Source organism: Pseudogulbenkiania subflava DSM 22618, assembly GCF_900177275.1.
Classification (GTDB): domain Bacteria; phylum Pseudomonadota; class Gammaproteobacteria; order Burkholderiales; family Chromobacteriaceae; genus Pseudogulbenkiania; species Pseudogulbenkiania subflava.
On the sequence record NZ_FXAG01000011.1, the window covers coordinates 1 to 57671 of the forward strand.

Sequence of the window (57671 nt, forward strand, 5' to 3'; positions counted from 1 at the left end):
GCGGCCAGTCTGCTGCTCGACCTTGGCCTGCTCGGCGGCGAGGTCGACCGGCGCCATCGTTTCGCCGGGGCGGCCGGCCAGCGGTGCCTGGCCCTTCAGCACCTTGCGCTGCAACTCGGCCGGGAAGCCGTGCGCCGGGGTGCCCAGTTCGCCCTTGAACAGGGACACCACCGACTCGGGGAAGTCGATCTCGCGCGCCGGATCGAGCACGTCGGCCGGGGTGAGGCCGTTCGACACCATGAACAGCGCCATGTCGCCGACCACCTTGGAGGTCGGCGTCACCTTGACGATGTCGCCGAACAGCAAGTTGACCTGGGCGTAGGCTTCCGCCACCTCCGGCCAGCGCGCCTCGATGCCGAGCGAACGCGCCTGCTCGCGCAGGTTGGTGACCTGGCCGCCGGGCATTTCGTGACGGTAGACCGCCGAGGTGCCGGCGCGCAGGTCGGCCTCGAACGGGGCGTAGACCTGGCGCACGCCTTCCCAGTAGGTGGAGAGCTGCTGCAGGTGGCTCCGGTCCAGCTCCGGGTCGCGTTCGCTGCCGGCCAGCGCCGCCACGATGGAGCCCAGGTTGGGCTGCGAGGTGAGCCCGCTCATGGCGTCCATCGCCGCATCCACCGCGTCGACGCCGGCCTCCACCGCGGCCAGCACGCTGGCGGCGGCGATGCCCGAGGTGTCGTGGGTGTGGAAGTGGATCGGCAGGCCGGTTCCTTCCTTCAAGGCCTTCACCAGCGCGGTGACGGCACGCGGTGTGCAGATGCCGGCCATGTCCTTGATCGCCAGGATGTGGGCGCCGGCCTGCTCCAGCTGTTTGGCCATGTCGACGTAGTACTTCAGGTCGTAGCGCCGGCTGGCGTCGTAAATATCCCCGGTGTAACAGATTGCCGCCTCGCACAGCCTCCCGGTGTCGCGCACCGCGTCGATGGCCACGCGCATGTTGTCGACCGCATTCAGGGAGTCGAACACGCGGAACAGGTCGATGCCGCCCTCGGCCGCCTGGGCGATGAAGTGGCGCACCACGTTGTCGGGGTAGTTGGTGTAGCCGACCGCGTTGGAGGCCCTGAGCAGCATCTGGAACAGCACGTTCGGGATGGCAGCCCGCAGCTCGGCCAGGCGCTGCCACGGGTCTTCCTTGAGGAAGCGCATGGAAACGTCGAAGGTGGCGCCGCCCCAGCATTCCAGCGAGAACAGCCCGGAGGCGAGGCGCGCGTAGTGCGGCGCCACCGCCAGCATGTCGGCGGTCCGCATGCGCGTGGCGAACAGCGACTGGTGCGCGTCGCGTAGGGTGGTGTCGGTGATCAGCACCTGCTTCTGCTCGCGCATCCACTGCGCGAAACGTTCCGCCCCCAGTTCGTGCAACTTGTCACGGCTACCCGGCGGCGGTGCCTCGCCCAGGGGGCAGTCCGGCAGCCGTGCCGGCCCCGGCATCGGGCTGGGGGCGGCGCGCCCCTTCATTTCCGCGTTGCCGTTGACGGTGACGTCGCCGAGGAATTCCAGCAGCTTGGTGGCCCGGTCGCGGCGCGGGGTGAACTGGAACAGCTCCGGCGTGCTGTCGATGAAGCGCGTGGTGCACTTCCCCGAAGTGAACAGCGGGTGGGCGATGACGTTCTCCAGGAACGCCAGGTTGCTCGACACGCCGCGGATGCGGAACTCGCGCAGCGCGCGGTCCATGCGCGCGTTGGCCTCGGTGGGCGTGTGGCCCCAGGCGGTCACCTTGACCAAGAGCGAGTCGTAATACGGCGTGATTACCGCCCCGGTGTAGGCGGTGCCGCCATCGAGACGCACGCCGAAGCCGGCCGCGCTGCGGTAGGCGGTCAAACGGCCGTAGTCCGGGGTGAAATTGTTCTCCGGGTCTTCCGTGGTGACGCGGCACTGCAGCGCGTGGCCGAGCAGGCGGATATCCGGCTGCGCCGGCACGAAGCTGTCCTCCTCGCCGATCTGCGCGCCCTCGGTGATGCGGATCTGCGCCTTGACGATGTCGACGCCGGTGATGGCCTCGGTGACGGTGTGCTCGACCTGGATGCGCGGGTTGACCTCGATGAAGTAGAACGCGCCGGTGTCGGCATCCATCAGGAACTCGACGGTGCCGGCATGGGTGTAGCCGACCGCGCGCGCCAGTTTCAACGCCGCTTCGCACAGCGCGGTGCGCTGGGACTCGTTCAAATACGGCGCCGGCGCGCGCTCGACCACCTTCTGGTTGCGGCGCTGCACCGAGCAGTCGCGCTCAAACAGGTGCACCAGGTTGCCGTGCGTGTCGCCGAGGATCTGCACCTCGACGTGGTGGGCACGGCGCACCAGCTTCTCGAGGTAGACCTCGTCGTTGCCGAAGGCGGCCTTGGCCTCGCGCCGCGCCACCTCCATCGCCCCGGCCAGCTCGTCCTCGTGCTCCACCACGCGCATGCCGCGCCCGCCGCCGCCCCAGCTGGCCTTGAGCATCAGCGGGTAGCCGACGGCGGCGGCCATGCGCTGCGCTTCGGCCAACGTGTACGGCAGCGCGCCGGTCGCCGGCACCACCGGCACGCCGGCTTTCTCCGCCAGTTCGCGCGCGGAGACCTTGTTGCCAAGCTGACGCATCACCTCGGGCTGCGGGCCGATGAAGGCAATCCCCGCCGCGGCACAGGCCTCGGCGAACTCCGGGTTCTCGGACAGGAAACCGTAGCCGGGGTGAATGGCATCGACGCCGGCCTCCTTGGCGATGCGGATGATGTCGTCGATGTCGAGGTAGGCGGCGATGGGCTTCTGGCCGGCGCCGACCTGGTAGGCCTCGTCGGCCTTGAAGCGGTGCAGGGCGAGCTTGTCTTCCTCGGCGTAGATGGCGACGGTGCGGATGTTCATCTCGGCGGCGGCGCGCATCACGCGGATGGCGATTTCGCTGCGGTTGGCGATCAGGATGGTACGTATCGGCTTCATGGTCTTTGGTAATCTATTCGTTCTCATCCCAGAGATTGCGGCAAGGCATGTCCAGGGAGGCTATCTTCCAGGAAAGGCCAGGCAAAAAACCACCTGACCACGGCAAAAACAGCGAACTCAAGGCAAAAATGCTGTTAATGGGGTATATGCAGGATCGGCAGCTATGCCTGAGCCCAGATATCACTCTGCTCGCTCAAATAATGCTGCGATTTCTGCCGGCTCCCGCTAGCCGGCTGAGTGCTTTACCACACAGTCTCTTAAAGATGAAAATGAGCCGCTGCCACCTGCAATTGCGACGCCAATTGCTCAAGTGAACGGATATTGCCGTTGGCAGCGCTGACCGTTGCCGAAGATTCTTCCACCATCATGGCGATGCGTTCCACGTTATTGGCCATGTTGTTGCTCGCTTGGCTCTGCTCTGCGGTTGCGGCCGACACTTCACGGACTTTTCCCAGCGCAATCACCACGCCTTGGCTGATCTCTTGCAGGATATGAGCGGCCTCGGCGGCCTTCTTCACCCCGCTGCTGATCTGCCGGTTCACCGTACCCATGCTGTCGACTACGGCATCGGTATCGGTCTGGATTGCACGCACCATGGACGCGATCTGCGCCGTGGCTGCGGTGGTTCTTTCCGCCAGCTGGCGCACCTCGTCGGCCACCACAGCAAACCCCCGCCCCTGCTCCCCAGCCCGCGCCGCCTCGATGGCCGCATTGAGCGCCAGCAGGTTGGTCTGATCGGCGATGTCCTTGATCACTGCGGCAATGTCTTCGATTTCTTGTGAGCGCGCGGCCAAGCCACCGATTTGCTGCTCGGCCTGCACAACCCTCCCTGCCACCTGTGCGATCTCCTGCGAGGTCAGCCCCACCAATTCCTCGCCTAGACTAGCCAGCAGTCTCGCTTGCGACGAATGGGTTTCGGTCTCGCGAGCACGGCCGACAATCTGGTCAATGCTCACGGCCATTTGCTCGATGGCCGCAGCTAGCGCACCAGTGGCCTGCGAAGACTGTTCCGAAGACAGGCTGATCCTGCCCATCTGACTGCTCATGCCGTTAGCGGCCTGGGTCAGGGTTTGTGCCCCTCGCTGGATATCCTCGATCACCTGCCGCAAACGGTTTTGCATGCGCGCCATCGCTCCCAACAAGCTATCACCAGCGGCTCGCTGATCGAGCGATACCGAGAGATCGCCATCGGCAATGGCGAGAGCAACACGGGTGGCATGTTCCGGATCGCCGCCGAGCCGTCGGTAAATGGCACGGGACATCCCCACCACGGTGGCCAGCATGGCAGCCAGCACAATCAGGCCGATCAACAGGAACTGCCAAGCCAGATGCCAATAGGCGCTTTCTATGTCATCGACGAAAAGGCCGGTGCCGATCGTCCAACCCCAGTCAGGTATGCGTACCACACCATTGATTTTGGGCACAACGGCATCACTGCCGATCCGCTTGGTCGCAATGTCGGCAAAGCCGAAGTCGCCCCGACTCAACGCCTCTTCATAGGCTTGTCCCAAAGTACGGCCATCAGGTAAACGCTCATTGGTTACCTTGCCCATGCGACGTTTATCCGGGTAGTAGACGGTGAAGTTGCCCTTCTTGATGAAGACGTACAAATCACCGTCTCGCAGCCCAGAAATCGCCTCTATAGCATGAGCCTGAGCCTGATCGCGTGTCAGTTTTCCGCCCCGCTCCTGCTCTTGGTACAAAGCAATCTGCTTCGCTGCGAGCTTGATGACCGCCCCGATCTCGGCCCGACGGCCATCCAGCATCGCGGAATGCAGGTTAAACAAAGCAATCGACGCCATCGCAGTCAGACCAAGTACACTGGTCAACACAATCAAGACGAGTCGAGAGGAAAGCTTCATGGATTAACCCTGTACGGCAATTTGATCAACAAGTGCTATCCACAAATCGTCCTACATATTGGGATAGTTCGGCCCGCCGCCGCCTTCCGGCGTCACCCAGATGATGTTCTGGGTCGGATCCTTGATGTCGCAGGTCTTGCAGTGCACGCAGTTCTGCGCGTTGATCTGCAAGCGCGGCGCGTCCGGCTCGCCGACGAATTCGTACACCCCGGCCGGGCAGAAGCGCGCTTCCGGGCCGGCGAATTTCTTCAGGTTGATCTCGACCGGCACGCTCGCGTCCTTGAGCCTGAGGTGCGCCGGCTGGTCTTCGCTGTGGTTGGTGTTGGAGATGAACACCGACGACAGGCGGTCGAAGGTGAGCACACCGTCCGGCTTCGGGTAGTCGATCTTGCAACTCAGGCTGGCTTCCTGCAGACACTCGTGGTCAGCGTGCTTGTGGCGCAGCGTCCACGGTGCACGGCCGCGGAACAGGTAGGTGTCGATCGCGCTGTAGATCATCGCCGGCCACAGACCCCAGCGGAACGACGGGCGGATATTACGCACCGACCGCAGTTCGTCGTGCAGCCAGCTTTTCTCGAACTTGTCCTTGTAGCTCACCGCTTCGTTGCCCTTGTCGGACGACAGCAACTCGAACACCGCCTCGGCCGCCAGCATGCCGGACTTCATCGCAGTGTGGCTGCCCTTGATCTTCGGCACGTTGAGAAAGCCGGCGGTGTCGCCCACCAGCACGCCGCCCGGGAAGGTCAGCTTGGGCAGGCTCTGGATGCCCCCCTCGGAGATCGCGCGCGCGCCGTAGGAGATGCGTCGGCCACCCTCGAACACCTGGCGGATGGCCGGGTGCGTCTTGAAGCGCTGGAACTCCTCGAACGGGCTCAGGTACGGGTTCTGGTAGTCGAGGCCAACCACGAAGCCGACCACCACCTGGTTGTTCTCCAGGTGATACAGGAACGAGCCGCCATAGGTGGCGGTGTCCAACGGCCAGCCGGCGGTGTGAGTGATGCTGCCCCGTTGGTGGTTTTCCGGCTTCACCTCCCACAGTTCCTTGATGCCGATGCCGTAGGTCTGCGGATCGGCATTCTGGCGCAGGTCGAAGCGCTCGAACAGCACCTTGGTCAGCGAGCCGCGGCAGCCTTCGGCGAAGATGGTCTGCTTGGCCCACAGCTCCATGCCGGGCTGCCAGGCATCGGTCTTCTTGCCGTCCTTGCCGATGCCCATGTCGCCGGTGGCCACGCCCTTGACCGAGCCGTCTTCGTTATACAGCACCTCGGCGGCGGCAAAGCCTGGGTAAATCTCCACACCGAGCGCCTCGGCCTGCTCACCGAGCCAGCGACACAGGTTGCCCAGGCTGATGATGTAGTTGCCGTGATTCTTCATCTGCGGCGGTGTGGGCAATTGGATCGACCCGGTTTCAGTGAGATGCAGGAAGCAGTCGGCGCTGGCCGGCGTATTTAGCGGAGCCCCCTTCTCTTTCCAGTCCGGGATCAGCTCGTTCAGCGCGCGCGGTTCGAACACCGCGCCGGACAGGATATGCGCGCCGATCTCGGAGCCCTTCTCCAACAGACACACCGACAGCTCGCGACCGGCCTGCTCGGCCAGCTGCTTGAGACGAATCGCCGTGGCGAGCCCGGACGGGCCGCCACCGACGATCACCACGTCGTACTCCATGAATTCGCGTTGTTGCATGCTCTGCCCCGCTCAGTCGCCCAGCGCCTGGATCAGCTCCGGCACTACGCTGAACAGGTCGCCCACCAGGCCGTAGTCGGCCACCTGGAAGATCGGCGCCTCTTCGTCCTTGTTGATCGCCACGATCACCTTGGAGTCCTTCATGCCGGCCAGGTGCTGGATGGCGCCGGAGATGCCCACCGCCACGTACAACTGCGGCGCCACCACCTTGCCGGTCTGGCCGACCTGATAGTCGTTCGGCGCGTAGCCGGCGTCCACCGCCGCACGAGAGGCACCCACAGCGGCACCCAGCTTGTCGGCCAGCGGCTCGATCACGGCCTGGAACTGTTCGGCCGAACCGAGCGCACGGCCGCCGGACACCACGATTCTGGCCGAGGCTAGTTCCGGACGGTCGGACACGGTCAGCTCGGCGCCGTCGAAGCGCGACAGGCCGGCATCGGCACCACCGTCGACCTTCTCGATGTCGGCGCTCCCCCCCGGACCCACGGCGTCGAACGCGGTGGTCCGCACGGTGATCACCTTGATCGGATCGTTCGACTTGACGGTGGCCAGCACGTTGCCGGCGTAGATCGGGCGCACGAAGGTATCGGCCGCTTCCACCGCGCTGATCTCGGATATCTGCATCACGTCGAGCAGTGCCGCCACGCGCGGCAGCAGGTTCTTGCCGTAGGTGGTGGCCGGGGCCAGCACGTGGCTGTAGCCAGCGGCCAGCTTGACCACCAGCGGGGCGATATTTTCGGCCAGGCCATGCTCGAGTGCGGCGCCTTCGGCCACTTTCACCACGGAAACACCGGCCAGCTTGGCGGCGGCTTCGGCCACCGCGCCACAGTTATTGCCAGCCACCAGCACATGGATGTCGCCACCGATCTTCTGCGCAGCGGTCACGGTATGCAGGGTGCCCGACTTCAGTTCTTTGTTGTCGTGTTCGGCGATAACGAGAATGGTCATGTCACAGCACCTTTGCTTCGGATTTCAGTTTGGCCACCAGTTCGGCCACGTTGGCGACCTTGACGCCGGCCTGGCGCTTGGCCGGTTCGGCCACGTTCACCAGGGTCAGGCGCGGCGTCACGTCCACGCCCAGGTCGGCCGTGGTCAGCTTGTCGAGCGGTTTCTTCTTGGCTGCCATGATGTTGGGCAGCTTGACGAAGCGCGGCTCGTTCAGGCGCAGGTCGGTGGTGACCACCGCCGGCAGGTTGAGGGTGACGGTTTCCAGGCCGCCATCCACTTCGCGCATGACCTGCACGTTTTCGCTGCTCAAGCCGACCTTGGAAGCGAAGGTGCCCTGCGCCCAACCCAGCAGCGCAGCGGTCATCTGGCCGACCTGATTGGCGTCGTCATCGATCGCCTGCTTGCCGAGGATCAACAGCTGCGGCTGTTCCTTCTCGGCCACGGCCTTGAGCAGTTTGGCCACCGCCAGAGGCTCCAGCACAGCGTCGGTTTCGACGTGCACAGCACGGTCGGCCCCCATCGCCAGGGCGGTGCGCAGCGTCTCTTCGCAGGCTTTCACGCCCATCGACACGGCGACGATCTCGGTTACTTTGCCGGCTTCCTTGAGGCGCACGGCCTCTTCCACGGCAATTTCATCAAACGGGTTCATCGACATCTTGGCGTTGGCAAGCTCTACATCGCTGCCATCCGTCTTCGGGCGGACTTTGACGTTGAAGTCCACTACCCGTTTCACTGCTACGATGACTTTCATGTTCACTCCATAACACTTGCACCCTCCTCCAACCCGTTGACAGTACCGGCCGGTAACGGGAACAGGAGGGCTAGGTCTCAATCAGCTACCGAGCATTCTCAGCAATAGGTTCATCAAGTGCCGAGCAACCTCGGCACGATGGTAGAAAGGGCCGGCCAATAAGTGACCAGACCCAGCACCACCAACATGCTCAGCAGCCATGGCCATACGGCAACGGTCAGCTCGGTAATCCCCATCTTGGTAATGCCCGAGGTCACATAGAGGTTCAGCCCAACCGGCGGATGGCACATGCCGATTTCCATGTTGACGATCATCAGGATGCCGAAATGGACCGGGTCGATGCCGAGCTTGGTAGCCACCGGAAACAGGATCGGGGCAAAAATCAGCACGATGGAGGAAGGCTCCATGAAGTTGCCGGCTAACAGCAGCAGTACGTTGACGGCCAAGAGGAACGTCACGGTGCCCAGCCCTTCGCTAAGGAACCAATCGGCCAACGCTTGCGGGATGTTCTCGTTGGTCATGATGAAAGAGAACAGCACTGCATTCGTGATGATGTAGAGCAGCATCGCCGACATATTGGCCGACGTGAGCAGCACCTTTGGTACATCCTTCAGCTTCATGTCACCGTAGATGAACACCGCCACGATGAAGGCATAGACCGCGCTCATTGCCGCCGCCTCGGTGGGGGTAAAGATACCGGTCAGAATCCCTCCCATCACCACGACCACCAGCACGAGCCCCCAGACAGATTCACGGAATGCGTGGGCGCGTTCTCGCCAGGTGGCTTTAGGCTGACGCGGGTAGCCGAATTTCTTGGCCCGATACCAGGTAACGAGACCGAGGACGAATGCCAGAAGCAAGCCAGGCACGACACCGGCAACAAACAGCGAGCCGATGGACGTATTGGTAGTCACCGAGTAAACCACTTTGACGACCGATGGCAGCATCAGGATGCCCAGCGAGCCGGCCGTTGCCACTACCCCTGCCCCAAAGCGCATGGGATATCCCTGGCGCACCATCTCCGGCAGGATAACGCCACCGATGGCGACAACCGTGGCCACACTGGAGCCACACACTGCCGCGAACAATGCACAAGCCACCACCCCGGCAAGCGCCAAGCCACCATGCCAATGCCCAACCAGGGACACGGCAAAATTGATCATCCGTCGTGCCACCCCACCATGGGTCAGGAAATTACCGGCCAGAATGAAAAACGGAATGGCCATGATTTCGAACTTGTCGATGCCCGTAAACAGCTTGAGTGCGACCGACTCAAGCGGGACGTGGGTCATCGTAAAGACGAAGGCGAGACTGGTCAGACCGAGAGAAATGGAGATCGGCATGCCGGTCAGCATCAGGGCACACAACACCCCGAAAATGAATACTGCGCTCATGATTTGCCACTCCCTTGCGAACTGCTGCCCAGCAGCTTGTGTTTGAGGTCTTGTGGATGGAGGTTGTCGTCGAGGTTGTAGCCATTGGCTTCAACCGGGATCACGACATCGTCCATGCCTTCCACATGCCCATGTTCATGGGTCGGCAACTCACCGGTTTTGATGAAATTCCAGGCAACCTGCAGGAAACGGAAACTCATGAGAGAAGAACCGAGCGGAATCACCGAGTAGACCACCCAGGTCGGCCACTCCAGATCCGGCGTTGTCGGCCCCTCCGGCACACCGTCCAACGGACTGCCTAAGGCCTGGAGAAAGGCATGATGGGCACCGTTTTCCCAGACAAAATTACCACCCAACACCGCGATGGTCCCGGTGAAGAACGCTCCGGCAAGCATGCCGAAAATGATGAACTTGGCCCGGTGCTGATCTTTCATCTTGTTAATGACGACATCGACACCAACGTGGATGCCTGTGCGCACACCATAGGCGGCACCAAACTTGGCCATCCACACGAACATGATGATGCACAGCTCCTGAGCCCAACCGAAATTCAGGCTCAGCAAAAGATCCTGCACAGCGGCGATGGGAATGCCTGACAAATAGCGGTGAATGACGGCGATGAAAATGACCAAGGTCGCGCCACCCATCAGGAAGCTGACCAGCCACTCTTCCAGATGATTGAGAATTTTGTTCATGTCATTTCTCCAACGGCAAGGCGCCCCCAAGGAAACGCAGAGCCTGGATAGTGATACGTCGATCAAGAGCAGAACTATTTCTGGCCGATCGCCTGGTGGATTTCCTGGATCAGGCCAGCACCGACACGTGGCGCAACTTCCTTCTCCACCGGCTTCAGCTTCGCCATCCACAGTTGTCGTTCCTGCGGCGTCGGCGTATGGAAGGTGACTTTGCCGCTGGCCTTCATAGCAGCGATGGCATTGTCGTTGTCCTTCTGGGCCACGTCGTTGTTAAGTACGGTGGCCTCCTTCAAAGCTTGATCCAGCTTGGTACGGATATCCGGCGGCAAGCCATCCCAGAACTTCTTGTTGGCGATCACGACATAACCGATGTACCCGTGGTTAGTCAGGGTCATATCGCGCTGAACTTCGTGGGTCTTTTGCGTATAGACATTGGAGGGGGTGTTCTCGGTGCCATCGACCACTCCCGTCTGGAGGGCCTGATAGACTTCGGAGAAGGCCATGACCTGGGGAATGGTGCCCAGCGCACGCATTTGGGCCTCAAGCACCTTGGAGGACTGAATGCGCATTTTCAGGCCCTTCATGTCGTCCGGCTTTACGATGGGTTTGTTGGCCGTCATGATCTTGAAGCCGTTGTCCCAGTAGGCCAGCCCCTTGATGCCTTTGGGCTCCAGCTTCGCCAGCAGTTTCTTGCCGACCGGACCATCGGTCACTTTCCGGAGCGCGACCTTATCCGGGAACAGATACGGTACGTCGAAGACCTCGAATTCCTTCACGCCGACCGGGCCAAACTTGGAAACCGTCGGGGCCAGCATCTGCACGGCGCCCAGTTGCAAAGCTTCGAGTTCTTCCTTGTCCTTGTACAATTGGCTGTTCGGATAAAGCTCGACCTTGACGCGGTTGCCGGTGTATTTCTCGGCCAGTTGCTTGAATCGTTCCGCCGCTTGGCCCTTTGGGGTATTGGACGTCACAACATGGCTGAACTTGATGATGATCGGCTCGGCGGCCTGGGCATTCACGGAAAGAAACACCACACCGAGCGCAGCAGAAATGATAGTCGTTTTAAACATCTGTCTCTCCTCATACTGGTTTTATCGACTGCAAACAACGCTAAAAATCGGCTCGCTGCAAAATACGCACAGCTCGCTCGATGACTGGCGCATCGACCATCTGCCCGTCCAGGGAAAATGCGCCATTACTTTGTTTTGAGATTTCCACCACCCGGCGCGCCCACTCCACTTCACCCGCTGCAGGACTGAAGGCGGCATTGATACTCTCGACCTGCGAGGGATGAATGCACAGCATCCCGCCCATGCCGGCCGCCCGGGAGCGAGCCGCGGCTTCGGCCAACCCGGCCTTGTCGGCCAGCGCGGGATAGACGCCGTCGATCGGTGAGGGCAATTGGGCGAGGCGCGAATGCAGCAAAAGGCTGAAGCGCGCCTGATCGAGCATCGCTTCGCCGCCGGCGCTACCTGGTTTCAGATCGAGATCCAACCCGAGGTCGAGCGTGCCAAGCGCGAGGCGCTCCACGCCCTGGGCACGGGCCAGTTCGGGCACGGCCAGGACACCGATGGCGGTTTCGACGATCGGCCAGACCGGTTTGCCGCAGGTCGCGTTGACGTGCCGCACTTGTTCGGCTGTTTCGGCCTTGGGCAACAGCACCGCGGCCACGCCCGGGTGGCTGGCCAGGGCCAGGTCTTCGGCATGTTCGTTGGTGTCCGCCGCGTTGATGCGTACCAGCACCCGGGCATCCGGCGTCGAATCGAGAAACTCACGGATAATCTGACGGGCCTTGGCTTTGGCGTCCGCCGCCACCGCATCCTCCAGATCGACGATGACGCCATCGGCTCCGCTGGCCAGTGCCTTGGGGATGCGCTCACCGCGGTCGCCGGGGACGAACAAGGCGGTACGGCTGGTTTTCGAGATATCACTGGAAATGTTCACGGCTCATTCCTTTCTCAGATCACGCCGGCTTCATGCAAACGGGAGATGTCGTCCGTGCTGCAACCGAGTTCTTGCAAGATGGCCTCGGTGTGTTCACCAAGCCCCGGTACGGGGTCCATGCGCGGATCGAAGGCATCCGTTTTCCCGGGCGGGAGCAGTGCGGGTATCGGGCCGGCTGGCGTGTTCACCTCGGTCCACCTCTCACGGGCCTTGAGCTGGGGGTGCTGCCACACGTCGCGCATATCGTTCATGTGGGCATTGGCGATCTGCGCGGCGTCCAGTTTGGCGATTACCTGCTCGGCGCTCAGATGGGAGAACACCTCAAGGATCAGGACACGTAGTTCATCGCGCGCCGCCACACGCTTGGAATTCGAAGAGAAGCGCGGGTCACGCACCAGGCCGGGTTGATCCAGCACCTTGTCGCAGAAGGTTTCCCACTCGCGCTCGTTCTGCAGCCCGAGCATGACCGTTTTGCCGTCGCCGGCCGGGAACGGGCCGTAGGGGTAGATGGTGGCGTGCGCGGCGCCGGCGCGCGGTGGCGGGGTGGCACCGTCGAAGGCGTAGTACAGCGGGTAGCTCATCCACTCCACCATGCTCTCCAGCATCGACACGTCGATCTGGCAGCCTTTCCGGGTGCGGGCACGCTGCAGCAAGGCGGCGAGGATATTGGTGTAGGCGTACATGCCGGCGGCGATATCGGCAATCGAGCAGCCGGCCTTGGACGGCTCGTCCGGCGTCCCCGTGATGGAAAGGAAGCCCGACTCGCTTTGGATAAGCAGGTCGTAAGCCTTCTTGTCACGATACGGCCCATCGGCACCGTAGCCCGAGATGTCGCAGACGATGAGGCCGGGGTGTTTTTCGTGGAGAGCCTCGTACGACAGCCCAAGTCGTGCGGCAGCGCCCGGCGCCAGGTTCTGCACCAGCACATCGGCTTGTTCGAGCAGCTTGCCCAGCAACGGCTGTGCCTCGGGGTGCTTGACGTCGAGCGTCAGGCTCTCCTTCGAACGGTTGCTCCAGACGAAGTGCGAGGCCAGGCCGCGTACGCGTTCGTCGTAGGCACGGGCGAAGTCGCCGACTTTCGGCCGCTCGATCTTGATGACGCGCGCGCCAAGGTCGGCCAACTGGCGCGTGCAAAACGGCGCGGCAATGGCATGCTCCAGCGTGACGACGGTAATTCCTTCCAGGGGACGCATGGCTGGCTCCTCAGAAGGACCGCGGCAGACCAAGCAGATGCTCGGCCACGTAGGAGAAGATCAGGTTGGTCGAGATCGGCGCCACCTGGTACAGGCGCGTCTCGCGGAACTTGCGCTCGATGTCGTACTCATTGGCGAAACCGAAACCGCCATGTGTCTGCATGCAGACGTTGGCCGCTTCCCACGACGCTTTGGCGGCCAGGTACTTGGCCATATTGGCCTGCGCCCCGCACGGCTGCTGCGCATCGAACAGTTCACAGGCCTTGAAGCGCATCAGGTTGGCCGCTTCGATCTCGATGAAGGCTTCGGCGATCGGGAACTGCACGCCCTGGTTCTTGCCGATCGGCCGGTCGAACACCACGCGCTCGTTGGCGTACTTGGTAGCGCGGTCGATGAACCAGTAACCATCGCCGATGCATTCGGCGGCGATCAACGTGCGCTCGGCGTTGAGACCGTCGAGGATGTACTTGAAGCCCTTGCCCTCCACCCCGATCAGGTTCTCTTCCGGGATTTCCAGGTTGTCGAAGAACAGCTCGTTGGTCTCGTGGTTGACCAGGTTCGGGATCGGCCGCACGGTCAGACCGTTGCCGATCGCCTGATGCAGGTCGACGATAAAGATCGACATGCCCTCGGACTTCTTCTGCACCTCGGAGAGCGGCGTGGTGCGCGCCAACAGAATCATCAGGTCCGAATGCTGCACGCGCGAGATCCACACCTTCTGGCCATTCACGACCCAGCGGCCGTCTTTCTTCACCGCCGTGGTCTTGATCTTGGTGGTGTCGGTACCAGTTGTCGGCTCGGTAACCGCCATCGACTGGATGCGCAGCTCACCGGCGGCGATCTTGGGCAGGTACTTGTCCTTCTGTTCCTTACTGCCGTGGCGCAGCAACGTGCCCATGTTGTACATCTGGCCGTGCACGGCGCCCGAGTTGCCGCCGGAACGGTTGATCTCTTCCATGATGATGCTGGCCACGGTCAGGCCCAGGCCGGAACCGCCGTATTCCTCCGGGATCATGGCAGCAAGCCAGCCCGCACCCATCAGCTCGTCGACAAAGGCTTCCGGGTAGGCTTTCTGCTCGTCGATCTTGCGGAAATACTCATCGGGGAACTGACTGCACAACTGGCGTACGGCATCGCGCACATCTTGATGTTGGGTATCAAAAGACATGAGGGGTCCTCCTCTTAAACTACGAGGTAAAAACGAAGCGGGGGGGGGTAATGACGTGTGGAGTTACGCCAGCGTGGCGGTCGCTTCCATGGTCAGCCAGCCTTCTGCATCCTTGGCCCACAGCTTGACCGTCTTGCCGTCATCCTCGAGCCGACCGCACACGGAAAACGGAGCGATGTCGAACAGGGGCTTGACGGCGCGGAAGGCAAAACTGGCCAGGGTGGCGTTCGGCAGATTACGGCGCAGCAGATCGACCAGCAGCGTGGCGATCAGCGGGCCGTGTACGATCAAACCAGGGTAGCCTTCTACTTCGGTCACATAAGAACGGTCGTAATGAATGCGATGACCGTTGAAGGTCAGTGCCGAATAGCGGAACAGCAGCACGGGGTCAGGGTTGATCTCACGTAGCCACTGCTGGTCAGTCGGGGCTGCCTGCGGCCGCGGCGCCGGATCGCCCGGCTTGGCGTTGTCGCGATAGACAATGTCGTGCTCTTCGATCAGCGCTACGCCGTTTTCATCAGCCACTTCGTGGCGTACCAGTACAAAGGCCAGTTGGCCGGTACGCCCCTCTTTGCAGCTGACGTTGGCGATTTGGGAGGTACGGGTGATATCAGAACCAACCTTGAGCGGGCGCAGGAACTGCAGGCGGCCGCCGGCCCACATACGACGCGGCAGAGGCACAGGAGGCAGGAATCCACCCCGCTTGGCATGGCCGTCCGGACCTATCTCAGACTGACGATGGATCGGCAGAAAGTACAGCCAGTGCCACAGCGGAGGCAAGGCATCGCCTGTTATGTGTGCGGAATCGTCGCGATCCAACGTGGCGGACAGGGCGGCTATCGGCGTGGAAGCGATCTGGTCGGAATGGGTTTCCGTCTTGCCGATCCATTGCTGCAGGAATGCGATATCCAGGCTCATGGTGTTCTCCTCATGTAGGTCTTGTTATGGAGAAATCTAGCAAGGCGATGACATTCCAAGAATCAGTGTTTTTTTAATGGTGCATTCTGATTTGCCGAACGCACGATGTGTGCACTTCGCAGTGCTTGAGCCATTCGAAACGGAACGCTCAGTCAGCAGGACAATGCGGGCTTGAAGGATAGATTAAGGAAAACCGAACTCGTCCCCACGGAAGAACCTGGGATTGGCTCGTTCGAGCCACTTTCGAGCATTACTCAATAGGTTCTGCATTAACGGGGGCCATACTCACCGTTCACCATACAAGAACACAATGCGAAATTGTTCATCCATACAAAACACCATGCTAGACTGGACAACAAATGGAGGGTAAAGCCGTGCATTTTGATCTGACCGATTTACGCTTGTTTGTCCATATCGCCGAGATGGAGAATCTCACCAAAGGCGCACAGAAGGCCTATCTGTCGCCTGCCGCAGCGAGTGCGCGGCTCAAGATGCTGGAACAACAACTCGACAGCAGACTGTTTTATCGGGATAGCCGTGGGGTCACCCTCACCCAAGCTGGTGAGACGCTCCTGCGGCACGCACGCCTAATCTTGCGCCAAGTGGAACATGTGAAGAGTGAATTCGCAGCGAATGGCGCAGACACCGCCGGCCATATCCGCATCTATGCCAATACCACGGCTGTTACCGAATTCATGCCCGAGGTATTGGGGCGATTTCTGGCAGAACGCCCAGAGGTGACCGTCGACCTTCAGGAGCGATTGACCCGAGATATCGTGCGCAGTGTGGTCGATGGCTCAACAGATTTGGGCATAGTGTCAGGCCCGGTACCAATGCAAGGCTTGCAGGCCCTCCACTTCAGCACCGACCGCCTGGTTCTGGTTACGCAGAAAGGACACCCTCTAAGTCAGCGCAAAAAAATCGTTTTTGCGGATGTGCTTAACTATCAGCACATCAGTATGCATGAAGGCAGTACTCTGCACGCCTTCCTGTTGGAACTCAGTGCCCAACACGGTCACACCCTCACCTTGCGCATCCAGGTACGCAGTTTCGAAGCCATGTGCCGAATGATAGAAGCCGGGGTCGGCATAGGCATCCTGCCCGAATCGGCAGCAATCCGGCATCGGAAAACCATGAAGCTTGCCGTGATTCAAATTGATGAAGAGTGGGCATTGCGTGAACGCAGTGTTCTGGTACGCGATATGGATGCCCTGCCGGGTTGTGCCAAAGCCTTGGTGGCGGAACTCATGGCATCCGGCTCAGGGGGCAGCAACGCTGCAGATTGACTGGCAATGCCAAACAATCCTTTCGTGACACAGTTGCAAGACGCAACTTAGCACTATTGTGTTTTCCAAACTCGAAACCGACAACCAACATGAACCCCGTTATTCAGTTGCTCAAATCCCATCGTTCCATCCGCAAGTTCACCGACCAGCCTGTCTGCGATGAAACGATCAATGAGATTGTTGCCTGCGGTCAGGCCGCTGCGACTTCCAGCAACATCCAGGCCACTACCGTGATCCGGGTACGCGATCCTGAAACACGTGAAAAGATTGCCGCGCTGTCAGGTGGTCAAGCCTATGTGGCCAGCGCTGGGGCTTTTCTGGTGTATTGTGCGGATCTGCACCGTCCCCAGTTGGCATGCGAAATGCAGGGTGGGCAATTCAGTGAAGGCATGACCGAACACTTCATTATCGCTACGGTAGATGCGGCATTGGCTGCACAAAACAGCGTGATTGCTGCCGAGTCTTTGGGACTGGGTATCTGCTATATCGGCGGCATCCGCAACCACCCGCAAGAAATCTCCGAGCTGCTCGGCCTGCCCGAGCATGTGTACCCGGTTTTCGGGCTCTGCCTCGGCTTCCCGGCCCAAGACCCTGAAATCAAGCCACGCTTGCCGTTGCCGGTAGTCCTGAAGGATGAGCGCTACCAGAACCATAACGATCTGGACGGCATCAAGGCATACGATGAACAGCTACGGGCTTATTACCGGAGCCGGACAGGTGGCACCAAGGACAGTTGCTGGAGCGTGGAAATGAAGGGTCTGGTGGGCAAGGAGTCTCGCCCGCACATGCGTGATTTCTTGGCCCGGCGCGGGTTCTCGATGAAGTAAACCTTGCCGGATGGTATAGCTTAACCGCTGCCAACAATCCTTATTCACGAGCGTTCATTTGTCAGAAAATGACGCATGGCAAATAGAGACGAGCCCAATACCTCGCTAGCGGCAGGATAAGCTATTGATACAGTGAGGCCCTGAGCACAGGTACCTTGGCCAAGAAGAACCAGGTGAGGTCGACACGTAGTACTTCAGTGCAACAGGAATCCCTGGCCAATCAAATCATCGGGTTCCAACGACCAGCTGGCTTTCCCGCTGTAGTAGGCACGCCCGGCCACATTTACTGTGACCGCGATATGGCCGGGCAGATGGGCCGGGTTGGCTACCTTACTGGCAAATAAAGCACCTGTCAGACTTTCAAATTCACATGACTCGCCACGCGCAACCTGCCCTTTGGCGTAGCGAATTGCCATACGCGCAGTCACACCCGAACCCGTGGGGCTACGGTCTACTTCTGCATCGGCAAATACACATACATTGCGGCTGGTGCCTGCCGCGAAAGTGTTGCGGCCATCGGTCAGAATGCTGCCGTACAGAAAGCTCAAGTCATCAGCAAGCGGGTGGCGAACAGCGATGGTGTTGCGCACGGCTTCGGTGAGCGCGGAGGCGGCCTCCACCAGGTCGCGTAAGCGGCCATCCAAGGACACGCCCAGTTTTTCGGCTTCGACTACCGCGTAAAATGCACCACCATAACCGATATCGACAGTGACTTCACCGACCCCAGGGACCGTTACTGGTAGATCCAAAGCGAAAGCAAATGCAGGCACGCTCTCGAATTGCACGGTACCAGTCTTGCCATCCTTGATTTCCACAAAGGCCTCCACCAGACCACATGGGCACTCGATTCCCACGCGTGTCAGGGGTGCCACAGCCGCCACTCTGCCTGTATCGACAGCAAAGCGGGCAAGAGCAATCACCGCGTGCCCGCACATCGTGCTGTAACCTTCGTTGTGGGTGAACAGCACGGCGAGGTCTGCCGTCGGGAGTGAGGGCTTAACCAGGACGGCCCCATACATGTCATAGTGGCCACGTGGCTCATGCATGAGCAGGCGGCGAATATGATCGAACTGCTCACTCATCATGCGGCGTTTCGCGAGAATGTCCTCTCCCTGGATCATATCAATCAGGTTGAGAACAATGCGTACCGGCTCACCGCCGGTATGCATTTCGACCGTTTCGATGACAAAGTCTTTAGGCAACTGATTCATTCTGTTTACCCTCCTGTTCACCACGGTTGGCCTAACCCGGCTCTTGCAGGGAGGCTGCCGTGGCTTACCAATTAGCTTGTTGATGGGCAGCAAGGACTACACCTGTCCCTTTTTTATGGGAGGCAGATGGACACAACGAAAAAGAAGAGCCCCTGCATTTACAGACCTTACAGCATGGCCATTTTGAAAAGACTTGTAAGTAACGCAGGCTCGAACATCAGCATACGGCGTACACCGTCCAGCCGGTCGCGCATGTCGCGGTGCTTGGCCAGGATGTCGTCGCCACGAATGGCGTCGAGTAGCCCGGGGATGATGCGTACCGGCTCGCCGCCGGTGTGCATCTCGATGGTATCGAACTCGTTGCTTTGCCAGGTTTCGGTCATGGATCGGCTCTCTTCGGAAAAAGACACGCTCACCAAAACGACGGCCAGGGGGCCGTGTCTGCGGCATGCCGGGCCGTCGCTCTCCACCGCGCACGGGGGCGGCACCTGCCGCACCCGCACGCCGGCCGGTCTTACTGCACCACGGTCTTCACTTTCCAGTTGCTGCCTTCCACCGCCGAGATGGTCACCGGGGCATGCTTCAGGTTGCCGGCGCCATCGAAGCTGAAGTCGGCAGTCACCCCCTTGTAGGCGGTCTTGGCGATCAGCGGCAGGAACTTGGCCGGCTCGGTGGAGTTGGCACGCTTCATGGCATCGGCCACGATCATCACGCCGTCGTAGAACTGCGGCCCCAACAGCACCACGTCCTGCTTGTAGCGGGCCTTGTAACGGGCCTCGAAGTCCTTGCCGGCCGGACGCGCGCCAAGCTCACCACCCGGAACCGCCGAGAAGTGGCCGACGGCATCGGCACCGGCCAGCTTGATGAAGGTGGGGGTGCTCAGCATGTCGCCGCCCATCAGCTTGGCGTTGAGGCCCAGGCGTTTCATCTGCTTGGCCATCGGTGCGGCCTGCGCGTCTGCACCGCCGTAGAAGATCACGTCCGGATGGACCGCCTTGAGCGAGGTGAGGATAGCGGTGAAGTCGGAAGCCTTGTCGTTGGTGTACTCACGCTTGACCGGCTGCTTGCCCAACCCCTGGATAGATTTGATGAATTCGTCGGCGATGCCCTGGCCGTAGGCGGTGCGGTCGTCGATCACCGCGATGCGCTGCGCCTTGAGCTGGGCCACGGCGTAACGCCCCAGAGCGCCGCCCACCTGGCTGTCGCTACCCACCAGGCGGAAGGTGGTCTTGTAGCCGGCGGTGGTAAAAGCCGGGTTGGTGGAGACCGACAGCTGCGGGATGCCGGCGTCGGAGTAGATGCGCGATGCAGGGATCGAGACGCCGGAATTGAAGTGGCCGATCACCGCCTTCACTCCCGAATCGACCAGGCGCTGCGCGACCTGGGTGCCGACACGCGGGTCGGCCTGATCGTCCTCGGACACCAGTTCGAAGGTCACCTTCTGGCCGCCGACGGTGATCGGCTTGGCGTTGAGGTCGTCAATCGCCATCTTGGTGGCGTTCTCGTTGTCCTTGCCATAATGCGCCTGCGGGCCGGACAGCGGCGAGGAAAAGCCAATCTTCACCACGGTATCCGCTTGCGCAGCCGTGATGGCGAACGGGGCCATCATGCCACCCAGGGCCAGCACCATGGTCATGCTGCGAGGAAAGCGCTGCTTCATGATTTCTCCTTTGCTTCTCTTTTTTAAGGTTGGCCGAAAGGCCGGTCAGAACCGGTTGAGCCGGTACGGTGAAACATCGAAACTACTGGGGCGCCGCTGGATCATGTCGGTCAGCAGCACACCGGTGGTGGCCGCCAGCGTCAGGCCGAGGTGGCCGTGGCCAGTGGCAAAGTACAGGCCGGCGGTATCCGGCGCCGGGCCGATCACAGGCACCGTGTCCGGTACCGAGGGGCGGTTGCCCATCCACACGCTCATGTCGGTGGTATCGAAATCGCCGACGATGCGTTTGGCCTTGTCGATCAGGATGTGAGCACGGCGCCAGTCGGGCGGCGCGTCGCGGTGCGCCAGCTCCACGGTGCCAGCCAGCCGCAGGCCGCCGTTGCCCATGGGCAGGATCACGAAGCTCTCGCTGGCGCACTGGATGAAGTGGTGCAACTCCACGCCGGCGTTGGGCAGCGTCACGTGGTAGCCACGCTCGCTCTCCAGCGGAATGCGGTATTTGTGCTGTGCTGTGAAGCGGTCGCTCCAGATGCCGCAGGCAATCACCACCGCATCGGCCTCGAGCCGGCCGCTGTTGGCGGTCTCCACACCGGAGATACGCCCTGCCGAACTGACCGTGGCCAGCACCTCGTCCTGCACGAAGCGCCCACCCTCTCGGATGAAGGCGTCGAACAGTCCACGGCTGAAGGTGTAGGGATCGTCCACGTGCGACCAGGCCGGCACCTTGACGGCACAGCGCCACTCCTCGCGCAACACAGGTTCCTGCTCGCGGATGGCGCCGTTGACGAGCTTGTTCCAGCCCACGCCGTGGTGGCGCTTGTCGTCCCAGGCCCCCTGTGCCGCGCCGAACTCCTCCTCGCTGCGGTACAGCGTCAGGTTGCCGTGGCGCCGCCACAGATGAGTGAGGCCGGCGCGCTCGATCAGCGGCGCGTAATCGTCGTTGACCCGGTTCAAGAGCGTGGCCATGGCACGGGTGAGCTCGGCCACCCGACTCGGCCGGCTGGCCGCAACGAAGCGCAGCAGCCACGGCGCCAGCGTCGGCAGATAACGCCAGCGCATGGCCAGCGGTCCCAGTGGATCGAGCATCCAGCCCGGCACCTTGCGCAAGACGCCCGGCTCGGCCAACGGAATCACATCGCTCACCGCAAAGGCGCCGGCGTTGCCGTAGCTGGTCTCCATCGCCGGCTCGCCGCGGTCGACCAGCGTCACCTCGCAGCCGGCCAGGCGCAGTTGCAAGGCGGTGGCGATGCCGACGATGCCGGCCCCCACCACGACGGTGCCCGCACTGGAAGTCTGTGAGTTCGACATGATCTAGGCCTCTCTCTGGCCATCGAGCAGGCGACGCAGCTGCAGCGGATTGCCGTGCTGCAGCGCGGCAGGCAACAGGCTGTCCGGGAAATCCTGGTAGCAGACCGGGCGCAGGAAGCGCTGGATCGCGGCAGTCCCGACCGAGGTGCTGCGCACATCGGAGGTGGCCGGGAACGGCCCGCCATGAACCATGGCATCGCACACCTCGACACCCGTTGGCCAGCCATTGACCAACAAGCGGCCAGCCTTGCGCTCCAGGGTCGGCAGCAAGGTCCTGGCCGCGTGCAGGTCGCCGTCGTCCAGGTGCAGCGTGGCGGTCAGTTGGCCTTCCAGGTGCTCGGCGACCTGGCGGATCTCCTCACCGTCGGCACATTGCACGATCAACGAGGCGGCGCCGAAGACCTCGGCCTGCAGGGCCAGGTTGGCAAGAAAGTCCCGCGCCGTTGTCGTGAACAGCCGGGGCTGACACTGGTTCGGGCCTTCGGCGCTCAGGCCGGCGGCAACCGGCCGGGCATGACCGGCCAGCGCACCGACACCCGTCTGATAGGCGTCGAAGATTCCCGGGGTGAGCATGGTTTGCGCGCTGCTGCGCTGAACGCCATCCGCCGCAGCGGCAATGAAGCGGTCCAGCTCCGGCCCCTGGAGGGCAATCACCAGGCCGGGGTTGGTGCAGAACTGGCCCGCGCCTTGAGTCAGCGAGGCGACGAACCCCTGCGCCAATGCTTCGGCCCGTGCTTGCAGGGCAGCAGGGAATAGGAACACCGGGTTGATCGAACTCATCTCCGCATAGACCGGGATCGGCTCGGGGCGGGCCTGGGCAGCCTGACACAGGGCGATGCCGCCACTGCGCGAACCAGTGAATCCGACCGCCTTGATGCGCGGGTCGCTGACCAGGGCGATCCCCACTTCACGGCCGGAGCCGAACAGCAGCGAGAACACGCCTTCAGGGAGTTCGCATTTCGCCACCGCGCGGGCCACGGCCTGGCCGACCAGTTCGCTGGTGCCGGGGTGGGCGCCATGGGCCTTGACGATCACCGGGCAGCCCGCCGCCAGGGCCGAGGCGGTGTCACCGCCCGCGACGGAAAAGGCCAGCGGGAAATTGCTCGCACCGAACACCGCCACCGGGCCCAGCGGCACGTGACGCTGGCGCAGGTCTGCGCGGGGCAAGGGCTGGCGCTCCGGCTGGGCGCTGTCGACCCGCACGTCTAGCCACTCCCCGGCACGCACGGTGCGGGCAAAGGTGCGCAGTTGCCCGCAGGTGCGACCACGTTCGCCCTGGATCCGGGCACGCGGCAGGCCGCTCTCGGCCATGGCGCGCTCGACCAGCTCATCGCCAAGGGCTTCGATCTCGTCGGCAATGGTTTCGAGAAATCGGGCGCGGACCGACAGCGACGTCTCACGGTAGCGGTCAAAGGCTGCCCAGGCCAGGGCGCAGGCCTGTTCCACCTGCTCGCCGGTGCCGCCGGGATAGGCCGGCTCAAGCAGTTTGCCGGTGGCCGGATCGATTGCCTGGATCGCTTTGCGGCTGCCGGCAACGGCTTGCCCGCCAATCAGCATCTTGCCTGTCAAGTTCATGGTGACTCCTGCGAAAATAGGTAGCCCGGCTACGCGACAAGGGGGGCGCAGCCGGTGCATACGGAGGCGGCGCGCATCAGGGCGCCGCCGTGCCGACCGGGGCCGTGCGTCAGGCGACGTTCAGTTCTGCCGACCACTTGCCGTACCACTCGCGGAACAGCGCGTACTGGGTCTCGGCGTAACGACGCTGGGCATCGCTGAGCGCATCGGTCTCATTGAAGTGCAGGGTGTATTCCTTGTCGCCGTTGAGCACCATCAGGTGCTTGTAGTAGAGCACCAGGTCGCAGCCTTCATCGAAAGACGACAGCACCGCCAGTGCCGATTCCAGCTCGCGGGCAAGGCGGCGGGCCTTGGCGTCGCCCTTGGCGGCCTGCTTGCTCAGGGCCACCAGTTGCAGCACTTCGCGCGGCAGGGCGTTGCCGATGCCGGTGATAGCGCCGGTGGCGTTGCAATTGACGAAACCGTGTACGACCTGGGTGTCGACACCGACCATGAGGGTGACCTCATCGTCCTTGGAAGTGATGTTCTCGGCTGCGTAGCGCAGGTCGGCGCCGCCGCCGAATTCCTTGAAGCCGATCAGGTTCGGGTAGTCACGGCGCAGCTCGAAAAACAGGTCGGCGCGGGTAGCGAAGCCGTAGTAAGGGCTGTTGTAGATCACCGCCGGCAGTCCTGGGGCGGCTTTGAGGATGGCGGCGAAGTGCGCTTTTTGCGCGGCCGGCGAGGCACCACGGGAGAGCACACGCGGGATCACCATCAGGCCATGGGCGCCGACTTTGGCGGCGTGAGCGGCGTGGGAGACGGCCTCGCGGGTATTGACCGCACCGGTACCGACGATGGTCGGGATGCCGGCCGCCACCAGACGCGCCACGCCTTCCTGACGTTCGGCTTCGGTGAGCAGCGGCCAGTCGCCCATGGAGCCGCAGTACACCACGGCGCTCATACCGATATCGATCAGCTCGCGGCCCTTGGCAACCAGGGCATCGAAATCCGGTTTGCGCTCGGCGGTACACGGGGTCATCAGGGCAGGAATGCAGCCAGTGAAGATGTTGTCGCTCATTGTTTTGCTCCTTACAGCATTCATTCGGGTGATAGAGGTAAAGGGGCCGCCGGGGCGGCTTCAGAACCTGTTCACGATCTTGCTGCGCATCCCTGATCGGGGCTCATGTGCTGCTCGGAATCCTCATGTACTCCAGTACATTCCGGTTCCTGCGCGGCTCTTCACCCCGCTGAGGGCTGCTCGCGACAGATCGTGAACAGGTTCTCAGACGTGCTGGCTCAAATGCCCCACGCGAAGGGATCCTGTTCGTCGATCAGTAGCGTGCTATCCGCGGTCATGTAGGCACGACCGGTAATGAACGGGCGGATACGCTCGCCTTCCCGTTCGTAACGGCCCTCGAACCGGCTGCCCGTGATGCTGGCCTGAACCCAGCGCTCGCCCTCGGCCAGCTTGCCGTCGGCCGCCAGGCACGCCAGCTTGGCGCTGGTACCGGTGCCGCAGGGCGAACGGTCGTAGGCCTTGCCTGGACACATGACGAAGTTGCGGCTGTCGGCCTGGTCGTCGTCGGCAAACAGCTCGACATGGTCGATCAGGGCGCCGTCTGCGCCGCCGATGCCCTGGTCCTCCAAGGCCTTCAGCATCGCCCAGGTGAACTCTGTCAGGGCGTCGACGTTCTCGAGCTGTAACGACTGGCCGTGATCGGCGACCAGGAAGAACCAGTTGCCGCCCCAGGCAATATCGCCGTAGACGCGGCCGTGGCCGGGCACATCGACCGGGACCTGCTGACGGTAGCGGTAGGCCGGTACGTTGCGCAGGGTCACCGCGCCATCGTCATGCAGGGTGGCGCTGACCGGGCCGACCGGGGTGTCGATTTTGTGCACGCCGGGCTGGATCTGCCCCAAGTGGTGCAGCGAGGCGACCAGGCCGATGGTGCCGTGGCCGCACATGCCGAGGTAGCCGGCATTGTTGAAGAAAATCACGCCGCAGGTGGCGTCCGGCGATACCGGTTCGCAATACAGAGCGCCCACCAGCACATCGTTGCCACGCGGCTCGAGCAGGCAGGCGCGGCGCCACTTGTCGTGCTGTTCGCGCAACGCATCACGCTTCTCGGCCATGGTGCTGCCGGCCAGTTCGGGAAAGCCTTTCATCACCAGGCGAGTGGGTTCACCACCAGTGTGGGAATCGATGATGTGTATCTGTTTCATAAACCTGTCCATTTATGAAGAGCCAATCGGGGTTGAGCCCTGCAGTCAATTTCTAAGCCATAGAATGGACTCATCGATGCCCATAATCTTGATGCTTATCTTCAACTTTGATGACGAAATCGGCATAGTTTGTTTTGGCGGTGTACGACTGGCGTGGTAGCCTCACAAGCGGCTCGACATGACGCAAGCCGTGCTGCAAGCTGCTTGCTTTGCCCCTAAAGCAGGTACTGGAGGGGGGAGCACAGATACCGGGGAGTGGAAGTCATGACACCGAACGCATTTGCCATGTTGTGCCAGGGCGATGAGCAACGGCGCCCTGAAACCATCGAGGAATGGCTGGCGGGAGTGGCGCCGTTGCTACCTGTACTGGATGTCATTCCGAATGCGGCGATATTCATCAAGGATGTAGAGGCACGCTACCTCAGTGCCAATCACACACTCGTGCAGCGCTGCGGCCAGAAACAGCTGCAGCCCCTGCTGGGTAAAACCAGCGCTGAAGTCTTTCCGGCGCAGCTGGGCCCTGGATATACCGAGCAGGATCGGCGGGTTCTGGAGCAGGGATTGGTACTTGAGAACCAGCTAGAGCTGCATCTTTACAAGAACCGTGAACCGGGTTGGTGCCTGACGTATAAATGGCCGTTGTACAACCGCAAAGGCGAAATCATCGGGCTGATGGGCATATCGGTCGACCTGCAATCGGCTAGCAACACGCATCCCGCCTATCAGCACCTTGCCGCCGTGGACGAATACATTCGCGCTCATTTCAATCACCCCATTACCATGGGTGAGTTGACGAGGATTGCCGGTATTTCAGCCGCACAATTGGAACGGCACTGCAAGCGGGTTTTCCATCTCACACCGCGGCAAATGATCCACAAGGCGCGTCTGGAGCATGCACATCGCTTGCTGCATACCAAAATGCCGATTACCGATGTGGCACTGCAGTGCGGTTACACCGACCACAGCGCATTCAGCCGGCAATTCAAGGCGCTGACTGGCTTTACGCCACGGCAGTATCGACAGGCTACAGAGCAGAGCTGATGGATGAGGTTTTGTTGGTGGACAGCCACAGCCTCCCGCCGCTCTCGTATCACAAGACGTACAAAAGCCCGGGGCGCCGATATTATCGGCGCCCCGGGCTTGGAAAAAGACGGTGTCTCGATCAGTACACTAGCTTGGTCCCGACGATAGCCAGCATGATCGCCAGCGCCGGACGCATCCAGCGCTCCGCCATCTTCTTGGTGAGGCGGCTGCCCATCCAGATGCCGGGCAGCGACCCCATCAGCAGGTTAACCAAGAGGCCGTAATCGAGGTTGCCGAGACTGGCGTGGCCGATTCCCGCCACCAGCGTCAGCGGCACGGCGTGGGCAATCTCGGTCCCCACCAGGCGCGTGGTCGGCAGCGCCGGGTAGAGCAGGAACAGGGCCAAGGTCCCCAAGGCACCGGCGCCGATCGAACTCAGCGTCACCAGCACGCCCAGCATCACGCCGATCAGCACCGTCGGCATGGTGCGCGAGCGGGACTCGTCCAGCAGCGACGGGTTGATTCGATGCGCCAGCTTCACCAGCAGCGGCTTGAACAGGATGGCGAGCGCGGTCAGGATCAGCGCCGCCCCCAGGCTCACCTTGATCACGGCATTGATGGTGGCGGTAGGCAGTTCGATACGGGACAGCACGAACAGGGTCAGCAACGCCGCCGGCAGACTGCCGGCCGCCAGGCGCGTCGTAATACCCCAGTCGACATGGCGCTGACGGTGATGAATCATCACGCCGCCGGCCTTGGTAATGGCCGCGTACAGCAAATCGGTACCGACCGCAGTGGCCGGGGGAATGCCGAACCACACCAGGATAGGAGTCATCAGCGAGCCACCGCCCACGCCGGTCAGTCCGACGACAAAACCAACGAGAAGACCGGCCACGACATAGCCCAACTCCATACGACCCCCAGATGCTCTCGAAAACGATATGAGAGAGTAACCGATTAGCGTTATAACCAAATAGATTTTCTAATTTGATCAATATTCTAAAAAGTCACTATCCCCCTGCCCTGGGCACCTCCGTCCATCAAAACAGCATACGAAGGCCTCCGTCCTGACATGAAATCGAAATGTATCGGCGGCAAGCTGATCGTCAAGGACATTCCTGCAACATTTCCGGAACCGATGCCCGTTTATGCTTTACAAAAGAAGTAATTAGGGTCATTTTGTAAAGCGAATGCCTTCTGGTGTACAAGCCAGCAATGCAGTGATGAGGTGACAGGATGATCTCTCGTATCCCTCTAAGCGTTCGACGAAAACAGGCCCGCGACCAGCATGAGAGCTTTCTTTACGCGGTAGCCAAACCTCAACTCAGTGAAGCGGAAAAAGTCCGGCAGCAAAAAGTTCGCCAACGGGCGCACGACCGAGACGATGCCCGCTTTCTCGCCGAACGGTGTGACGATATTTTCTGATTGACCCCAGCAGGGGAACATTGCCCGCCTTGGCCAACGGTGGTCGGAGGGCGTGCTGATCCCATCCGGCGGCTCCAGCGCCGTCACTTCCAGCCGCCACAACAAAAAAGCGGCCAAGGCCGCCTTTTTTGTTTCATGCTTTCTCAACCTACTCGCTGCGCCGCGCCACGCCGTGCTCCACCGCGTACACCGCCGCCTGCACCCGGCTCGATAGCCCCAGCTTTTTCAGGATGTTCTGCACGTGGATTTTCACCGTGCTCTCGGCCAGGTCGAGCGTGCGCGCAATTTCCTTGTTGCTCTGGCCTTGCGCCAGGAAACCGAGAATCTCCCGTTCGCGTGGCGTCAGCTTCTCCAGCTCCTGCTGCTGTTGCGACGGCGCCGGCGCACCGGCACGGAAATGCGCCATCAGCTTGGCGGTCATGGCCTCGCTCATCACCGACTCGCCGGCGGCGGCCTTGATGATGGACTGCTTGAGAAAGTCGGCATCGATGTTCTTCAGCAGATAACCACGTGCGCCGGCCTTCAGCGCGGCGGTCAGGTCGTCGGCGTCTTCCGACACCGTCAGCATCACCACCGCCAGCGTCGGGTTGTCCTGCAACAGCAAGCCCAGCGCTTCCACACCCGAGATACCCGGCATGTGCAGATCGAGCAGCACCACGTCCGGCATCAGCTGCTTGGCCAGCTTCACCCCTTCCGCCCCATCGGCGGCCTCGCCCACGACGGCCAGTTCGGGCTGGCGCGACAGCAGCATGCGGATGCCGCTGCGAAACAGGGTGTGGTCGTCGACCAACAGGATGCGGATCGGGGTATCAGGCATAAGTCTCTCTTGGTTAAAGTCGATATTCGGCTCAGGCGGCCTTGCGCTGGGCCCGCGGCAGATGCAGGTGCACCGAAGTGCCCCGACCCGGCTGGCTGGAGATGCGCAGGGCCACGCCGGCACGCGCGGCACGCTCCTTCATGATGGACAAGCCGAAATGGGTATCGGCTTTGCCCGCCACCGTCGCCATGGCGAAGCCGACGCCATTGTCCTTGATATCGAGCTCGAACGCACTCCCGTCGTCCTTGAGATGAACCACCACCTGCGTGGCCTGGGCGTGCTTGCGCACGTTCGACAGCACCTCCTGGAGAATAAACAGTATCTGCAGCTGCTGTTCCGGCATCAGCGGCACCGTCAGCCCCTCGGAGCGCAGTTCCACCTTGATGCCGGTCTGGCGGCGGAAGCGCTCGAGCACGGTGGAGATGGCCTGCATCAGGCTCTCCGAGAGCTTGGAGCGGAAATTATTGAGCAGTTCCCGCACATCGTCGTAGCTTTCCTTGATGCCGGTTTCGATCAGGCCGACGGTGTCGTCCAGCAACTCCTTGTCGCCCAGTTGCAACGCCTGGCGCAGCATCTGGGCCTGCAGGTTCAGGAAGGACAAGCCCTGGGCAATGCTGTCGTGCAGCCCCTGCGCCACCAGGTTGCGCTCTTCCAGCACCGCCAACTCGCGCTCCTTGGCGAACAGGCGCTGGTTCTCGATGGCCACGGCCAGGTTTTGTCCCAGCACCTCGAGCAGGCGGGTCTGCTGCGGCGTCATGATGACGGACTGACGGTAATGCAGGTTGAACAAGCCCAGGGAGCGCCCCTGCACCGTGATCGGGAAGGCGGAAATGACGCGATAGCCTTCCCGGCTGCAGCTCTTGGTGTCCGCCACACTCAGCGTCTCCACCCGGCTGGACGAGTTTTCGGCCACCTCACCGCACAGGCAGTCGCCCACGCGCATGCAATGCTCTTCCTTGAGCAGGGCCTCCGGCATGCCCTGATCCGCCACCACGTAGACGATGCCCTGCTCGTGATCGGTGAGGCGAACCGCCCCGCCATCGGCGCGGTACGCCGCCATCACCTTGGCCAGGAAACCCTGGCACAGGCCTTCCAGCGATTGAGGCTGGTTCAGGAAAGCGGAAATCTCATAGAGCAGCGCCAGTTCCTTGTTCTTCTGCTGCAGCGAAGCGGTCTTGGCGCGAACCCGCTCTTCCAGCGTGGCGCGGGCTTCGGCCAGACGTTGAGCCATCAAGTTGAAGCCCTGGCTCACCTGGGCGAACTCATCGTCGGACTCGACCGGTACCGAGACGTCGAGCTGGCCTTCGGCCAGGAGCTGGATACCCTGATGCAGCTTGTCGAGCGGATTGAGCACCAGCAGCATCATCATGTAGATCAGGGCGACCGTACCCACCACGGCCAAGGCCGCCAACATCAGTTGGCAATAGCGCAGGTATTCGGTGTTGCGCGCGTTGTAGGCCTCCATGTCGGCGACGAAACGATTGATCACGTCGACGTAGTCGCTGGTCATGGACTGGAAACGCGCGATCGACTGCGGGCTGGCCTCGCCGCCCGCTGCCAGAATGGCCTGCCCCAAGGGGCGGATGCGTCCGTTCCACTGGTCGGCAACATTCTTGAAATCGAGCAGGATTTGCGCGGTGCGCGGCACCAGCAAGGGGCGGGCGCTATCCCCCCGGCGCAATACCCCCAGGGTCTGGTCATAGCGGACGATGGAGCCCTGCACCACTTCGCTCGGCAATTTGCCGTCGTGGAAGCGCTGCACGTCGAGTGACAGCCGGGTGGCGCGCATGCGCAGGCTCCCGGCGTCGTTGATGGCGGCCGCGCCTCCTTCGAGTTGCCAGGACAGCCACAGCGTCGCCCCGATGGCGCTGAGCGCCATCAGCAGCACCGCCAGGAGGGCACCAATGATCTTGGCTGACAGGCGAAATCCGAGCGGGCGGGACAAGTCGGCGGGGGGAGGGAGAGTCATGGGTCAGGCTTCTGAATCGGGCACACCAGTGGTACGAAGCGGTCCTGCTGCGGATCGAACCCCCACAGCGCACCCTCATGGATGTCGAAATACCACCCGTCGAGCAGAAGCGAGCCCTGTTCGACGCGCTCGCGCAGCCAAGGGTAGGACAGCAGATTGTTGATGGAAACCAGAATCGCCGCCTTTTCGCATTGGCGCAGACGCTCTTCCTCGCTCACGTCGGCGTAGCTCGACTCGACGAAACGCCGTGCCGGCTCGGCGATATCCAGCCAGCGCTTCAGCGCGCTGGCCTCGTCGGCAGAACGCTGCATCAGCGCCCGGATGCCGCCACAGCTGGCGTGTCCGAACACAATGATGCGCTCCACCTTGAGCGACAATACCGCAAATTCGAGTGCCGCCGCCACACTGGCGTGCGTCAGCGTCTCGTCGCAGGGCGGCACCAGGTTGGCGACGTTGCGTACGATGAACAGCTCGCCCGGTTCGGAACCGGTCAGGGTGGCGGGGTGCACGCGCGAATCGCAGCAGCCGATCACCAGCGTGCTGGGGCGCTGGCCGTGGCGCAATTCGTCAAAGAGGTCCAATTCGCCAAAGTAGCGGGACTGGAAACGGCGGAATCCTTGCAGCAGGGGTTCAACCGAACGCACGTCACCCCCCGGTCATCGACATGAAGCGCAGGATCTTGGTCGGCTTTTCGCGGAACTCGTGCTTTTCCGGCTTGAGCTCGATGGCGGCACGGATGGCATCTTCCAGCCCGGCATCGCTGATGCCGGCGCGCAACAGGGGGCGCAGCTCGAAACGCTCTTCCTGCCCCAGGCACATGTAGAGCGTGCCATCCACCGACAGGCGCAGGCGGTTGCAGGTGGCACAGAAGTGCTGCGAAATCGGCGTGATGACGCCGAGCGAGAACGCGTTGTCGCGGGTCTTCCAGTAACGGGCCGGGCCGCCGCCCAGCGTTTCGGCCTGCGGCACCAGGTCGAAGGTGCGGCGCAGGTTGTCCAGCACCGGCTGCAAATCGAGGTAGTGCGCCGACTGCCCGGTTTCCCCCATCGGCATGGCTTCGATCAGGCGCAGCACGAACCCCTGCTCGATACAGAACGCCGCCATGCTTTCGATTTCGGATTCGTTGACGTCCTTCATCGCCACCATGTTGATCTTGATCGGGGCAAAGCCGACGGCCTTGGCGGCCTTCAGGCCTTCCATGATCTGCGGCAGACTGTCGCGACCGGTGATCTCATGCATGCATTCGCGCTTGAGCGAGTCGAGGCTGATGTTGAGGCGGTTCACGCCGCCCTGGAACAGCGCTTCGGCATGACGCGAAAGCTGCGTGGCATTGGTGGTGAGCGAGAGGTCGTCGAGACCGTCGAGCGCGGACAGCCGCGCCGCCAGTTGCGGCAGATTGCGGCGCAGCAGCGGCTCGCCGCCGGTCAGGCGGACGCGCCGCGTCCCCAGGCGCACGAAGGCAGCGACTACGCGCTCGATCTCGTCGAACGTGAGCCAGTTTTCCGGCTCCTCGAAATCCTTGAAGCCCTTGGGAATACAGTAGGTGCAGCGCAAATCACAGCGGTCGGTCACCGAGAGCCGCAGGTACTCGATGGTACGGCCGAAACGGTCGGTCAGCATGTCAACTCCAGGCGGGGCATGTTCCCCGAACTTAAGCTCTTCATTGTTCAGTATATAGAAGGCAAAAGACGCGCACATTCCCACAAACGACCACCCCGGGCTATGCCGAAGTAACTAGGCCGTGCCATCCCCCCAGGCAAGGAGACGCGCACGGCCGGGAGACGGCGGCTAGCCGGCGTGCTTGAAGCGGTCGACCATGGTAACCAGGTCGCCGGCGGTCTGGTTGAGCTGGGTGGCCAGCTCCGCCGCCTGGTGCACGATAGTCGAGTTGTCTTCGGCCAACGCGGCGATGCGCGCGATGTTCTGCGCCACTTCGGCGCTGGCGGCGGTCTGCTGCTGCATGGCGGCGGCGGTTTCCTCGCACTTGAGCGCCGAATCGCTGGCCTGGCGGTGGATGCCGTCGAGATCGGCCACGGTGAGGCCGACCCGCTCCAGCCCGACGTTCATCTGGCTGCGGGCGGAGTCCATCAGCCCGGCGGCGGCAAAGGTTTCCTGGCGGATACCGTCGACCAGGGTGGTGATTTCCAACGTCTGCTGGCTGGTGCGTTCGGCCAGTTTGCGTACTTCGTCGGCCACCACGGCAAAACCACGGCCGGTCTCGCCGGCACGGGCCGCCTCGATGGCGGCGTTGAGCGCCAGGAGATTGGTCTGGTCGGCGATGTCGCGAATCGCCGTGATGATGGCACTGATGTGCTGCGACTTCTCGCGCAGCTGCCCGATCGACTCGCCGGCCCGACCCAGCGCCGACGAGGTGTCGCGCATCACCCCGGTGGTTTCCCCCATGCGGGCGCGGCCGGCGTCCAGACTGTCTTGCATGACGAACACGGTCTGCTGCGACTCGCGGGTGTTGTCCTTGACCATGGCGATGCCGCTGGCCATTTCCTCGACCGCCGCGGCGATCTCGGTGGAGGACGCGGTCTGGGTCTCGGCGGCACGCGCAGCCCGCACGGAGACCGCCTGCAACGCATCGGAGGCGCCGACCAGCTGGTGGGCATTGTGCTTGACCTGCGTCAGCGTCGCCGCGAAGGCGTCGACCAGATGATCGAACGCCTGGCCCATGCGTGCCATTTCGTCGCTGCCGGGAACCTTGGCGCGCGCCGACAGATCCAGATCCTGGCTCATCCCGGTCATGACGCGCTCCAGACGCCGCACCGGGTTGCAGATACCGCGGTAGATCGACAACGCCAACGTCGCCAGTAGCAGCAGCGCCAGCACGGTTCCGCCAATGGTGAGCACCAGGTCGCTACGGGCACTGGCGCGGGCGGCGGCGAGGCGGGTCGCCATGTCGGCGAGCAGGCCGTCCTGCAGGGTTTTGAGACCGGTAATGCGGCGCGTGGAATCGGCGAACCAGCGTTCCGGCGCCACGCCGGCCGGCCCGCCGAGCGGCTGGCTGCGCAGCGTCTGGCGCAGCGCCAGCACGGCCTGCCCGTCGGCGCTGTGCGCCTGCGCGTCGGCCTGCTGCAGGAAGCGCTCCGACCCCAGTTGGCGCGCCTGCGCGGCACACGCTTCCTGCTTGGCGGCGAGGGCATCAAACTGGCTCATGCTGGCCTGATCGAAGATCCCCCGGACCAGCACACCGTTGACGAAGCCACGCTCGCGTCCGGCAAACTCCTTCTCGCACAGGACGTTGAGCAGCACCGTCGTCTCGCGCAACGCTTCCGGCTCCTGACCAGACTTGGCCAGTTGCGCGATCAGCCCGGTCAGCGCCTCGATGCGCTCGGAAAACGCCACAAACAGGGCCGGTGCGGCCACGCTGCGCGCGTCGACTGCCGGGCGCTGTTGCAGCAGCGCCTCGATGCTGGCCACCTGCGCACTGCCCTGCCCCGCTGCGTCGAGCTCGGCGAGGCCGGCCTTGAAGGCGGCGAACGCCGTGCCAGTCTGGCCGCGTGCCTCGTTCAGCGCTGGCGGTACACTTCCCTGGGCGTGCAGGTAGCCGTTGCTCAAGCCGCGCTCCACCTGCAGGGCATGGATCAGCCTGCTGGCCAGCCCCGCCATCTGCACCTGCTGTTGCGACAGCTCCAGCTGCCGCACTCCGTGCCAGCGTTCTAGGGAGATCACTGACGCCAGGCCGATCGTCACGAGGGCGAAGGGCACCAGCAGCAGCAACAGCTTGGCGGCAAGAGAAAGGCGGGACAGCATCGACATCGACTCCAGTTAAATACTCGTGAGCAAGCAATAAGCACACCATGCGCAATACGCCTGCAACATGGTCATGGAATGCTCAGCTGCCACACTCGTGATCGTGGGCACGTGGGGGGGGAAAACGACAGGAAACGGCGGCCCCGGAACGTGTCGGCGAGGCGGTGCACAGCAGCGGCCGAGGGCGGTAGCACCCATGCGCATGGTAACGATTACGACGACATGACACACTCGTCCGAAAGAACTAATTGCGCCGTGCCATGGTCTTTCATGATTTGCATGGAGTTCTGACAACCCGCGGGCAAACGGACGGACACCCGCCCCTCGCCAGGGCAATGCCCTGGGCGCGACCGCCCTGTTCTGGTGCGTGGACGCGCCCGAGCCGGGACCTGTCCCCGATTGCCGACGGCTTTCCCCGGGCTTCCGCCCCTCTTCCAAGCAGGCCAACTTAGGCCATCCTATCCACTCGCCGGCGCTTGCCGGCCGGAGAACTTGCCTATGGATACCTTGCTGCGTGCGCTGGCCGATGGCCAGGCGCACTCCCCGACTTCGTTGCTGGCCGGTCTGATCGACCTGGTCCGACCCGCCCACCCTTCCGACAGCGCCCAGGCAATCAAGAACGTGCGGGCGCTGAGCTACCTACTGGAGCAGCAGCCGGATTACCGCGCCAACCTGCGCCGCTGCCTGCTGCAACAGCTGAGCAGCACGCGCCAGATCCAGCTCTATACCGACGTCGGCGTCCTGTCGAACGCAGGTTTCTTTTCGTCGATGAAGACGCGCATCGGCGAGAGGCTGCTGCCGCCGCCGCAGAACCCGGACTACCTGAAAGACGTGTTCAGCAGCCTGTTCCGTGACAAGCGCGATTACCAGTGGGTGCAGCAATTGCCGCAGGAAGTGTGCGGCGACGTGTGGCGCGCGCTGCACTGGGAGGAAGAAACCGACACCGAGGCGCGCGCTCATACCCGCTGGCAGCTGCTGGAAGCCGTGCAGGTGCTGTCCTCGCGCATCGTGGCGATCGGCCTGGAACCGGAGCTGGTGCGCGTGCACCCGGACATCGAGCGCTTCGAATCGCCCTTCCTGCACTTGAACGCCGAGGTGTTCCGCTTCGTCGAAAGCCAACACCACGCCGCGACCGACGACAGCGAGACCGGCGAGGACGAGAAACACATTCTGGTGCTGCTGGAGCAGTGCGAGGGCATCGTGCTGCGCATCCGCAAGAACGCCGCGCGCTACGGCATTTCGGTCAGCCTGACCTACCACCTGCAGCGACTGCAACAGCACATTCACCGCCTGCGCCAGGTATTGACACTGCTGACCCCGGGCTACGACCCGGCGGCCGACCCGACGCTGTTCCAGTTCCTCGGCGAGCTGGTACGCGCCGACAACCGCCACCACAAGCTGTCCGACCTGTTCACCTCGAACATCGAACTCTTGGCGCTGCAGGTGACCGAACACGCCGGCCAGCGCGGCGAGCACTACATCGCCGAGAGCCGCAGCGAGTGGCTGGGCATGGCCAAGGCGGCGATGGGCGCCGGGTTGGTGGTGGGCTTCATGGCGCTGATCAAGCTGACGCTGGCGCAGGCGCACCTGCCCCTGTTGCTGGAAGGGATGGCCTTCGGCCTGAACTATGCCTTCGGCTTCATGCTGATCCAGCTGCTGCATTTCACCGTCGCCACCAAGCAGCCGGCGATGACCGCGGCCCGCCTGGCCGCTGCGATCCACACCCCGAACGGCGGCAAGGCGCAGTTGAGCGAGTTGACGGAACTGGTGGTCAGCGTGCTGCGCACCCAGTTCATCGCCATTGTCGGCAACGTGGTGATGGCGCTCCCGGTGGCGTGGGCGATCGCCGCGGGCTGGAAACATCTGTTCGGCTCCCAGGCGGTGAGTGTGGTCAAGGCGCAGCACCTGTTGCACGAGATCGACCCGCTGGCCAGCCTGTCGCTGTTTCACGCCGCAATTGCCGGGGTGTACCTGTTCCTGGCGGGCCTGATCGCCGGCTACTACGACAACCTGGCGATCTACCAGCGCATTCCGGAGCGGCTGGCCGCGCTGCCGTGGCTCAACCGCCTGATCGGCGAGCAGCGCACGCGACGCGTGGCGCAGTACGTGGAACACAACCTGGGGGCGCTGGCCGGCAACTTCTATTTCGGCCTGTTCCTGGGGCTGACCGGCACCATCGGCCTGCTGCTGGGGCTGCCGATCGACATCCGCCACATTACCTTCGCTTCGGCCAACCTGGCCTTCGCGGCGGTCGGGCTCGACTACGCCATCAGTGGGCAGACACTGGCGTGGTCGGCGCTGGGTATCGGCCTGATCGGGCTGCTCAACCTGCTGGTGAGCTTCAACCTGGCACTGTGGGTGGCGTTGCGTTCACGCAAGCTGACGCTGCGCGACGCACTGCCGCTGCTGCCGGCGGTGGCGCGCCACTTCCTGCACCGGCCGCTGGACTTCTTCTGGCCGCCACGCCGTCCGGCGGTCGAGGACGAGACCATGGTCGAGACGCTGGAAGCGGGCCAGCGCTGACGGGCCACCCAGCATAGAAAAAGCGCTGCCCGCGGGCAGCGCTTTTTTGTTACTTCCACAACAGAGCCGGCGTATTCCAAGAAGCATTGGAAACGAGAACGCGAAGGCAAGTGAGCGGGGCCGCAGACAGTACAACTAGTACGGCAAGTGCTCGCTGAGCGAATCACCGCGGGCCAGTCCATCATTGGCCCGCGGAAGATTCGCACGCAGTTCGTGTAACGCCGCCGACAAAGTTATCGTTTCTAAGGCGAATTGGAATCAGGCGCGCGGACGCACCAGCTGCCAGGCACGACCCAGATAGCCCACGGCGGCGAAACCGCTCCACACGTGCACCAGACGGGTGAACGGGAAGATCAGGAACAGGCTCATACCCATGAACAGGTGCATCTTGAACACGATCGAGGCACCGGCGATGTAGCTGGCCGCGTCGCCCCGCAGGGTGATGATGTGCTGCGCCCAAGTCATCAGCAGGACCATTTCGTGGCCGTCCAGATGACCGGCGGAGACGAAGATGGTGGACAGACCCAACAGCAGCGTCAGCAGGATCCACACCATCACCAGCTTGTCGCGCCAGGTGCTGTTGGCGGCCAGGCGGTCGTTGCCGAAGCGGCGTTGCAGCAGGATCAGCACGCCGATCAGGCACAGCGTGCCCATGATGCCGCCAGCGGTCATGGCGAACACCTGCTTGAAGGAGTGGGCGACGCCCAGCGCGTCCCACACTGCCACCGGAGTCAGCAGACCGACCATGTGGCCGAAGAACAGGCCGATGATGCCGATGTGGAACAAGATGTTGCCCAGGCGCAGGCTACCGCGATGCAGCAGCTGGCTCGACTCGCTCTTCCAGCTGTACTGCTCGCGGTCGAAGCGCACCAGACTTCCCAGCAGGAAGATCGACAGGGCGATGTACGGGTACACCCCGAACAGGAATTGATGCAAGGTATTCATGACTTTCCTCCATTCCGCTTCGGCCAACCTTGTCGGCCGGCCGAAAGCGGCAGGTGATAATCAGGCACGCGGCCGTTGCGGGTAGAAGTTGACCGGAGCGATCTCGGGACGCAGCGTCGGCTTGAGCAAAGGCTCGATGCCGTCCACGCCGGGACCGAAGGTTTCCAGCGCCTCGTCCATGTCGCGCACCGGCGGCACCGTGAGCGGCTCCGGCGCTACCGGGGACAGCCACACCACCGCATCGAGCACGCCGGCGTAAACGCTGTTGTGCTCGCGCAGGCGGCCTGCAACGTGGGCCACCACGTGCACGGCGTCGGACAACAGTCTGCCCGCTTCCTCGGCATCGGTCTGAGACAGGAACTCCAGGAACAGCGGCAGATAATCCGGCAGTTCGCTGGTCATCATCTCGAAGCCGTGGGCCTTGTACTCCTCCATCAGGTCGACCATGGCCTGGCCACGCGCCCTGTCCTCGCCGTGAATGTGCTCGAACAGATGCAGCGAGTGCGACGGGTTCCGGTCGAACACCAGCACGTAGTTCTCCTGCAGCGCGATCAGCTCGCCCGCTTCCAGCTCGGCCAGGAGCGGAGCCACCTGCGGCTCCAGCCCGGCGTCAGCCAACAGCGTCCGAATCTCCGGCAAGGCTTCGAGCAGTTCCGGCTCGGGGTAGCTCAGCAGCGCCGACAGCGCCTTGAAGTGTTTCATCATGCTCTCCTTCACTGGCTGGCGTTGGCCTTGCGGTCGCGACGCAGGTCGTGGAACACGATCGGCGTGGCCTTCTTCTTGCCGAACAGGCTGTGTTCGGTCGCACCGCTGGAGCAGCCGTTGCCGAAGCTGAAGCCGCAGCTGGCCTTGTCGTCGAAGGTGTTCTCGACCATTTCCTTGTGGGTGGTCGGGATCACGAAGCGGTCTTCGTAGTTGGCGATGGCCATCACGCGGTACATCTCTTCCACCTGCAGCGGCTTGAGATGCGTGCCCTTCAGGGTGGCGGCGTCGCTGACCTTGTCCACGCTCTTCTTGCGCATGTAGCGGCGCATGGCGACCATGGTTTCCAGCGCCTTGACCACCGGCTCTTCCTTACCTGCGGTGAGCAGGTTGGCGAGGTAGCGGATCGGGATGCGCAGGTCCTTGACGTCCGGGATGATACCGTTCTCGCCGATCAGGCCGTTTTCCAGCGCGGACTGGATCGGCGACAGCGGCGGGATGTACCACACCATCGGCAGCGTGCGGTATTCCGGATGCAGCGGGAAGGCAACCTTCCACTCCATCGCCATCTTGTACACCGGCGACTTCTGCGCGGCGGTCAGCCAGGCATCCGGGATGCCCTGCTTCTTGGCTTCGGCGATGATCTCCGGCGCGTTCGGGTCGAGGAACACGCCCAACTGCGCCTCGTACAGGCTCTTCGGGTCTTCCACGCTGGCGGCGGCTTCGATCTTGTCGGCGTCGTACAGCAGCACGCCGAGGTAACGGATACGGCCGACGCAGGTCTCGGAGCACACGGTCGGCTGACCGGCTTCGATACGCGGGTAGCAGAAGATGCACTTCTCAGCCTTGCCGGTGGTCCAGTTGTAGTAGATCTTCTTGTACGGGCAGCCCGACACGCACATGCGCCAGCCGCGGCACTTGTCCTGGTCGATCAGCACGATGCCGTCGTCTTCACGCTTGTAGATGGAGCCGGACGGGCAGGAGGCGACGCAGGCCGGGTTGAGGCAGTGTTCGCACAGGCGCGGCAGGTACATCATGAAGGTGTTCTCGAAGGCCGAGTACATTTCCTTCTGGATGCCTTCGAACAGCGCGTCCTTGGAGCGCTTGCTGAATTCGCCGCCGAGGTCGTCTTCCCAGTTCGGCCCCCATTCGATCTTGTCCATCTTCTTGCCGGTCACCACCGACACCGGGCGCGCGGTCGGAGGGGTGATCATTTCCGGCGCGTTCTGCAGGTGCTCGTAGTCGTAGGTGAACGGCTCGTAGTACTCGTCGATGGACGGCAGGTTGGGGTTGGCGAAGATGTTGGACAGGATCTTCAGCCGGCTGCCCTGGCGCGGTTCCAGCTTGCCGTCGGAACGGCGCACCCAACCACCCTTCCACTTGTCCTGGTTTTCCCACTCTTTGGGATAGCCGACGCCGGGCTTGGTTTCGACGTTGTTGAACCAGGCGTACTCGACGCCGTCGCGGCTGGTCCACACGTTCTTGCAGGTCACCGAACAGGTGTGGCAGCCGATACACTTGTCGAGGTTGAGCACCATGCCGATTTGGGCTCGGATTTTCATGTTGATTCTCCAGTAGGGCGGAAGCCTGAAAGGCGTTCCGCCAAACATTGCATGAGTAAGGGGAAGTCAGGCGTTCCTGCCGCTAGCGCCGGATCGATACGATCCGGCAGTCGGCGGAACGCCCCGCATGGGGCTTCCGCCCTACTCCGACGGCCGATCCATCCAGTCCACGTTCTTCATCTTGCGTACGATCACGAATTCATCGCGGTTGGAACCGACCGTGCCGTAGTAGTTGAAGCCGTAGGAGAGCTGGGCGTAACCACCGATCATGTGGGTCGGCTTGGTCACCGCACGCGTCACCGAGTTGTGGATACCGCCGCGCTTGCCGGAGGTTTCGGCACCCGGCACGTTCACGATCTTCTCCTGGGCGTGGTACATCAGGCTCATGCCGTTGGGCACGCGCTGCGATACCACGGCACGGGCGGTCAGGGTGCCGTTGACGTTGAACACCTCGATCCAGTCGTTATCGACGATGCCGGCTGCCTTGGCGTCGTCCTCGGAGATCCACACGTGCGGACCGCCACGCGACAAGGTCAACATGCGCAGGTTGTCGGAGTAGGTACTGTGGATGCCCCACTTCTGGTGCGGGGTGATCCAGTTCAGCACGATCTCCTTGTTGCCGTTCGGCTTGGCCCCGAGCATGGCGCCGGTGGTCTTCAGGTTGATGTGCGGGCGGTAGCTCGAGAAGCCTTCGCCGAAGGCACGCATCCACTGGTGATCCTGATAGAACTGCTGGCGACCGGTAATGGTTCTCCAGGGAATCAGCTCGTGCACGTTGGTGTAGCCGGCGTTGTAGCTGACCTCTTCGCTTTCCAGGCCGGACCAGGTCGGCGAGGAGATGATCTTGCGCGGCTGCGCCTGTACGTCGCGGAAGCGGATCTTGTCGTGCTCGCGCGGGATCGCCAGGTGGGTGTGGTCGCGACCAGTAATCTTGGACAGCGCTTCCCAGGCCTTGACCGCAACGTGGCCGTTGGTTTCCGGTGCCAGCGTCAGGATCATCTCGGCGGCGTCGATCGCGGTATCGAGCTTGGGCTGGCCCTTGGACACACCCTCCTCGGTAACGACGTGGTTCAGGTGACGCAGCTCTTCGATTTCGTGGCCAGTCTTCCAGCCGATGCCCTTGCCGCCGTTGCCGGCTTTTTCCAGCAAGGGGCCGATCGAGGTGAACTTCTTGTAGATGTCGCCGTAGTTGCGCTCGACCACGGTCATGGTCGGCATGGTCTTGCCCGGAATCGGCTCGCACTCGCCCTTCTTCCAGTCGCGCGGGTCGAACGGCTGGCCCAGTTCGCTCGGGGTGTCGTGCATCAGCGGGGTGAGCACCAGGTCCTTACGGGTGCCGAGGTAGTCGCCGGCCAGTTCCGAGAACTTCTTGGCGATGCCCTTGTAGATTTCCCAGTCGGACTTGCTCTGCCACAGCGGCTGCACGGCTTCGGACAGCGGGTGGATGAACGGGTGCATGTCGGACGTGTTGAGGTCGTCCTTCTCGTACCAGGTGGCGGTCGGCAGCACGATGTCGGCGTAGAGACAGGTGGTCGACATGCGGAAGTCCAGCACGACCAGCAGGTCGAGCTTGCCTTCGGCGGCCGGGCGCACCTTGACTTCCTTCGGCTTGATGCCAGTCTGCTCGTCGTCCATCAGCGCGTTCTGCGTGCCGAGCAGGTACTTCAGGAAGTACTCGTGGCCCTTGCCGGACGAACCCAGGATGTTGGAGCGCCACACGAACATGTTGCGCGGGAAGTTGGCCGGATTGTCCGGATCGTCGCAGGACATGTCGAGCTGGCCGTTGCGCAGGCTGTCGACAGCGTGCTGCACGGCGTCCTTGCCCAGCGATTCGGCTTCGGCGGTGACGTCGAGCGGGTTCTTGGCGAGCTGCGGTGCGGACGGCAGCCAGCCCAGGCGTTCGGCCTTGGCGTTGAAGTCGATCAGCGACATCTCGGCCATCTTGCCGTCGGCGGTCGGGGCCAGAATTTCGCTGGCGCCGAGTTTTTCGTGACGCCACTGGCTGGTATGGGCGTAGAAGAACGAGGTGCCGTTCATCTGGCGCGACGGGCGCACCCAGTCGCTGGCGAAGGCGAGCGGGGCCCAGCCGGTTTGCGGGCGCAGCTTTTCCTGGCCGACGTAGTGGCACCAGCCGCCACCGCTCTGGCCGACACAGCCGCACATCATCAGCATGTTGATGATGCCGCGGTAGGTCATGTCCATGTGGTACCAGTGGTTCAGCGCGGCACCGACGATGACCATGGACTTGCCCTGGGTCTTGTCGGCGTTCTCGGCGAACTCGCGCGCCACCTGGATCACCATTTCCGGCTTCACGCCGGTGTGCTTCTGCTGCCAGGCCGGGGTATACGGCACGTCGTCCATGTAGGAGGTGGCCACGTTGCCGCCGCCCAGGCCGCGATCGACGCCGTAGTGCGCCATCATCAGGTCGAATACGGTGGCGACCAGCGCCTCGCTGCCGTCGGCCAGCTGCACCTTCTTGGCCGGCACGTTGCGCATCAAGAGTTCGTCGTGCTCGGCGCCGAAGTACGGGAAGCCGACGCTGACCACTTCGTCGCGGTCGTCCAGCAGCGACAGGCGCTGCTTGATCTCACGGCCGGAGTGGCCGTCCTTCTCTTCCAGGCTCCACTTGCCGGACTCACCCCAGCGGAAGCCGATGGAACCGGTCGGGGCGACGATGTTGCCGGTGTTGTCGTCGTAAACCAGGGTCTTCCATTCCGGGTTGTTGTCTTCGCCCAGGTGGTCGACCAGGTTGGAGGCACGCAGGAAGTAGTCCGGCTCGTAACCTTTGGCGCCGTTCTTGAGCAGCACCAGCATCGGCATGTCGGTGTACTGGCGTACGTAGTCGTTGAAGTAGGCCGACTTGCCGGTCTTGTGGTACTCGTTGAGGATGACGTGACCCATGGCCATCGCCAGCGCGGCGTCGGTACCCTGCTTCGGTGCCAGCCAGATGTCGCCGAACTTGGCCATTTCGCCGAAGTCGGACGACACCGCCACGGTCTTGGTGCCCTTGTAGCGCACTTCGGTGTAGAAGTGGGCGTCCGGGGTACGCGTCATCGGGATGTTGGAACCCCATACCATCAGGTAGGTGGAGTTGTACCAGTCGGCCGATTCGGCGACGTCGGTCTGCTCGCCCCAGATCTGCGGGCTGGACGGCGGCAGATCGCAGTACCAGTCGTAGAACGACAGCGGCACGCCACCGATCAGGCTCAGGTAGCGGCTGCCGGAGGCGTAGCTGATCATCGACATGGCCGGAATCGGCGAGAAGCCTACCACGCGGTCCGGACCGTAGTTCTTCACGGTGAACGCGTTGGCGGCGGCGATGATCTCGTTGACTTCGTCCCAGTTGGAACGCACGAAGCCACCCAGGCCGCGCTTGGACTTGTATTCCTTGGCGGTTTCAGCGGTCTGGCTGATCTTTGCCCAGGCCTCGATCGGACCCAGGGTCTTGCGTGCCTCGCGCCACAGGCGCATCAGGCGGCCACGCACCATCGGGTACTTCACGCGCTGCGCGGAATAGACGTACCAGCTGTACGAGGCGCCGCGCGGACAGCCGCGCGGTTCGTGGTTGGGTAGATCCGGGCGGGTACGCGGATAGTCGGTCTGCTGGGTTTCCCAGGTGATCAGACCGTTCTTGACGTAGACCTTCCAGCTGCACGAGCCGGTACAGTTGACACCATGGGTGGAGCGGACGATCTTGTCGTGCTGCCAGCGCTGGCGATACGCGTCCTCCCACTTGCGATCCTCGTTCACGACGGCGCCGTGGCCGTCGGAGAAGGTGCTGCGGACCTTGCCGAGAAAATTCAGGCGGTCGAGAAAATGGCTCATCATGCCTCCAAACATTGGCCGCGCAAGAGAGGCGCGGCTGACCCGTTGTCACACTGCAAAGCTTAGGGAAACCCGGTCCAGCCCGACATTCGCCAAAGGTTGGCCGAAGCCTGCGCATTGGCACTACCCCCTCCCCCTGCCGCCCGGCCATCCCGGCTACTCCCAAAGAACTACCCTCCATTGCCCTCGGTACGACATCTCCATAAAAAAAATCCCCGCACAAGGCGGGGCAAAGAGTCGACATGAAGGGAAGCAGACGGGTGCCGTCGACGGCACCCCTGGCAACGAGGCCCAGGCCTCGTCAGTGTGCCGTTCTCAGCACGGCACTTCAGCGTTCTTGCGCGCGTAGTACCAGCCGTTGATCACCAGGCAGCTGAGGTAGAAGGCGATGAAGGCGTACAGCGCGGCCTCGACGCCACCGGTCAGCGCAATCGAGGTGCCGTAGCTCTTCGGAATGAAGAAGCCGCCGTAGGCGCCGACCGCACCGGAGAAGCCCAGAACCGCAGCAGCCTCCTTGGTGGCGTTGGCAACGGCCTGCTTCTGTGCCGCCTCGCTGCTGCCGGCCATGCGCTTGTGCAGGGTCAGGAAGATGGTCGGCACTTGCATGAAGGTCGAGCCGTTACCGATGCCGGTCAGCGCGAACAGGCACAGGAACATCGAGAAGAAGCCCTGGAAGCTGCCGCCCTGGCCGCCGTGCGGCAGGAAATGCAGCACGCCGAATACCGCAGCGATCATCAGCGCGAACACTGCCTGGGTCACCTTGGCGCCACCGATCTTGTCGGCCAGCCAGCCGCCCACCGGGCGGGCCAGAGCGCCGATCAACGGGCCGAGGAAGGCGTATTTGGTCGGGTCGATTTCCGGGAACTGACCTTTCACCAGCAGCGGGAAGCCAGCGGCAAAGCCGATGAAGGAGCCGAAGGTGCCGATGTAGAGCCAGCACATCAGCCAGTTGTGCTTGCGCTTGAAGATCACCGCCTGGTCGGCGAACGAGGCCTTGGCCGAAGCGATGTCGTTCATGCCGAACCACGCTGCCAGCGTCGACAGCACGATGAACGGCACCCAGATGAAGCCGGCGTTCTGCAACCACATCAGCTTGGTCTGGCTACCCTTGACCCAGGTCTGCGGCTCGCCGCCGAAGGCGCCGAACACGCCGGCGGTGATCACCAGCGGCACCACGAACTGCACCAGCGACACGCCGAGGTTGCCGAGGCCGGCGTTGAGGCCGAGCGCGGTACCCTTCTCCGCTTTCGGGAAGAAGAAGCTGATGTTGGCCATCGACGAGCTGAAGTTGCCGCCGCCGAAGCCGCACAGCAGGGCCAGGAAGGCCATGGTGCCGTAGCTGGTGGAGGTGTCCTGCACCGCGAAGCCGATGCCTACCGCCGGCAGCAGCAGCGTGGCAGTGGAAAATGCGGTCCACTTGCGGCCACCGAAGATCGGCACCATGAAGGAGTAGAAGATGCGCAGCGTGGCGCCGGACAGGGCCGGCAGCGCGGCGAGCCAGAACAGCTGGTTCTGGGTGTAGTTGAAGCCGATGTTCGGCATGTTCAACACCGCCACGCTCCATACCTGCCAGATCACGAAGGCCAGCGTCAGCGCCGGGATCGAAATCCACAGGTTGCGCCGGGCCACCGCCTTGCCCTCATCCTGCCAGAACGCCGAGTTTTCCGGCTCCCAGCGTGTCAGTACGTAAGACGTCATGGTAAGAGTCCTCCAGGGAGAGAGCTCCAGGGGGAGCCCTCCTTCATTAAAATTCGATATCAGGATTTGACGGTGGCCAGCTCGCCCGCTTCTTCGGCGCGACGGACTGCCTTGAACGACCAGTGCATCCAGATCAGGCTGACGCAGACGGTGCCGTAGAGCAGCATGAAGGAGCTGGAGCGCACGCCGGTCAGATCGACCAGGGCGCCGAACAGGATCGGCAGCAAAAAGCCGCCCAGGCCGCCCGCCAGGCCCACCACGCCGGACACCGCGCCGATGTTGTCGGGGAACTCTTCAGAGATGAACTTGAACACCGAGGCCTTGCCCACCGCCATGGCCACGCCGACCACGAACAGCAGTACGGTGAACAGCGTCGGGGTCAGGTGGAGATCGAACGACACCGGGCCCTTAATGGTGTTGATCACCATCTGGGTCGGCGGGTAGGACAGCAGGAAGAACACCACCCAGCACACCCACATCACGCCCCAGGTCACCTTGAACGGCCCCCACTTGTCGCTGAGCCAGCCGCCGAAGGCGCGCAGCACCCCGCCCGGCAGCGAGAAGCAGGCGGCCAGGAAGGCGGCGTGCTTCATGTCGAAGCCGTATTCGCCGACGTAGTAATGGATCATCCACAGCGCCAGGGCGACGTAGCCGCCGAACACCACCGAGTAGTACTGGCAGTAGCGCAGCACCGCCGGATTCTTCATCAGGGAGAGTTGCTGCTTGAGCGATACCTTGGACGACACCACGTGCTTGGGATCGTGATAGCTGAACAGCCAGAAGCTCAGTGCCACCGCCAGCATGATCACGGCGTACACCGTCGGGACCATCTTCCAGCCCCAGGCGGCGACGATCGACGGCGCCACCAGCTTGGTCAGGGCCGAACCGGCGTTACCGGCGCCGAACACGCCCATCGCCAGCCCCTGCTGGTCTTTCTTGAACCAGCGAGCCACGTAGGGTGTGCCGACCGAGAACGAACCACCGGCCAGGCCGACGAACAGGCCAATCACCAGGAACTGCCAGTACTGGGTGGCGAACTGCATGGCGTAGATCGGGATGATGGTGGCGATCATCAGCGAGAACAGCACGATGCGGCCGCCGAAACGGTCGGTCCAGATGCCCAGCGGCACGCGGATCAGCGAGCCGGTCAACACCGGTGTGGCGGCCAGGATGCCAAATTCGGTTTCATTCAGGCCGAGCTGCTGCTTGAGCGGTATCCCCAGTACCGCAAACATCATCCAAATCATGAAACAGACGGTGAACGACACCGTACTGGAAACGAGTACCGCGTATTGTTTGTAACTGTGCGACGCCATGGCTGGCCCCCTCGTTGTGAGCTGATTTCTCGCTATGAAAGGTACGCTTTGCGCCAGCGGATTCCCATTCACCTAACGTGGGCATACGCCGAGGGAAAAGAGCTAGCCGGGTATACCCTTAAGGCCGGCAGGGTCTAGTACTTTAGGAGGAGGCGCGAGCGGAAGACGGCGACGGCGAATCCGCGCCGGGCGGCGTGGGCACGGCCAGACCGGCGGCAAAACGCGGAGAGGGGGTGCCGGGCCGGCCTTCGGCCAACCCAGCAACAGGCGGAACGCTAGCCTGCCACGCTGCCGAAATCGGCCAGGCGGTTCATGTCGATCAACGTGATCTCGCGACCGTTGACCGCCACCAGGCCGGCGTCGGAGAGCTGGTGCAGCACACGCGAGAAGGTTTCCGGCGTCAGGTTGAGGCGCGAGGCGATCAGGTTCTTGTTCACCGGCAGCGTCACCACACGGTTGGGCTGACCAGGGTGATCCTCGCCCTGCAGCAGGTAGCCGATCACGCGCTGCAGCGCGTTTTCCACCGAGTAGCGCTCGACGTCGCGCACCAGTCCGTGCAGGCGCAGGCTGAGGCCGGCCAGCAGACGATGGGCGAAGGCGGCATCGCGGGCGATGGCGGCGAAGATCGAGCGCGCCTCCACCTGCAGCAGCAGGCCGTCCTCGAGAAACTGCGCCATCACCGGGCACGGCTTGCCGAGAAACATCACCGCCTCGGCGAAACTCTGCCCCGGATGGATGATCTCGATCACTTTCTCGGCGCCCTGCGCCGACGAGATCGACAGCTTGACCCGGCCGTAGACGACCAGGTACATGCCCTCGCACGGGTCACCCTTCTGGAAGATGATCTGGCCTTTCTGGCCGCGCACCTCGTGGGTGCACGGCACCAGCGCCGAGAGCTGGCTGTCCGACAACTCTTGAAACAGCGGCTGATGCCGCAAGAACGAACGGATATCGATCTGACTCATGGTCTGCTATTCCTGTGCGGGGTGGTGGTGTGGGAAGCGCAGGTAAAGCGCCAAGCAGCGCTCACCATACCGGCTCCGCCAGCACGGCACCATGAACCGGAAGTACACCCCGGATCATCCAAACGGCTTAGGAGGCCAAGAGCCGGGAAGCCGTTTGAAGACGCTTCGATAATGGCGGGGACAGGCGGACGAGCACACGCCCCTCCCCTCATGTCCAGAACCGCAGGGCGGGTGAAGCGCAGCGCAACCCATCAGCGATGGGGTGCGGCAGAAGCGCCACCACCCATCCTGCGCACTGCCTATATCCGAGCTTGCGAAAGAAATCGTTGCGAGCGGCCCCAGGCTGGTTCGAGAAGCACAGCCGTACAAAGGGTACGGCGAGCATCGCAGGGCCGGGGTGGGGGTGCGCAGCAGGTTTATTCGCAAGCTCAATGGCTGGTGCCCTCGGAGCGGGTCACCTTGTTGAACACGTTGTACTTGCCGATCGGCTTGGCCATCGGCAACGACTTCACCTCACGGAAGGTGGCGGCGTCGAGCACCAGCAGCTCGCCCGGGTTCTCCATCACGCTCACCAGCGCGTAACGGCCATCGCGGGTGAATTCGACGTGGGCGGTGGTTTTGCCCGGGCGCGGCGTCACGGTCTTCACCACGGCCAGGGTGCGTTTGTCGATGATCGCCAGCGTGTCCTTCTTCGGCCCCATCATGGCATCGACCCAGGCGTACGGAGTGTTTTCGTGACTGCGCAGGAAGAAGCCCGGCCCCAGCGTCGGGATGTCCTTGACGCGTTGCCAGCTGTCGAGATCGATCACCGTCACCCGGCCGCTGCTGAGATTGGGGGTGGCCATGTAGCGGTGGCCGCCCTCTTCGAAAGCGATGCCGGAACCCAGATGCGGCATGCCGTCGAGCGGCAGCTCGGCCACCTTGCGCCGGATGTCGAGGTTGATCACCTGCGCCCGGCCCTCGCGTGAGGCGCCGATGACGTGGCGGTAGGCCGGGTCGAAGAAGAAATCGTCCAGCACCAGGTCGAGCGGCGTCACGCGCGGATTGAGAAAGCCGTCGACGCTCAATGCCTCGCCCATCTTGTAATCGTGCACGTGGCCGGGGTAGACCCTGGCCGCCTTCGGGTCGTAGGAAATTTCCCACAGCTCCGGCACGTCCTTGAGCGCCACGATGAAGCTATGGCGCGGAGCGGCGTCGTACACCGCCGAGACGCGCGAGGTCTTGCCGGCGGCGTCGCGCACGGCGAGGGTCTTGACCGGTTTGAGACCGTTGGCGTCGAGCAACACCAGCGTTTCCGGCAGGGTATTGCCGGCCAGTACCCAGCGCCCGTCGCTGGACACCGCGACGTTGCGGGTATTGAGCCCGACGCGGATCTCGGCGACGTTCTGCAGGGTGTAGAGGTCGTACTGCGTCACCCAGCCGTCGCGGCTGGCGAAATAGACGAAGCGGCCGTCCGGCGAGAACTTGGGACCGCCGTGGAGTGCGAAACGACTCTGGAAGCGGGTGATCGGGCTGAGCGTGTCGCCATCCAGCACCGAGACGTGATGGTCGCCCGCTTCCACCACCACGAACAGGTTCTGCGGATCGGCCCGGTGCACCGGCTTGGCCGGCAGGCGTGCCGGATCGGCATAGACCACACGCGAGGCGGCCGTGTCGGCCTCGCTCCAGCGCGCCGGCTGCTCCGGCGCCGTCTTCAGATAACCGGCCAGCGCCTGGATGTCGACGTCGGCCAGGCGCTCGGCGAAGGCCGGCATCTGGGTGGCGCTGCGGCCGTGGCGGATGGTATCGAGAATCTCGGCCGGTTTGAGGCGCTCCAGGCTCTGCGGCAGCAGCGCCGGCGCCATGGCCCCCATGCGGTTGTCGCCATGGCAACTCTGGCAGTGCTGCTGGTAGAGCGTGGCGGGGTTGGCCGAAGCCGGCTGGAGCGAGCCCAGTGCCGCCAGCAGGGCCAGGGGAAGCAGCGCCTTCATGCCTGCACCTCCCGGCGGCGGCGCGGGTACGGCGTCAGCTCGGCCAGCGGATGCTCGCCCTCGGCCACGCCGATTTCGGCATCGGTCAGGTAGCAGGCCGGATCGGCTGCCCAGAAGTCGCCGGTCAGCTCCCAGGCGCGCACCCGGGTGTTGCCGTTGCAGATGGCCAGGTGCCGGCAGGCGCCACAGCGCCCGGTAACCGGGCGCGGACGCTGCTTGAGGCCGGCCATCAGCGGGTGCGTGGTATCTGGCCAGATCGCGGAGAACGGCCGCTCCTTGACGTTGCCCAATCCGATCTTCCACCACATGGTGTCGGGGTGGACGTTGCCGAGGTTGTCGATATTGGCCACGTTGACGCCGGAGGCGTTACCGCCCCACTGCTCCAGGCGCCGACGCAGGTCTTCGGCCAACGTGGGGTGATGGCGTCCGACCCACTGCAGCAGGTAGACGCCGTCGGCGTCGTTGTTGCCGGTGACGAAATCCTTGGGCCGGCCGGCCTGGATGTGCTGCCAGCAGCTCTCGATCAGCAGGTCCATGGCCCAGCGCGTGCGGGCATGGCGCGCGTCGTCGGCGCGGTGCTTGTTGCCGCGCCCGGCGTAGTTGAGGTGCGAGAAATAGAACTTGTCGATGCCCTCGTCGTCCACCAGCTGCAGCAGCGACGGCAGGTCGTGGGCGTTGTCCTCGGTCATGGTGTAGCGCACGCCCACCTTCATGCCGGCGTCGCGGCACAGCCTGAGCGCCGCGAGCGAACTATCGAAGGCGCCGTCAAGGCGGCGGAAGCGGTCGTGGGTGGTGCGCAGGCCGTCGAGGCTGATGCCGACATAGTCGAAGCCCACGGCGGCAATGCGTCCGACGTTACTCCGGTCGATCAGGGTGCCGTTGCTCGACAGCCCGACGTAGAAACCGAGCTGCTTGGCACGGCTGCCGATATCGTAGATATCCGGCCGCATCAGCGGCTCGCCACCGGAGAGGATCAGTACCGGCACCCCGAAGGCACGCAAATCCTCCATCACGGTGAACACCTCGGCGGTGGACAGCTCGCCCGGGAAGACGGTATCGGCCGACACCGAATAACAGTGCTTGCAAGTCAGGTTGCAGCGCCGGATCAGGTTCCAGATCACCACGGGTCCGGTGGACTGGCGCGGCGGCGCCAGCGGCGCGGGATGGGCGACGGACTGCAGGTAGGGGGTGAGGCGCAGCATCGGGGTGGCTCCGTCAATGACATTGGCGTCATTTCACGGCATCGCCCCTTATCCTGCATTGACCATGGTCAACCACCGGAGGCCGGGCCTTCCCCGCGCGCGGATGCTTGATACAGATCGTGCTCTTGTCATCCCCTCGGGGAAACTCGTCATGCCCGGAACGCACCGGCCGACTGCGCCACGCCGGCTCCACCGCGTCCTCTTCCCGTCAGCCGGATGGGCATGGAAGGCACCCCGCCCCCCCTCCCCGCCATCCAACCGTGGCGCAGGAAGGCAACGCCATGAAGCGGCAAACGACGCCAACGGCCGGCCAACCGATGGCGCATTCCCCGCCGGCGGCCTATCATCGCTACCCCATCACAGCCTGATCATCCTGACCGATGCGCTACCTGCTTGCCGTCACCCTGCTATGGGCCTTTTCATTCAGCCTGATCGGCCAATACCTGGCCGGACAGGTAGACAGCGACTTCGCCGTGCTGCTGCGCGTGCTGATCGCCGCCGCCGTGTTCATCCCCTTCACGCAATGGCGCGGCCTGCCCGGCCGGCTCGTCGGCGGTTTCTGGCTCGCCGGGGCGCTGCAGTTCGGCGTCACCTACCTGTGCCTGTACCGCAGCTTCAGCGTGCTGACCGTACCGGAAGTGTTGCTGTTCACCGTGCTGACGCCGATCTACGTCACCCTGCTGGACGACGCGCTGGCACGCCGCTTCAACCGCTGGGCGCTGCTGGCCGCCGTGGTCGCCGTGGGCGGCGGCGTCATCATCCGCTTCCAGCCGCTGGCGGGCGAGTACCTAGTCGGTTTCCTGCTGCTGCAGCTCGCCAACCTCACCTTTGCCGCCGGCCAGGTGCTGTGCCGCCGCCTGCTGCAACAGCACCCCGTACCGCAGCCGCTCTACCGCTACTTCGGCCACTTCTTCCTCGGCGCGCTGGCACTGGCACTGCCGTCCTTCCTGCTGTTCGGCGACGCCGGCCGCCTGCCCCATACGGCGCTGCAATGGGGTGTGCTGGCGTGGATGGGGCTGTTTGCCACCGCGCTCGGCATGTACTGGTGGGTGAAGGGCAGCGTCGAGGTCAGCGCCGGCACGCTGGCGATCCTGAACGAACTGCACGTCCCGGCCGGGCTGCTGGTCAACGTGCTGATCTGGAACCGCGACGCCGACCTGCCACGCCTGGCGTTGGGCGGCGGCGTGATCCTCGCCTCGCTGTGGCTCAACCGCCAGGGACGGCGGAGGATGGCGACGGCGGCGGCCGGCTGAACGAGCGATGACAGAATTGGGCGGTTTCCAAATGGAAATCAGCGCCGTTACCGGCCACCGCGTGTTGATGCCCACTCGATGAGGAGCTAGCCGCCATGCGGCTACGGTGTGCCGTTGCACCCATGCAGCCGGCAACCGGGCCGTTCGCTCAGGCGTTGGTAGTAGGCCTCTACCGCCGGCAACGCCGGGCGCGCCATCGGGGTCATGAACCAGCGGTGGGTGGACAAGCCGATGACGATGTCAGCGAGCGTGAACGACGCGCCGGCGATGTACGCCCCGGTGCGAGACAACTGCGCCTCGACCATGGCCATGTGACGGTTCCAGCCCGCTACGCCGGCCTTGAGCGCCTCGGGGTCCGCATGTGCAGGGCTGTGGCGAACCAGCGCCATGAAGGCGTAGCGCCACGAGTTGTTGAGTTCGGTAGCCTGCCAATCCATCCACTTCTCGACCAGCGCGCGCTCCCGCGGTGCGCTGGGCAGCAGATCGCCCCGCTGCTCCCGCCCCGCGAGGTAGCGGCAGATGGTATTCGACTCCCAGAGCACGAAGCCATCATCGATGAGCACGGGAACCATGGCGTTGGGGTTGAGCGCCTTGAATTCCGGGGTGTCGGTTGACTGGAATCCCGAACCGTACGGCTCCTGCTCGTAGGGAAGCCCAAGCTCCTCGCAGAGCCACAGCACCTTGCGCACATTGATAGAGGAAGACTTGCCGAGGATTTTCAGCATGGCTTTAGAGACCTTTCGACGACTCAAATAACGGATGGTACTTAACGCTTGGGCAGGCCGGGAGCCATCGCGGCGCCGCGCATTGCGCCATCGTTGCACCTGGAGGAGAGGTCAACCATTGCCATGCGGTTCCCCTAGGTTGACGGTGAAATGGTCACGCCTGCTTGACTATACTGCCTAGCGTAGCTCCCTTCCTCGCTCGTGAATAAAGCGTATGTGGCGTGTGCTCGTATTGTTGCTTGGGCTATTGATCTGCCCCCCTGCTTGGGCTGAAAAGATCATTGCAGCAGGCGACCCGTACCCTCCCTTCACAGACCCGGCTCAACCCAAGCAGGGCATCTCCATGCAAATGGTCCGGGCAGCGTACGCCAGCCAAGGCTACGAGGTCGAAATGCGCTTCATGCCCTGGGCACGAGCAATCGACGGGGTAAAAAACGGAACGTACGACATCCTTCCCGCGACCTGGTGGACACAAGAGCGGGCGGCGTTTCTGCTATACAGTGAGCCCTATATCAAGAGCGAGATCAAATTCATCAAGCGCAAGGGTGACCCATTTGAATACAAGGGATTGGGCAGTCTGACCGGAAAAACGGTGGGTATCGTCAGAGGTTATGGCTACGGCGACGATTTCCTGGAAGCCACCAACTTCAACCGGGCAGAGGTTGCCGAAGTCATACAAAACATCAAGAAGTTGGTACTCGGCCGGATTGACCTGACGCTAGAGGACGAGATCGTCGCCCGCTGGATAATCAAACACAATGCACCAGATCTGCTGCAACAGATCGACTTCACCACGAACAGCTTGTCCAGCAAGCAGTTGCTTGTGACCAGCGGTTTGAAGAATCCACGCCACAAAGCCCTCATCGAGGCGTTCAACAAGGGGCTGGCCGTCATCAAGGCGAATGGCACCTACGAGAAGATTCTCCGGGAGAACGGTCTGAAGTGACCCCGCTCGGCACCTGAACCTTGGCCCTTTTCCAGCATGACAAAACATAAAGCATCAAGGGTCGCTTGTACCAGGGCGTTATCTGTTAACAGGGTTGCGAATCCCGTTTCAGAGTGACGCGGCCGTTCAAACAGCGAGCATGCCGACGCGTTGACTTTCCACTTCTGGCCGGGAGTAGCTGCCGGTCACCAAATCTCATTGTCCGACCGAAAACCCCGGCACACGTATTCAATGCGCCTCACCGACAGAAATAGAACGCCCTGTGAGTCGCCCCAGCAGGATGACTCAGGCCCTCAGATCCGCAAGCCACTCTTCTTCAGTATCCGGCTGGAGAACAGGATATCGTGGCTGTGGCAGGCGGTGCCAAGTTGGCTGACCAGCCGCGCCACCTCGGCGCGGACCTGGTCGTGGCTGGCGCCGTGCACCATGGCGAAGAGGTTGTAGGGCCAGTGCGGCAGAGCGCGGGGGCGGCGGTAGCAGTGGGAGACGACGGGGTCGGCGCCAAGTTGTTCGCCGAGGCGGTCGATGGCGTCGTCCGCCACGTCGAATACCGCCATGCCGTTGGCGGTGTAGCCGATGGCGTAATGGTTGGGCACGGCGCCGATGCGGCGGATGACGCCGTTGTGCAGCATGGCCTCGAGTCGCGCCAGCACCTCGCCCTCGTCGCTGCCCAACCCCTCGGCGAGGGCATGATAGGGCCGGGGAAGGCGCGGCAGGCCGGCCTGGGTGGCGCGGATCAGGGCGCGGTCGAGGTCGTCGAGCGTCACCGGGGCGGCGTCCGCCAAGCGGGATGCGCCCTGCCCCACCGGCGCCGTGCCGCCCACGGCGAAACGCATGCCGACGAAGTATTCGCGCTCCTTGGGGAAGGCGTGCACGGTGAGACCGGTGGCGGCTTCGATGCGGGCGGTGGCGGCGGCGATACCCTGCGGCGTTTCGGTGGCGAGCACGAACCACATGTTGAGGCGGTGCTCGCGGCGGTAGTTGTGCGCCACTTCGGGCAAGGCGTTGACCTGTCCCGCCACCTCGTCGAAGCGGTCTTCCGGCACCGCCAGCGCGGCCAGCACGAAGGCGCCGCCGATGCGTTCGATCTGGAACAGCGGACCGAAACGGGTCAGGGTGTGGTGCTGCAACAGGCGGCTGAGACGGGCGATCAACTCGGTTTCGGTGATCCCGAGCGGTACGGCAGCCTCGGCAAACGGCCGCGGGCTGAGCGGAAAACCGCCCTGCAGCTGGTCGATGAGGCGCCGGTCGATCCCGTCCAGCTCAGTCATGGCGGTAGCCGTAGCGCGCACCACGCTGGGTATAGCGGCGGGTCGAGATCAGCACCGAATGCGGCAGGTGCATCACGTCGTGGCGGGCGCGCAGTTCGTCCACGGTCTGGCGCACGGTCAGGGCGTCCGGGGCGTGGATCATGCAGAACAGGTTGTACGGCCACAGCGGCGGGCGCGCCGGGCGGGCGTAGCACAACGTCACCGCCTGCTCGGCGGCGAGTTTGACGCCAAGGTCGTCGCGCTCTTCTTCATCCTCGACGCGCCACACGCACATGGCGTTGGCGTGGTAGCCCAGCTCACGGTGGCGCACCACCAGGCCGAAGCGGCGGATCACCCCGCTGTCGCACCAGTCGGTGAGGATGTGCAGTACCTCTTCGCGGCTCAGGCCGGCACGTTCCGCCAGCAGGCGGTAGGGTTCTGGTTCCAGCGCCAGGCCGTCTTCCAACGCGCCGACCAGGCGGCGTTCGGACTGGCTCAGGCTGAGCGAACCCATCCCCTGCAGGCATTCGCGCGGGCGCGGCTGGTCGCCGGGCAGGAAGGAGAAGCCCAGGTCGATATGGTATTCCTTGAGCAGCGGCAGGTTGAGCGGCTTGATGCCGGTGGCAAGGTAGATGCGCGCCAGCACTTCGGCGACACGACTGCGGTCGGACGCGGTAACCACGAACCACAGGTTGACATGATGCGCACGGGCGTAGTTGTGGTTCACCTCGGGCAGGCTGCTGACGTAGTGCGCCACAGCGTCCAGCCGCTCCGGCGGCACCGCCATCGCCGCCAGGGTGCTGGCGCCGACGGTATTGGGGGCGAAGATGGCGCCGACCCGACCCAGCACACCTTGCTGGTGCGCAGTGGCCAGGGCGTCGATGATGCCGTCCTCGCTCCAGCCGTCGCCGGCCTCTTCGGCCAACCTGGCGTAGGGGCGCAGGGCCAGTGGGAAGCGGTGCTGGAAACGGTTGAGCAGGGACAGCGTCGGGGCGCTGAGCAGTGGGGTGACCGCCGGAAATGCCGGCGAGCGAAGGATTCTTGTCATGACTCACATTCCGATGCGGCTGGCGCGCCAGCTGAAGAAGATGCCCGAAGGGCTGGCCGCAGGCAGTTCACGACGCACGGCGAGTGTGGCGGTGTCGACGATGACCAGCTTGTCGTCGTCGCGGCTCGACAGCCAGACTTCGTCGCCACGCGGCGTGAATTCCATATGCAGGATGCCACGGCCGGGTTTGAGCGTTTTGACCACGGTCAACGTCGGTACGTCGATCACCTGCACCGTGTCGTTGTGCGGGAAGGCAAAGTTGACCCAGACGCGGCGCCCGGACGGCTCGGCCATGACGAACACCGGCTGGCCGTGCACCGGGACCTTGGCGCGCAGCTGCCAGTCGCGGGTATCGGCCACCAGCACCTCGTTGTGGCCGATGGCGGGCAGGAAGGCCTGGCCGCCGGACAATGCCCAGCCACGCAGGTGCGGCATCTTGTAGACCGGCAATTTTTCCGTGCCGCGGCCGTAGCCGTCGAGCACGCGGCGCACCCCGGCTTCGGGGTGCCAGGTATCGAGCAGCGCCAAGCCGTCTTCGCCGAACAGCCCGGCCAGGTAGTAGCGGCCGTCCTGGCTGGCGAGCCCGTCGTAGGGCTGGCGGCCGACGTTAGGGTAACGCGTGGTGACCGGGTGGCGCGGGTCGGCGACGTCGATCACCCAGATCTCGCCGGCTTCGAACAGGGAAAAGGCGAAGCGCTGGCCGGGCAGATCGGCCAGACCGACCACCTTGGAGCTGTGCCCGCTCGTCGCATCGTGCGTGCTGACCTCGGCCAGCAGTTCCAGGGTGTCGGCGTCGAACAGCTTGACGCCGCCCGGTTCGTAGTTCTGCGCGGCGACGACGCGGCCGTCGCTGGAGATGGCGCCGCCAATGCTGTTGCCGGCCTGCATCACCCGCTTCACCAAGCGGCCGGCCAGGATATCGACCTTGGACAACCCTCCGTCGCGCCCGAACACGTAGGCGTAGCGCGCATCGCGTGAGAACACCACCGAGGCGTGCGACAGATCGCCCAACCCCTTGACCGTGGCGAGCCGTTCGCTGCGGGTGTTGTCGACCAGCTGCACGCTGCCGCTGGCGCGCTCGATGACGACGCCGAGGTCGCCCGTGCCGCGCAAGGACGGGGAGGCGCAGCCGGCCAGCAGCAGGCTGGCACCCAGCAGGAGAGCGCTGCCGGCAGCCCATCCCCGCAGGCACGACCGCCGGATGGAGTGGACTACT

The 57671-nt window shown here is 63.3% G+C and carries 46 protein-coding genes (2 of these 46 only partly in view); 6 read left to right on the forward strand and 40 right to left on the reverse strand.

Annotated elements, in window-relative coordinates; translation table 11 throughout:
- The 12 genes from B9N72_RS11130 to B9N72_RS11185 all read right to left on the reverse strand — a co-directional run.
- Positions 1-2907, reverse strand: a 2907-nt coding sequence (locus B9N72_RS11130) for a pyruvate carboxylase (protein ID WP_085276473.1), incomplete at its 3' end; no start/stop codon positions are given.
- Between the two features lie 257 nt (positions 2908-3164).
- A complete protein-coding gene (locus tag B9N72_RS11135; RefSeq protein WP_143477812.1) occupies positions 3165-4769 on the reverse strand; it encodes a methyl-accepting chemotaxis protein in 1605 nt (534 codons plus the stop codon).
- Between the two features lie 51 nt (positions 4770-4820).
- Positions 4821-6452, reverse strand: a complete 1632-nt coding sequence (locus B9N72_RS11140; RefSeq protein ID WP_234985953.1) for an electron transfer flavoprotein-ubiquinone oxidoreductase — start codon at positions 6450-6452, stop codon at positions 4821-4823.
- Positions 6453-6464: 12 nt separating this feature from the next.
- The gene (locus B9N72_RS11145) at positions 6465-7400 is read right to left on the reverse strand and encodes an electron transfer flavoprotein subunit alpha/FixB family protein (protein WP_085276474.1); all 936 of its coding nucleotides are present in this window, start codon (positions 7398-7400) and stop codon (positions 6465-6467) included.
- A gap of 1 nt (position 7401) precedes the next feature.
- Entirely contained in the window at positions 7402-8151 is a 750-nt protein-coding gene (locus B9N72_RS11150) for an electron transfer flavoprotein subunit beta/FixA family protein (RefSeq protein ID WP_085276475.1), read from the reverse strand.
- Positions 8152-8264: 113 nt separating this feature from the next.
- Positions 8265-9545, reverse strand: coding sequence for a TRAP transporter large permease (locus B9N72_RS11155; RefSeq protein WP_085276476.1), 1281 nt, complete (start codon positions 9543-9545; stop codon positions 8265-8267).
- Positions 9542-10240, reverse strand: coding sequence for a TRAP transporter small permease (locus B9N72_RS11160; RefSeq protein ID WP_085276477.1), 699 nt, complete (start codon positions 10238-10240; stop codon positions 9542-9544). Before B9N72_RS11160 ends, B9N72_RS11155 begins: the two co-directional genes overlap by 4 nt.
- Before the next feature lie 74 nt (positions 10241-10314).
- The gene (locus B9N72_RS11165; RefSeq protein ID WP_085276478.1) at positions 10315-11310 is read right to left on the reverse strand and encodes a TRAP transporter substrate-binding protein; all 996 of its coding nucleotides are present in this window, start codon (positions 11308-11310) and stop codon (positions 10315-10317) included.
- Between the two features lie 40 nt (positions 11311-11350).
- Positions 11351-12184, reverse strand: coding sequence for an HpcH/HpaI aldolase/citrate lyase family protein (locus B9N72_RS11170; RefSeq protein WP_085276479.1), 834 nt, complete (start codon positions 12182-12184; stop codon positions 11351-11353).
- A 14-nt stretch (positions 12185-12198) separates the two neighbouring features.
- Positions 12199-13377, reverse strand: a complete 1179-nt coding sequence (locus tag B9N72_RS11175) for a CaiB/BaiF CoA transferase family protein (RefSeq protein WP_085276480.1) — start codon at positions 13375-13377, stop codon at positions 12199-12201.
- A gap of 10 nt (positions 13378-13387) precedes the next feature.
- Positions 13388-14545 carry an acyl-CoA dehydrogenase family protein gene (locus B9N72_RS11180; RefSeq protein ID WP_085276481.1) on the reverse strand — a complete coding sequence of 386 codons (1158 nt, stop codon included), beginning with the start codon at positions 14543-14545 and terminating at the stop codon, positions 13388-13390.
- 63 nt (positions 14546-14608) lie between these two features.
- On the reverse strand, positions 14609-15463 hold the full coding sequence (locus B9N72_RS11185; RefSeq protein WP_085276482.1) for an HTD2 family dehydratase: 855 nt from the start codon (positions 15461-15463) through the stop codon (positions 14609-14611).
- Between the two features lie 359 nt (positions 15464-15822).
- On the opposite strand from B9N72_RS11185, the gene B9N72_RS11190 reads away from it, so the two are divergent.
- Together B9N72_RS11190 and nfsA are read left to right on the forward strand one after the other, a co-directional pair.
- Positions 15823-16749: a LysR family transcriptional regulator gene (locus tag B9N72_RS11190; RefSeq protein WP_234985954.1), complete on the forward strand. Its 927-nt coding sequence runs from the start codon at positions 15823-15825 to the stop codon at positions 16747-16749.
- A gap of 89 nt (positions 16750-16838) precedes the next feature.
- Complete coding sequence (gene nfsA / locus B9N72_RS11195) at positions 16839-17576, forward strand: oxygen-insensitive NADPH nitroreductase (protein ID WP_085276483.1); 738 nt, start codon at positions 16839-16841, stop codon at positions 17574-17576.
- A gap of 194 nt (positions 17577-17770) precedes the next feature.
- Here the strand turns inward: nfsA and B9N72_RS11200 are convergent, their stop codons facing one another.
- The 7 genes from B9N72_RS11200 to B9N72_RS11230 form a co-directional block, all read right to left on the reverse strand.
- On the reverse strand, positions 17771-18787 hold the full coding sequence (locus tag B9N72_RS11200; RefSeq protein WP_085276484.1) for a proline racemase family protein: 1017 nt from the start codon (positions 18785-18787) through the stop codon (positions 17771-17773).
- 167 nt (positions 18788-18954) lie between these two features.
- Entirely contained in the window at positions 18955-19170 is a 216-nt protein-coding gene (locus B9N72_RS11205; RefSeq protein ID WP_085276485.1) for a proline racemase family protein, read from the reverse strand.
- 131 nt (positions 19171-19301) lie between these two features.
- Entirely contained in the window at positions 19302-20447 is a 1146-nt protein-coding gene (locus B9N72_RS11210) for a branched-chain amino acid ABC transporter substrate-binding protein (protein ID WP_085276486.1), read from the reverse strand.
- A 45-nt stretch (positions 20448-20492) separates the two neighbouring features.
- Positions 20493-21755: an NAD(P)/FAD-dependent oxidoreductase gene (locus tag B9N72_RS11215; RefSeq protein ID WP_085276487.1), complete on the reverse strand. Its 1263-nt coding sequence runs from the start codon at positions 21753-21755 to the stop codon at positions 20493-20495.
- Between the two features lie 3 nt (positions 21756-21758).
- Positions 21759-23330, reverse strand: a complete 1572-nt coding sequence (locus B9N72_RS11220; protein WP_085276488.1) for an aldehyde dehydrogenase (NADP(+)) — start codon at positions 23328-23330, stop codon at positions 21759-21761.
- A 109-nt stretch (positions 23331-23439) separates the two neighbouring features.
- Positions 23440-24387: a dihydrodipicolinate synthase family protein gene (locus tag B9N72_RS11225; protein ID WP_085276489.1), complete on the reverse strand. Its 948-nt coding sequence runs from the start codon at positions 24385-24387 to the stop codon at positions 23440-23442.
- A gap of 218 nt (positions 24388-24605) precedes the next feature.
- Complete coding sequence (locus tag B9N72_RS11230; RefSeq protein ID WP_085276490.1) at positions 24606-25532, reverse strand: 4-hydroxyproline epimerase; 927 nt, start codon at positions 25530-25532, stop codon at positions 24606-24608.
- A 264-nt stretch (positions 25533-25796) separates the two neighbouring features.
- Between B9N72_RS11230 and B9N72_RS11235 the strand changes: the two genes are divergently transcribed.
- On the forward strand, positions 25797-26573 hold the full coding sequence (locus tag B9N72_RS11235) for an AraC family transcriptional regulator (protein ID WP_085276491.1): 777 nt from the start codon (positions 25797-25799) through the stop codon (positions 26571-26573).
- A gap of 121 nt (positions 26574-26694) precedes the next feature.
- Here the strand turns inward: B9N72_RS11235 and B9N72_RS11240 are convergent, their stop codons facing one another.
- From B9N72_RS11240 to B9N72_RS11270, 7 genes are all read right to left on the reverse strand, one after another.
- Complete coding sequence (locus tag B9N72_RS11240; RefSeq protein ID WP_234985955.1) at positions 26695-27450, reverse strand: sulfite exporter TauE/SafE family protein; 756 nt, start codon at positions 27448-27450, stop codon at positions 26695-26697.
- A gap of 359 nt (positions 27451-27809) precedes the next feature.
- Positions 27810-28127: a hypothetical protein gene (locus B9N72_RS11245; protein ID WP_085276493.1), complete on the reverse strand. Its 318-nt coding sequence runs from the start codon at positions 28125-28127 to the stop codon at positions 27810-27812.
- A 1-nt stretch (position 28128) separates the two neighbouring features.
- Positions 28129-28797 carry a response regulator gene (locus B9N72_RS11250; protein WP_008952999.1) on the reverse strand — a complete coding sequence of 223 codons (669 nt, stop codon included), beginning with the start codon at positions 28795-28797 and terminating at the stop codon, positions 28129-28131.
- Between the two features lie 31 nt (positions 28798-28828).
- On the reverse strand, positions 28829-30766 hold the full coding sequence (locus B9N72_RS11255; protein WP_085276494.1) for a type IV pili methyl-accepting chemotaxis transducer N-terminal domain-containing protein: 1938 nt from the start codon (positions 30764-30766) through the stop codon (positions 28829-28831).
- The gene (locus B9N72_RS11260) at positions 30763-31410 is read right to left on the reverse strand and encodes a carbonic anhydrase (RefSeq protein WP_085276495.1); all 648 of its coding nucleotides are present in this window, start codon (positions 31408-31410) and stop codon (positions 30763-30765) included. The genes B9N72_RS11255 and B9N72_RS11260 overlap by 4 nt, the downstream gene beginning before the upstream one ends.
- A gap of 1 nt (position 31411) precedes the next feature.
- The gene (gene moaA / locus B9N72_RS11265; protein WP_085276496.1) at positions 31412-32386 is read right to left on the reverse strand and encodes a GTP 3',8-cyclase MoaA; all 975 of its coding nucleotides are present in this window, start codon (positions 32384-32386) and stop codon (positions 31412-31414) included.
- 168 nt (positions 32387-32554) lie between these two features.
- Positions 32555-34525 carry a methyl-accepting chemotaxis protein gene (locus B9N72_RS11270; protein WP_085276497.1) on the reverse strand — a complete coding sequence of 657 codons (1971 nt, stop codon included), beginning with the start codon at positions 34523-34525 and terminating at the stop codon, positions 32555-32557.
- A 498-nt stretch (positions 34526-35023) separates the two neighbouring features.
- Between B9N72_RS11270 and B9N72_RS11275 the strand changes: the two genes are divergently transcribed.
- Positions 35024-37048, forward strand: a complete 2025-nt coding sequence (locus tag B9N72_RS11275) for a site-specific recombinase (RefSeq protein WP_085276498.1) — start codon at positions 35024-35026, stop codon at positions 37046-37048.
- A 258-nt stretch (positions 37049-37306) separates the two neighbouring features.
- Here the strand turns inward: B9N72_RS11275 and narI are convergent, their stop codons facing one another.
- From narI to nirJ, 9 genes are all read right to left on the reverse strand, one after another.
- Positions 37307-37993, reverse strand: coding sequence for a respiratory nitrate reductase subunit gamma (gene narI / locus B9N72_RS11280; RefSeq protein WP_085276499.1), 687 nt, complete (start codon positions 37991-37993; stop codon positions 37307-37309).
- Between the two features lie 60 nt (positions 37994-38053).
- Positions 38054-38695 carry a nitrate reductase molybdenum cofactor assembly chaperone gene (gene narJ / locus B9N72_RS11285; RefSeq protein ID WP_085276500.1) on the reverse strand — a complete coding sequence of 214 codons (642 nt, stop codon included), beginning with the start codon at positions 38693-38695 and terminating at the stop codon, positions 38054-38056.
- Between the two features lie 11 nt (positions 38696-38706).
- Positions 38707-40257, reverse strand: coding sequence for a nitrate reductase subunit beta (gene narH / locus B9N72_RS11290; RefSeq protein WP_085276501.1), 1551 nt, complete (start codon positions 40255-40257; stop codon positions 38707-38709).
- 141 nt (positions 40258-40398) lie between these two features.
- Positions 40399-44082, reverse strand: coding sequence for a nitrate reductase subunit alpha (locus B9N72_RS11295; RefSeq protein ID WP_085276502.1), 3684 nt, complete (start codon positions 44080-44082; stop codon positions 40399-40401).
- A gap of 315 nt (positions 44083-44397) precedes the next feature.
- Positions 44398-45780, reverse strand: coding sequence for a NarK family nitrate/nitrite MFS transporter (locus tag B9N72_RS11300; RefSeq protein ID WP_085276503.1), 1383 nt, complete (start codon positions 45778-45780; stop codon positions 44398-44400).
- A gap of 59 nt (positions 45781-45839) precedes the next feature.
- A complete protein-coding gene (locus B9N72_RS11305) occupies positions 45840-47096 on the reverse strand; it encodes an MFS transporter (protein WP_085276504.1) in 1257 nt (418 codons plus the stop codon).
- A gap of 275 nt (positions 47097-47371) precedes the next feature.
- Positions 47372-48061 (reverse strand): Crp/Fnr family transcriptional regulator, encoded by a 690-nt coding sequence (locus B9N72_RS11310; protein ID WP_085276505.1) that lies wholly within the window; start codon positions 48059-48061, stop codon positions 47372-47374.
- Between the two features lie 428 nt (positions 48062-48489).
- Positions 48490-50031, reverse strand: a complete 1542-nt coding sequence (locus B9N72_RS11315) for a nitrite reductase (protein WP_085276506.1) — start codon at positions 50029-50031, stop codon at positions 48490-48492.
- Positions 50028-51233: a heme d1 biosynthesis radical SAM protein NirJ gene (gene nirJ / locus B9N72_RS11320; RefSeq protein ID WP_085276507.1), complete on the reverse strand. Its 1206-nt coding sequence runs from the start codon at positions 51231-51233 to the stop codon at positions 50028-50030. Before nirJ ends, B9N72_RS11315 begins: the two co-directional genes overlap by 4 nt.
- 380 nt (positions 51234-51613) lie before the next feature.
- Between nirJ and B9N72_RS11325 the strand changes: the two genes are divergently transcribed.
- Complete coding sequence (locus B9N72_RS11325; RefSeq protein ID WP_085276508.1) at positions 51614-52486, forward strand: DMT family transporter; 873 nt, start codon at positions 51614-51616, stop codon at positions 52484-52486.
- 101 nt (positions 52487-52587) lie between these two features.
- On the opposite strand, the gene B9N72_RS11330 is transcribed toward B9N72_RS11325, so the two are convergent.
- The gene (locus B9N72_RS11330) at positions 52588-53211 is read right to left on the reverse strand and encodes a glutathione S-transferase family protein (RefSeq protein ID WP_085276509.1); all 624 of its coding nucleotides are present in this window, start codon (positions 53209-53211) and stop codon (positions 52588-52590) included.
- Between the two features lie 214 nt (positions 53212-53425).
- Here B9N72_RS11330 and B9N72_RS11335 point away from each other — a divergent pair, with 214 nt between their 5' ends.
- Positions 53426-54157, forward strand: a complete 732-nt coding sequence (locus tag B9N72_RS11335) for a transporter substrate-binding domain-containing protein (RefSeq protein WP_085276510.1) — start codon at positions 53426-53428, stop codon at positions 54155-54157.
- Between the two features lie 293 nt (positions 54158-54450).
- Here B9N72_RS11335 and ahbB (B9N72_RS11340) read toward each other — a convergent pair whose 3' ends face one another.
- On the reverse strand, positions 54451-55428 hold the full coding sequence (gene ahbB / locus B9N72_RS11340; protein ID WP_085276511.1) for a siroheme decarboxylase subunit beta: 978 nt from the start codon (positions 55426-55428) through the stop codon (positions 54451-54453).
- Positions 55421-56455, reverse strand: coding sequence for a siroheme decarboxylase subunit beta (ahbB, locus tag B9N72_RS11345; RefSeq protein ID WP_085276512.1), 1035 nt, complete (start codon positions 56453-56455; stop codon positions 55421-55423). The genes ahbB (B9N72_RS11340) and ahbB (B9N72_RS11345) overlap by 8 nt, the downstream gene beginning before the upstream one ends.
- Before the next feature lie 3 nt (positions 56456-56458).
- Positions 56459-57671, reverse strand: partial view of a cytochrome D1 domain-containing protein gene (locus B9N72_RS11350; protein ID WP_327078292.1) — the 3' portion only. The gene runs 23 nt beyond the window's last position; only the last 1213 of its 1236 coding nucleotides appear in the window; its start codon lies beyond the right edge, outside the window; its stop codon occupies positions 56459-56461.
- A protein-coding gene (locus tag B9N72_RS11355; RefSeq protein WP_234985956.1) for a c-type cytochrome crosses the window boundary here: on the reverse strand, positions 57667-57671 show its end. 346 nt of this gene lie beyond the right edge of the window; the window shows 5 of its 351 coding nt (coding positions 347-351); its start codon lies beyond the right edge, outside the window; it ends in the stop codon at positions 57667-57669. Before B9N72_RS11355 ends, B9N72_RS11350 begins: the two co-directional genes overlap by 28 nt.

What these genes read in the sequence shown, in the direction of transcription:
- B9N72_RS11205 (WP_085276485.1), bottom strand. Translation starts at nt 19,170, where the DNA reads ATGACCGAAACCTGGCAAAGCAACGAGTTCGATACCATCGAGATGCAC.
- B9N72_RS11215 (WP_085276487.1), bottom strand. Translation starts at nt 21,755, where the DNA reads ATGTCGAACTCACAGACTTCCAGTGCGGGCACCGTCGTGGTGGGGGCC.
- narH (WP_085276501.1), bottom strand. Translation starts at nt 40,257, where the DNA reads ATGAAAATCCGAGCCCAAATCGGCATGGTGCTCAACCTCGACAAGTGT.
- B9N72_RS11155 (WP_085276476.1), bottom strand. Translation starts at nt 9,545, where the DNA reads ATGAGCGCAGTATTCATTTTCGGGGTGTTGTGTGCCCTGATGCTGACC.
- B9N72_RS11300 (WP_085276503.1), bottom strand. Translation starts at nt 45,780, where the DNA reads ATGACGTCTTACGTACTGACACGCTGGGAGCCGGAAAACTCGGCGTTC.
- B9N72_RS11135 (WP_143477812.1), bottom strand. Translation starts at nt 4,769, where the DNA reads ATGAAGCTTTCCTCTCGACTCGTCTTGATTGTGTTGACCAGTGTACTT.
- B9N72_RS11335 (WP_085276510.1), top strand. Translation starts at nt 53,426, where the DNA reads ATGTGGCGTGTGCTCGTATTGTTGCTTGGGCTATTGATCTGCCCCCCT.
- B9N72_RS11165 (WP_085276478.1), bottom strand. Translation starts at nt 11,310, where the DNA reads ATGTTTAAAACGACTATCATTTCTGCTGCGCTCGGTGTGGTGTTTCTT.
- B9N72_RS11330 (WP_085276509.1), bottom strand. Translation starts at nt 53,211, where the DNA reads ATGCTGAAAATCCTCGGCAAGTCTTCCTCTATCAATGTGCGCAAGGTG.
- B9N72_RS11315 (WP_085276506.1), bottom strand. Translation starts at nt 50,031, where the DNA reads ATGAAGGCGCTGCTTCCCCTGGCCCTGCTGGCGGCACTGGGCTCGCTC.
- B9N72_RS11275 (WP_085276498.1), top strand. Translation starts at nt 35,024, where the DNA reads ATGGATACCTTGCTGCGTGCGCTGGCCGATGGCCAGGCGCACTCCCCG.
- nirJ (WP_085276507.1), bottom strand. Translation starts at nt 51,233, where the DNA reads ATGCTGCGCCTCACCCCCTACCTGCAGTCCGTCGCCCATCCCGCGCCG.
- B9N72_RS11210 (WP_085276486.1), bottom strand. Translation starts at nt 20,447, where the DNA reads ATGAAGCAGCGCTTTCCTCGCAGCATGACCATGGTGCTGGCCCTGGGT.
- B9N72_RS11220 (WP_085276488.1), bottom strand. Translation starts at nt 23,330, where the DNA reads ATGAACTTGACAGGCAAGATGCTGATTGGCGGGCAAGCCGTTGCCGGC.
- B9N72_RS11305 (WP_085276504.1), bottom strand. Translation starts at nt 47,096, where the DNA reads ATGGCGTCGCACAGTTACAAACAATACGCGGTACTCGTTTCCAGTACG.
- B9N72_RS11295 (WP_085276502.1), bottom strand. Translation starts at nt 44,082, where the DNA reads ATGAGCCATTTTCTCGACCGCCTGAATTTTCTCGGCAAGGTCCGCAGC.
- B9N72_RS11270 (WP_085276497.1), bottom strand. Translation starts at nt 34,525, where the DNA reads ATGCTGTCCCGCCTTTCTCTTGCCGCCAAGCTGTTGCTGCTGCTGGTG.
- ahbB (WP_085276512.1), bottom strand. Translation starts at nt 56,455, where the DNA reads ATGACAAGAATCCTTCGCTCGCCGGCATTTCCGGCGGTCACCCCACTG.
- narJ (WP_085276500.1), bottom strand. Translation starts at nt 38,695, where the DNA reads ATGAAACACTTCAAGGCGCTGTCGGCGCTGCTGAGCTACCCCGAGCCG.
- B9N72_RS11180 (WP_085276481.1), bottom strand. Translation starts at nt 14,545, where the DNA reads ATGTCTTTTGATACCCAACATCAAGATGTGCGCGATGCCGTACGCCAG.
- B9N72_RS11175 (WP_085276480.1), bottom strand. Translation starts at nt 13,377, where the DNA reads ATGCGTCCCCTGGAAGGAATTACCGTCGTCACGCTGGAGCATGCCATT.
- B9N72_RS11190 (WP_234985954.1), top strand. Translation starts at nt 15,823, where the DNA reads ATGGAGGGTAAAGCCGTGCATTTTGATCTGACCGATTTACGCTTGTTT.
- B9N72_RS11325 (WP_085276508.1), top strand. Translation starts at nt 51,614, where the DNA reads ATGCGCTACCTGCTTGCCGTCACCCTGCTATGGGCCTTTTCATTCAGC.
- ahbB (WP_085276511.1), bottom strand. Translation starts at nt 55,428, where the DNA reads ATGACTGAGCTGGACGGGATCGACCGGCGCCTCATCGACCAGCTGCAG.
- moaA (WP_085276496.1), bottom strand. Translation starts at nt 32,386, where the DNA reads ATGCTGACCGACCGTTTCGGCCGTACCATCGAGTACCTGCGGCTCTCG.
- B9N72_RS11185 (WP_085276482.1), bottom strand. Translation starts at nt 15,463, where the DNA reads ATGAGCCTGGATATCGCATTCCTGCAGCAATGGATCGGCAAGACGGAA.
- narI (WP_085276499.1), bottom strand. Translation starts at nt 37,993, where the DNA reads ATGAATACCTTGCATCAATTCCTGTTCGGGGTGTACCCGTACATCGCC.
- B9N72_RS11225 (WP_085276489.1), bottom strand. Translation starts at nt 24,387, where the DNA reads ATGAGCGACAACATCTTCACTGGCTGCATTCCTGCCCTGATGACCCCG.
- B9N72_RS11250 (WP_008952999.1), bottom strand. Translation starts at nt 28,797, where the DNA reads ATGCCTGATACCCCGATCCGCATCCTGTTGGTCGACGACCACACCCTG.
- B9N72_RS11150 (WP_085276475.1), bottom strand. Translation starts at nt 8,151, where the DNA reads ATGAAAGTCATCGTAGCAGTGAAACGGGTAGTGGACTTCAACGTCAAA.
- B9N72_RS11255 (WP_085276494.1), bottom strand. Translation starts at nt 30,766, where the DNA reads ATGACTCTCCCTCCCCCCGCCGACTTGTCCCGCCCGCTCGGATTTCGC.
- B9N72_RS11310 (WP_085276505.1), bottom strand. Translation starts at nt 48,061, where the DNA reads ATGAGTCAGATCGATATCCGTTCGTTCTTGCGGCATCAGCCGCTGTTT.
- B9N72_RS11230 (WP_085276490.1), bottom strand. Translation starts at nt 25,532, where the DNA reads ATGAAACAGATACACATCATCGATTCCCACACTGGTGGTGAACCCACT.
- B9N72_RS11145 (WP_085276474.1), bottom strand. Translation starts at nt 7,400, where the DNA reads ATGACCATTCTCGTTATCGCCGAACACGACAACAAAGAACTGAAGTCG.
- B9N72_RS11200 (WP_085276484.1), bottom strand. Translation starts at nt 18,787, where the DNA reads ATGAATCAGTTGCCTAAAGACTTTGTCATCGAAACGGTCGAAATGCAT.
- B9N72_RS11140 (WP_234985953.1), bottom strand. Translation starts at nt 6,452, where the DNA reads ATGCAACAACGCGAATTCATGGAGTACGACGTGGTGATCGTCGGTGGC.
- B9N72_RS11160 (WP_085276477.1), bottom strand. Translation starts at nt 10,240, where the DNA reads ATGAACAAAATTCTCAATCATCTGGAAGAGTGGCTGGTCAGCTTCCTG.
- nfsA (WP_085276483.1), top strand. Translation starts at nt 16,839, where the DNA reads ATGAACCCCGTTATTCAGTTGCTCAAATCCCATCGTTCCATCCGCAAG.
- B9N72_RS11235 (WP_085276491.1), top strand. Translation starts at nt 25,797, where the DNA reads ATGACACCGAACGCATTTGCCATGTTGTGCCAGGGCGATGAGCAACGG.